This window comes from Aeromonas sp. s2 (assembly GCF_040907935.1).
GTDB classification, from domain to species: Bacteria; Pseudomonadota; Gammaproteobacteria; order Enterobacterales; family Aeromonadaceae; genus Aeromonas; species Aeromonas dhakensis.
The window spans coordinates 315424-373094 of the sequence record NZ_JBFOCR010000009.1; the positions used below are offsets into that span (position 1 = coordinate 315424).

46 protein-coding genes (1 of these 46 running past the window's edge) are annotated in these 57671 nt (G+C 61.9%); 27 read left to right on the top strand and 19 right to left on the bottom strand.

Annotated elements, in window-relative coordinates; translation table 11 throughout:
* Nucleotides 1-368: 368 nt before the first annotated feature.
* Nucleotides 369-3032, bottom strand: coding sequence for a beta-N-acetylhexosaminidase (locus AB5Y81_RS06410; RefSeq protein WP_025201934.1), 2664 nt, complete (start codon nucleotides 3030-3032; stop codon nucleotides 369-371).
* 122 nt (nucleotides 3033-3154) lie between these two features.
* Nucleotides 3155-4609, bottom strand: a complete 1455-nt coding sequence (nagE, locus tag AB5Y81_RS06415) for an N-acetylglucosamine-specific PTS transporter subunit IIBC (RefSeq protein ID WP_279484593.1) — start codon at nucleotides 4607-4609, stop codon at nucleotides 3155-3157.
* Nucleotides 4610-4882: 273 nt separating this feature from the next.
* Here nagE and nagB point away from each other — a divergent pair, with 273 nt between their 5' ends.
* From nagB to AB5Y81_RS06430, 3 genes are read left to right on the top strand one after another with little or no spacing between them, the layout of a single operon-like run.
* Nucleotides 4883-5683: a glucosamine-6-phosphate deaminase gene (gene nagB, locus AB5Y81_RS06420; RefSeq protein ID WP_123245863.1), complete on the top strand. Its 801-nt coding sequence runs from the start codon at nucleotides 4883-4885 to the stop codon at nucleotides 5681-5683.
* Nucleotides 5684-5692: 9 nt separating this feature from the next.
* Nucleotides 5693-6838 (top strand): N-acetylglucosamine-6-phosphate deacetylase, encoded by a 1146-nt coding sequence (gene nagA, locus AB5Y81_RS06425; RefSeq protein ID WP_017783866.1) that lies wholly within the window; start codon nucleotides 5693-5695, stop codon nucleotides 6836-6838.
* A gap of 4 nt (nucleotides 6839-6842) precedes the next feature.
* Complete coding sequence (locus AB5Y81_RS06430) at nucleotides 6843-8057, top strand: ROK family protein (protein ID WP_010634486.1); 1215 nt, start codon at nucleotides 6843-6845, stop codon at nucleotides 8055-8057.
* A gap of 316 nt (nucleotides 8058-8373) precedes the next feature.
* On the opposite strand, the gene AB5Y81_RS06435 is transcribed toward AB5Y81_RS06430, so the two are convergent.
* From AB5Y81_RS06435 to aspS, 3 genes are all read right to left on the bottom strand, one after another.
* Entirely contained in the window at nucleotides 8374-9990 is a 1617-nt protein-coding gene (locus AB5Y81_RS06435) for a phosphoethanolamine transferase (RefSeq protein ID WP_252604306.1), read from the bottom strand.
* A 258-nt stretch (nucleotides 9991-10248) separates the two neighbouring features.
* The gene (locus AB5Y81_RS06440) at nucleotides 10249-10989 is read right to left on the bottom strand and encodes a YebC/PmpR family DNA-binding transcriptional regulator (protein ID WP_005299136.1); all 741 of its coding nucleotides are present in this window, start codon (nucleotides 10987-10989) and stop codon (nucleotides 10249-10251) included.
* A 102-nt stretch (nucleotides 10990-11091) separates the two neighbouring features.
* Nucleotides 11092-12858, bottom strand: a complete 1767-nt coding sequence (gene aspS / locus AB5Y81_RS06445) for an aspartate--tRNA ligase (RefSeq protein ID WP_019838554.1) — start codon at nucleotides 12856-12858, stop codon at nucleotides 11092-11094.
* Between the two features lie 432 nt (nucleotides 12859-13290).
* Here aspS and AB5Y81_RS06450 point away from each other — a divergent pair, with 432 nt between their 5' ends.
* The 6 genes from AB5Y81_RS06450 (at nucleotide 13291) to AB5Y81_RS06475 (ending at nucleotide 19602) form a co-directional block, all read left to right on the top strand.
* The gene (locus tag AB5Y81_RS06450; RefSeq protein ID WP_021463628.1) at nucleotides 13291-14139 is read left to right on the top strand and encodes a DUF72 domain-containing protein; all 849 of its coding nucleotides are present in this window, start codon (nucleotides 13291-13293) and stop codon (nucleotides 14137-14139) included.
* A 393-nt stretch (nucleotides 14140-14532) separates the two neighbouring features.
* On the top strand, nucleotides 14533-15276 hold the full coding sequence (cmoA, locus tag AB5Y81_RS06455; protein WP_010634490.1) for a carboxy-S-adenosyl-L-methionine synthase CmoA: 744 nt from the start codon (nucleotides 14533-14535) through the stop codon (nucleotides 15274-15276).
* Entirely contained in the window at nucleotides 15273-16250 is a 978-nt protein-coding gene (cmoB, locus tag AB5Y81_RS06460; RefSeq protein WP_010634491.1) for a tRNA 5-methoxyuridine(34)/uridine 5-oxyacetic acid(34) synthase CmoB, read from the top strand. The genes cmoA and cmoB overlap by 4 nt, the downstream gene beginning before the upstream one ends.
* A gap of 82 nt (nucleotides 16251-16332) precedes the next feature.
* Nucleotides 16333-17091 carry an ATP-dependent zinc protease gene (locus AB5Y81_RS06465; protein ID WP_010634492.1) on the top strand — a complete coding sequence of 253 codons (759 nt, stop codon included), beginning with the start codon at nucleotides 16333-16335 and terminating at the stop codon, nucleotides 17089-17091.
* A gap of 3 nt (nucleotides 17092-17094) precedes the next feature.
* Nucleotides 17095-18633 carry an inactive transglutaminase family protein gene (locus tag AB5Y81_RS06470; RefSeq protein ID WP_005299120.1) on the top strand — a complete coding sequence of 513 codons (1539 nt, stop codon included), beginning with the start codon at nucleotides 17095-17097 and terminating at the stop codon, nucleotides 18631-18633.
* Between the two features lie 3 nt (nucleotides 18634-18636).
* Nucleotides 18637-19602: an alpha-L-glutamate ligase-like protein gene (locus AB5Y81_RS06475; RefSeq protein WP_005299117.1), complete on the top strand. Its 966-nt coding sequence runs from the start codon at nucleotides 18637-18639 to the stop codon at nucleotides 19600-19602.
* Between the two features lie 223 nt (nucleotides 19603-19825).
* Here the strand turns inward: AB5Y81_RS06475 and AB5Y81_RS06480 are convergent, their stop codons facing one another.
* Complete coding sequence (locus tag AB5Y81_RS06480) at nucleotides 19826-20428, bottom strand: peroxiredoxin C (RefSeq protein ID WP_005299113.1); 603 nt, start codon at nucleotides 20426-20428, stop codon at nucleotides 19826-19828.
* 146 nt (nucleotides 20429-20574) lie between these two features.
* Here AB5Y81_RS06480 and AB5Y81_RS06485 point away from each other — a divergent pair, with 146 nt between their 5' ends.
* Nucleotides 20575-21483: a hydrogen peroxide-inducible genes activator gene (locus AB5Y81_RS06485; protein ID WP_005299110.1), complete on the top strand. Its 909-nt coding sequence runs from the start codon at nucleotides 20575-20577 to the stop codon at nucleotides 21481-21483.
* A gap of 67 nt (nucleotides 21484-21550) precedes the next feature.
* Here AB5Y81_RS06485 and ahh1 read toward each other — a convergent pair whose 3' ends face one another.
* The gene (ahh1, locus tag AB5Y81_RS06490; protein ID WP_279484594.1) at nucleotides 21551-23416 is read right to left on the bottom strand and encodes a hemolysin Ahh1; all 1866 of its coding nucleotides are present in this window, start codon (nucleotides 23414-23416) and stop codon (nucleotides 21551-21553) included.
* A gap of 853 nt (nucleotides 23417-24269) precedes the next feature.
* Here ahh1 and AB5Y81_RS06495 point away from each other — a divergent pair.
* Nucleotides 24270-24719: a C40 family peptidase gene (locus AB5Y81_RS06495; RefSeq protein WP_005299102.1), complete on the top strand. Its 450-nt coding sequence runs from the start codon at nucleotides 24270-24272 to the stop codon at nucleotides 24717-24719.
* Nucleotides 24720-24779: 60 nt separating this feature from the next.
* Here the strand turns inward: AB5Y81_RS06495 and AB5Y81_RS06500 are convergent, their stop codons facing one another.
* A complete protein-coding gene (locus tag AB5Y81_RS06500; protein ID WP_044799645.1) occupies nucleotides 24780-25073 on the bottom strand; it encodes a hypothetical protein in 294 nt (97 codons plus the stop codon).
* 211 nt (nucleotides 25074-25284) lie between these two features.
* Here AB5Y81_RS06500 and AB5Y81_RS06505 point away from each other — a divergent pair, with 211 nt between their 5' ends.
* From AB5Y81_RS06505 to AB5Y81_RS06520, 4 genes are read left to right on the top strand one after another with little or no spacing between them, the layout of a single operon-like run.
* Nucleotides 25285-26715, top strand: a complete 1431-nt coding sequence (locus AB5Y81_RS06505; RefSeq protein WP_279484595.1) for a coniferyl aldehyde dehydrogenase — start codon at nucleotides 25285-25287, stop codon at nucleotides 26713-26715.
* A gap of 10 nt (nucleotides 26716-26725) precedes the next feature.
* Nucleotides 26726-27328, top strand: a complete 603-nt coding sequence (locus AB5Y81_RS06510; protein WP_117403864.1) for a TetR/AcrR family transcriptional regulator — start codon at nucleotides 26726-26728, stop codon at nucleotides 27326-27328.
* Entirely contained in the window at nucleotides 27309-27824 is a 516-nt protein-coding gene (locus tag AB5Y81_RS06515; RefSeq protein WP_017766102.1) for an SCP2 sterol-binding domain-containing protein, read from the top strand. The genes AB5Y81_RS06510 and AB5Y81_RS06515 overlap by 20 nt, the downstream gene beginning before the upstream one ends.
* A 16-nt stretch (nucleotides 27825-27840) precedes the next feature.
* Entirely contained in the window at nucleotides 27841-29025 is a 1185-nt protein-coding gene (locus tag AB5Y81_RS06520; RefSeq protein ID WP_279484596.1) for an iron-containing alcohol dehydrogenase, read from the top strand.
* A gap of 34 nt (nucleotides 29026-29059) precedes the next feature.
* On the opposite strand, the gene AB5Y81_RS06525 is transcribed toward AB5Y81_RS06520, so the two are convergent.
* The gene (locus AB5Y81_RS06525; RefSeq protein WP_017779562.1) at nucleotides 29060-29341 is read right to left on the bottom strand and encodes a hypothetical protein; all 282 of its coding nucleotides are present in this window, start codon (nucleotides 29339-29341) and stop codon (nucleotides 29060-29062) included.
* Nucleotides 29342-29506: 165 nt separating this feature from the next.
* The gene (gene cysM / locus AB5Y81_RS06530; RefSeq protein WP_252604292.1) at nucleotides 29507-30412 is read right to left on the bottom strand and encodes a cysteine synthase CysM; all 906 of its coding nucleotides are present in this window, start codon (nucleotides 30410-30412) and stop codon (nucleotides 29507-29509) included.
* Between the two features lie 134 nt (nucleotides 30413-30546).
* On the opposite strand from cysM, the gene AB5Y81_RS06535 reads away from it, so the two are divergent.
* From AB5Y81_RS06535 to AB5Y81_RS06560, 6 genes are all read left to right on the top strand, one after another.
* Nucleotides 30547-30804: a GNAT family N-acetyltransferase gene (locus AB5Y81_RS06535; RefSeq protein WP_005299077.1), complete on the top strand. Its 258-nt coding sequence runs from the start codon at nucleotides 30547-30549 to the stop codon at nucleotides 30802-30804.
* On the top strand, nucleotides 30794-31414 hold the full coding sequence (locus AB5Y81_RS06540) for a nucleotidyltransferase family protein (protein ID WP_279484597.1): 621 nt from the start codon (nucleotides 30794-30796) through the stop codon (nucleotides 31412-31414). Before AB5Y81_RS06535 ends, AB5Y81_RS06540 begins: the two co-directional genes overlap by 11 nt.
* A gap of 70 nt (nucleotides 31415-31484) precedes the next feature.
* On the top strand, nucleotides 31485-33308 hold the full coding sequence (locus AB5Y81_RS06545; protein ID WP_017781843.1) for a SulP family inorganic anion transporter: 1824 nt from the start codon (nucleotides 31485-31487) through the stop codon (nucleotides 33306-33308).
* A 147-nt stretch (nucleotides 33309-33455) separates the two neighbouring features.
* Entirely contained in the window at nucleotides 33456-34802 is a 1347-nt protein-coding gene (locus tag AB5Y81_RS06550) for an MATE family efflux transporter (RefSeq protein WP_368146610.1), read from the top strand.
* 11 nt (nucleotides 34803-34813) lie between these two features.
* Nucleotides 34814-35404, top strand: coding sequence for a hypothetical protein (locus AB5Y81_RS06555; RefSeq protein WP_017766109.1), 591 nt, complete (start codon nucleotides 34814-34816; stop codon nucleotides 35402-35404).
* Nucleotides 35405-35690: 286 nt separating this feature from the next.
* Nucleotides 35691-35906, top strand: coding sequence for a YdcH family protein (locus AB5Y81_RS06560; protein WP_005299061.1), 216 nt, complete (start codon nucleotides 35691-35693; stop codon nucleotides 35904-35906).
* A 373-nt stretch (nucleotides 35907-36279) separates the two neighbouring features.
* Here AB5Y81_RS06560 and AB5Y81_RS06565 read toward each other — a convergent pair whose 3' ends face one another.
* The 3 genes from AB5Y81_RS06565 to AB5Y81_RS06575 form a co-directional block, all read right to left on the bottom strand.
* Nucleotides 36280-37614 carry a P-loop NTPase fold protein gene (locus AB5Y81_RS06565; RefSeq protein ID WP_279484599.1) on the bottom strand — a complete coding sequence of 445 codons (1335 nt, stop codon included), beginning with the start codon at nucleotides 37612-37614 and terminating at the stop codon, nucleotides 36280-36282.
* Between the two features lie 239 nt (nucleotides 37615-37853).
* The gene (gene nifJ, locus AB5Y81_RS06570) at nucleotides 37854-41429 is read right to left on the bottom strand and encodes a pyruvate:ferredoxin (flavodoxin) oxidoreductase (RefSeq protein WP_279484600.1); all 3576 of its coding nucleotides are present in this window, start codon (nucleotides 41427-41429) and stop codon (nucleotides 37854-37856) included.
* On the bottom strand, nucleotides 41426-43087 hold the full coding sequence (locus AB5Y81_RS06575) for an NAD(P)-binding protein (RefSeq protein WP_368146613.1): 1662 nt from the start codon (nucleotides 43085-43087) through the stop codon (nucleotides 41426-41428). Before AB5Y81_RS06575 ends, nifJ begins: the two co-directional genes overlap by 4 nt.
* 374 nt (nucleotides 43088-43461) lie before the next feature.
* Here AB5Y81_RS06575 and AB5Y81_RS06580 point away from each other — a divergent pair, with 374 nt between their 5' ends.
* The gene (locus tag AB5Y81_RS06580; RefSeq protein WP_279484601.1) at nucleotides 43462-45276 is read left to right on the top strand and encodes an MOSC N-terminal beta barrel domain-containing protein; all 1815 of its coding nucleotides are present in this window, start codon (nucleotides 43462-43464) and stop codon (nucleotides 45274-45276) included.
* Nucleotides 45277-45499: 223 nt separating this feature from the next.
* Nucleotides 45500-47212: a methyl-accepting chemotaxis protein gene (locus AB5Y81_RS06585; RefSeq protein ID WP_268009289.1), complete on the top strand. Its 1713-nt coding sequence runs from the start codon at nucleotides 45500-45502 to the stop codon at nucleotides 47210-47212.
* Nucleotides 47213-47270: 58 nt separating this feature from the next.
* Here the strand turns inward: AB5Y81_RS06585 and htpX are convergent, their stop codons facing one another.
* From htpX to bioB, 5 genes are all read right to left on the bottom strand, one after another.
* Nucleotides 47271-48143 (bottom strand): protease HtpX, encoded by an 873-nt coding sequence (gene htpX / locus AB5Y81_RS06590; RefSeq protein WP_010634511.1) that lies wholly within the window; start codon nucleotides 48141-48143, stop codon nucleotides 47271-47273.
* Nucleotides 48144-48255: 112 nt separating this feature from the next.
* Nucleotides 48256-48936 carry a dethiobiotin synthase gene (bioD, locus tag AB5Y81_RS06595; protein ID WP_005299037.1) on the bottom strand — a complete coding sequence of 227 codons (681 nt, stop codon included), beginning with the start codon at nucleotides 48934-48936 and terminating at the stop codon, nucleotides 48256-48258.
* 83 nt (nucleotides 48937-49019) lie between these two features.
* On the bottom strand, nucleotides 49020-49823 hold the full coding sequence (gene bioC, locus AB5Y81_RS06600; protein WP_017786070.1) for a malonyl-ACP O-methyltransferase BioC: 804 nt from the start codon (nucleotides 49821-49823) through the stop codon (nucleotides 49020-49022).
* The gene (bioF, locus tag AB5Y81_RS06605) at nucleotides 49813-51009 is read right to left on the bottom strand and encodes an 8-amino-7-oxononanoate synthase (RefSeq protein WP_279484602.1); all 1197 of its coding nucleotides are present in this window, start codon (nucleotides 51007-51009) and stop codon (nucleotides 49813-49815) included. Before bioF ends, bioC begins: the two co-directional genes overlap by 11 nt.
* Nucleotides 51006-52094, bottom strand: a complete 1089-nt coding sequence (bioB, locus tag AB5Y81_RS06610; RefSeq protein ID WP_213343089.1) for a biotin synthase BioB — start codon at nucleotides 52092-52094, stop codon at nucleotides 51006-51008. Before bioB ends, bioF begins: the two co-directional genes overlap by 4 nt.
* 219 nt (nucleotides 52095-52313) lie before the next feature.
* Between bioB and bioA the strand changes: the two genes are divergently transcribed.
* Together bioA and AB5Y81_RS06620 are read left to right on the top strand one after the other, a co-directional pair.
* Entirely contained in the window at nucleotides 52314-53588 is a 1275-nt protein-coding gene (gene bioA, locus AB5Y81_RS06615) for an adenosylmethionine--8-amino-7-oxononanoate transaminase (RefSeq protein ID WP_279484603.1), read from the top strand.
* Nucleotides 53589-53721: 133 nt separating this feature from the next.
* Entirely contained in the window at nucleotides 53722-54564 is an 843-nt protein-coding gene (locus AB5Y81_RS06620; protein ID WP_017766172.1) for a HAMP domain-containing protein, read from the top strand.
* Here AB5Y81_RS06620 and AB5Y81_RS06625 read toward each other — a convergent pair.
* Nucleotides 54561-54911: a hypothetical protein gene (locus tag AB5Y81_RS06625; protein WP_010634517.1), complete on the bottom strand. Its 351-nt coding sequence runs from the start codon at nucleotides 54909-54911 to the stop codon at nucleotides 54561-54563. The two genes, AB5Y81_RS06620 and AB5Y81_RS06625, sit on opposite strands and share 4 nt — an antisense overlap.
* A gap of 193 nt (nucleotides 54912-55104) precedes the next feature.
* Between AB5Y81_RS06625 and asnS the strand changes: the two genes are divergently transcribed.
* Both asnS and AB5Y81_RS06635 read left to right on the top strand, forming a co-directional pair.
* Nucleotides 55105-56505, top strand: a complete 1401-nt coding sequence (gene asnS, locus AB5Y81_RS06630) for an asparagine--tRNA ligase (protein WP_005299016.1) — start codon at nucleotides 55105-55107, stop codon at nucleotides 56503-56505.
* 376 nt (nucleotides 56506-56881) lie between these two features.
* Nucleotides 56882-57671 carry the 5' portion of an anaerobic C4-dicarboxylate transporter gene (locus AB5Y81_RS06635; RefSeq protein WP_005299013.1) on the top strand. 554 nt of this gene lie beyond the right edge of the window, so only the first 790 of its 1344 coding nucleotides appear in the window; the start codon lies at nucleotides 56882-56884; its stop codon lies beyond the right edge, outside the window.

Genomic DNA, 57671 nt, shown 5'->3' on the forward strand with positions numbered 1-57671 from the left:
GAAAAAACAATATAAATATTACATTAAAAAGCATCAATAGATAACAAAACACTGTCATTTAACACCTCGACTCATGATGGCGGCTATTCTCTCTAAATTGATAGAATACTGGTAATACCAGATAACATAGCAGGAGATTTTTATCCCTACTTATATTGTCAACCCATTTTTGTGAGAAAATATTATGTGAATGCAATATATACAAAAAAACCCGCACGAGGCGGGGTTCAAGGTGATGAAAAACAAAAACAGACAATACACACACAACAAAGGCTCACACGCACAGTCAACCTTTCCCAAGCCCGATGACCATCGTCCTTGGGAAAGGCGGGTCTTGCGACCCACCTTGCGTTATGGATTGAGGGCTATCAGTTCAGCTCGGTGACGCGGCTGGTGCGCTTGCCATCGAAGCTGGTGGTGCGCAGGTAGACCTTGCCGTTGACGCTCGGCTTGGCGGCAGCGTCGTAGGCGCTCCAGCTCTTGCCATCCAGGCTGTACTGGATGGGCAGACCCGGCAGATCCACGTTCGCTTCCAACACGCCGTTCACCACCTTGGCGCCCGGTACGGAGAGGCGGTATTCCACCCCGGCCTGGTCCAGTTTCGGCAGCACGCGCTGACCCAGCACGTTGGCAAACTGGTTCCACTCCTTGTTCAGGGTGGCCTTGTTGACGAACTTGGTGGTGCCGGAGAACTCGCGGTTCTTCACGTAGTCGAGCTCGAAGCCACCCTTGTGCCAGGCACGCTCGGCCATGGAGAAGATACGCGGGTAGACCATGTACTCGTATTGCGCGTCGGTACGCACGGTTTCACTCCACTGCTGACCGGAGATCCCCTTGAACTTGACCGGATCCTGGTCACCCTTGGCCACGAAGGCGTTGCCGTCGCGGTCAACCGAGGTCTCGGCGTTCTGCGGCAGGTTTTCCGGGGCGAAGGCGAACACCTTGCGGGTGTCGTTGAAGCGGGTGGCCCAGTAGTAACCGCGCTCGGCAGGGTGTACCTCGTTCGGGAAGTCGAAGTAGAGGTAATCCGGGTTGGAGAGCACCACCTCATAGCCCTTGTGCGCCCACTTCATCGCTTCGTTGAAGCCACCCCAGTAGAGGGTTTCCCAGAAGTTGACCCGGGTCTTGTCGGTGGCGAACACGCTGGCGTCAGTGGCGTACTTCAGACCATCTTCCCACGCCTGCAGGGTGGAGAAACCGTGGCCCTTGACCATTTCGCTCACTTCCTTGGCGAAGTAGACCGGCAGCTCGGCCACGTCCTTGATCTTGCCCTCATCCACCATCTTCTGGCACATGGGGGACTTGCCGAACGGCTTGTCCTGCTTGCTGGAGTCGACGTTGCCCTTCCAGGCCACCAGATCTTCTTTCTTGGTGACGGCAGGATCCTGGTAACCACCGCCCTGCATGATGTTCTTCGCCTCGTCACCACCGTAGTGCCATGCAGTCAGCGGTTGACCGGCGGCCTGGTGCATCTGGGCCACTTCGTCCATCACCTTGGCCACAAAGGTGGCGGCGCCCGGCTGGCAGGGGTTGATGAAGGACATCTTGTCGTAGAACTGCACCGAGGTGACGTTGGAGGTATCGGCCGGGTCGGTCAGACGGAACTGGTTCGCCTCGGCCTCTTTACCTTCAGCCATCAGGCGCTTGTAGCGCGCTTCCATGGAGACCACAGCGGCACGGGCGTGGGCCGGCATGTTGATCTCGGGGATCACGGTCACGCCGCGGGCCTTGGCATAGCGCACCAGGTCGATGTAGTCGGCCTTGCTGTAGAAACCGGAACCCTGATTGTCGCTGGTCGGGCCGGAGCCCAGCTGCGGCATCAGGCACTTGGTTTCGGACTCGTCGTGGCAACGCTGGCTGCCGACGTCGGTCAGCTCCGGCAGGCCCGGGATCTCCAGACGCCAGCCTTCATCGTTGGTCAGTCCCAGATGCAGCACGTTGAGCTTCATGGCGGACATCTGATCCACCAGCTTCTTCAGGGTCTCGGGGCTTCTGAAGTGACGGGCCACGTCGGTCTGCATGCCGCGGTATTCAAAGCGCGGGGCATCCTCGACGGTCATCTGGCTCACCAGCTTGTCGTTGACTCCCAAGAGGGAGATCAGGGACTGGGCACCCCAGAAGGCACCTTCGATGTCGTGCCCCTGAATGACGGTGCCCTTCTTGCCGATGGTCATGTCGTAGCCTTCGGCCTGCTTGAGCTTGCTGCCGAGCTTGATGGTCACTGGGTAGCCGGTGTCGGAGAGGGTAACACCTAGCTTGGTCAGTTGAGCCTTCAGGGCTTCGGCGCGATCGCTCGGCAAGTCAAGGGCATTGAGCTTGATGGTGGAGAAGTCGACCTGCGGGCCGGCCTTGACCACCTGCTTCATCGGGGTCGGCAGGATCTGGTTGTCGACCTTGCCAGCCGGCAGCAAGGTGCTGGTCTGGTTGGCGGCGAAACGGGTTTCGCTGTTCATCAGGATGTTGTTGTCATCCTTGGTCCGCTTCCAGCCGTCGGCCGGCATCGGCTTCTCGTAGGTGGTGGCATCGTCGATGTTGCTCATGCTGGCCAGCACTTTCGGCTCGGCCCCTTCGCTGGCGACATACCAGTTCGGCATGATGTCAGATTCGAACAGTACCCAATACTCCACCACCAGCGGCACTTCGACCGTGGCATCCTTGGCAAAGCCCTGGAACTTCTCGGTCGGCGTCAAACGATAGAGGTCGCCGGTCAGGTGGGTGATGGTGAACTGGTCGTTGTCAACCCGCTGGATGCGACGGATGGAGGAGACATAGATGCTCCAGTCCTTGGAGGTGACGTCAGCACCGGTATTGGTCAGGTGCAGCTTGGCAACGCCGCAGCTCGCCCACTCGGAGCCCAGCGCCTGGCAGTCGAGGCCGGCGCCGGCACCGTCGTTGGTGACGACTTCATACTTGACCACCAGGTTGCTGGCGAGGGCGTCGACCACGGCTTGCTTGGCGGCATCGGCTGCAAGTGCCGGACCGGCGAAAACGGTAGACATGGCAATGGCTAACAGAGAATGTTTCAAGTTCATAACTGCTGCTCTCATTTGAAGTAAAGGTTGGATTTTCTTGGCTTTTTTTATATGGGGCCCCGAGGCGGGGCCCTTAGTTATGTCAACAATGGACTTAGACTTGAGGCGAGCTTGGCGCCCGATTAACGCAGGGCCTTCATCTCACCGGCGATGATTTCGGCCAATGGGCCCAAAATCACCTGCAGGTTCTGCTCACCGAGCTTGACCACTCCGGCCGCGCCCAGGGCTTTGAGCTTGCGCTCGTCAACGATGCTGCGATCTTTCAGGGTCAGACGCAGACGGGTGATGCAGGCATCGATGGTCACCAGGTTTTCCTGGCCGCCCAGCACTTCCAGGTATTGCTTGGCCAGCTCGGTGCGGTCGGTGGTTTGAGCCTGTACCGGTACCGCTTCGTCATCTTCACGACCCGGGGTTTTCAGGTTGAACTTGGCGATCACTGCGCGGAAGACCACGTAGTAGAGGCCGAAGAACACCAGACCCTGCGGGATCAGCATATACCAGTGGGTTGCCAGCGGGTTACGTGACTGGATAAACATGTCGACAAAACCAGCACTGAAGCCGAAGCCAGAAATCCAGTGCATGCTGGCGGCGATGAACACGGAGATACCGGTCAGGAACGCGTGGATGACGTACAGTACCGGCGCCACGAACATGAAGGAGAACTCGAGCGGCTCGGTCACCCCGGTGAAGAAGGAGGCAAAGGCGGCGGCGATCATGATAGATGCAACCTTCTCTTTGTTTTCTTTCTTGGCGGAGTGGTAGATGGCCAGTGCGGCGCCCGGCAGACCGAACATCATGATGGGGAAGAAGCCGGCCTGATACATGCCGGTCACACCCACGACAGCCTTGCCGGCGTCGATGGAGGATTGACCGCCCAGGAAGTTCGGGATGTCGTTGATGCCGGCCACGTCGAACCAGAACACGGAGTTCAGGGCGTGGTGCAGACCAATCGGGATCAGCAGACGGTTGAAGAAGGCGTAGATGCCGGCGCCGGTGGAACCCAGGTTGACGATGGATTCACCAAAGCTCACCAGACCACCGTAAATGACCGGCCAGACAGCCATCAGAACGAAGGAGAGGACGATCATCACCACGGAGGTCACGATCGGCACCAGACGACGACCGGAGAAGAAGGCCAGCGCCTTGTGCAGTTCCACACCACTGAAACGGTTGTAGAGCTCGGCCGCGATCACACCGGTCAAGATACCGATGAACTGGTTCTCAATCTTGCCAAACGCAGCAGGCACCTGGTCCAGCGGGATCTGCTGGATTTGTGATACCGCGCCCGGGCTCAGCAAGGTGGTCACCACCAGATAACCGACCAGACCGGCCAGCGCGGCAGAACCGTCTTTGTCTTTGGACATGCCATAGGCAACACCCACGGCGAACAGGATGGCCATCTTGTCGATGATGGCGGAACCCGCCTTGATCAGGAAGGCGGCCAGCGCACTGTCACCACCCCAACCATTCGGGTCAATCCAGTAGCCAACCCCCATCAGGATCGCGGCGGCAGGCAATACCGCTACCGGCACCATCAAGGCCCGGCCGATCTTTTGCAAATAACCGAGAATGTTCACGGTTCCTCTCCTTAGTTAATGTTTTTCTAGAAATTAAGTGCTTATCACGTTTGACGCATAAGCCATCAAGGCTTGATTGGCAGTCTAGGGCTTTTATTTCGCTGCGCAAATTAATAAACCTGTAATCGTGATCATTATCACCCAAACGAGATAAAGGTGGCGGATAGATGTGGCTTAGTTCGCAATCTTTATTTACGCTATAAAACAACTTAAATCCGTCCCGCTCTTCTTGCCGCCGACATCCCGGCCGCAACCCGTACAGAGGTATCTACAATGCGCCTGATCCCGTTGAAATCTGCCAGCCAAGTGGGGCTGTGGTCCGCCCGTTACATCGTTGACCGTATCAATGCGTTCAAACCCACTGCCGATCGCCCCTTCGTACTGGGCCTGCCCACTGGCGGCACTCCGCTCAACACCTACAAGCGCCTGATTGAACTGCATAAAGCCGGTGAGGTGAGCTTCCAGAACGTGGTCACCTTCAACATGGACGAGTACGTCGGCCTGCCGGAAGACCACCCCGAGAGCTACCACAGCTTCATGCACAACAACTTCTTCAGTCACATCGACATTCGCCCCGAGAACATCAACATCCTCAACGGCAACGCGCCGGATCTGGTGGCCGAGTGCAAGCGCTACGAAGAGAAGATCAAGTCCTACGGCAAGATCCACCTGTTCATGGGCGGCGTCGGCAATGACGGTCACATCGCGTTCAACGAGCCGGCCTCATCCCTCTCCTCCCGCACCCGGGTCAAGACCCTGACCGAAGACACCCGCATCGCCAACTCCCGCTTCTTCGGTGGCGACATGGAGCAGGTGCCCAAGCTGGCGCTGACCGTGGGTGTCGGCACCCTGATGGACGCCGAGGAGATCATGATTCTGGTGACCGGTCACGGCAAGGCGCAGGCCCTGCAGGCCGCGGTGGAAGGCAGCGTCAACCATATGTGGACCATCTCCACCCTGCAACTGCATCCGAAGGGAATGATGGTGTGTGACGAGCCCTCCACCATGGAGCTCAAGGTCAAGACGGTACGCTACTTCCAGCAGCTCGAAGCCGCCAACATCGGCCGTCTGTAAGGAGTCACCATGTACGCATTGACCAACTGCACCCTCTACACCGGCAGCTGCGTGCTGACCGGTTACGGGGTGGTGATCGAGGGCGACCAGATTGTCGCCATCTCCCACCAGGCCGAACTGCCGGCCGGCATCGAACAGATTGACCTCAAGGGTGCCAACCTCTGCCCCGGCTTCATAGACGTGCAGCTCAACGGCTGCGGCGGCGTCATGTTCAACGGCCACATCACCACCGAGACCCTGGCGACCATGCAGGCCGCCAACCTCAAATCCGGTACCACCAGCTTCCTGCCGACCCTGATCACCAGTCCGGATGCGGACATGAAGCAGGCCGTCGCCGTCACCCGCGACTACATGGCGGCGCACCCCAACGAAGTCCTTGGCGTGCACCTGGAAGGCCCCTACACCAACCTCAAGCGCAAGGGGATCCACCCGGCCGAGCAGATCCGCCAGCCCGCCGACGAGATGATCGACTTCTTCTGCGCCAACGCGGATGCCATCGCCAAGATCACTCTGGCGCCGGAGCGCAACAAGCCCGAGCACATCCGCCGCCTGGTGGAGGCCGGCATTCTGGTCTCCGCCGGCCATACCGCCGCCAATTACGATCAGGCCATGGCGGGCTTTGACAGCGGCATTCGCTTTGCCACCCACCTCTACAACGCCATGACCCCGACCCTGAACGGCCGCGAGCCCGGCGTGGTGGGTGCCATCTATGATCGCAAGGATGTCTACGCCGGCGTCATCGTCGACGGCCATCACGTGCACTGGGCCAACGTGCGTCTCGCGCACAAGATGCTGGGGGAACGGCTGGTGTTGGTCACCGACGCGACCGCGCCGGCAGGGGCACCGGAAGGCTTTGAGAAGTTTGATTTTTGTGGCGCAACCGTCTATTTCCGCGATGGTCAGTGCGTCGACGAGAATGGTACACTCGGCGGCTCTGCCCTCACCATGATCGAGGGGGTGGAAAATCTGGTCAAACAGGTCGGATTACCGCTCGATGAAGCACTGAGAATGGCCACCCTTTACCCTGCACGCGCCATTGGATGGGACTCACGTCTCGGTAGTATCCAGGTCGGAAAAATAGCCAACCTGACTGTCTTTGATCAGGCCTTCACGGTCTGCGGGACCGTGGTTAACGGACACTACACAACACAGTGACACTATGACTGGCGGACAAATAGCAAACGTAGATCTTATCAAGCAGGTCAACAGTGCAGCCGTGTATCGGCTCATCGACCTGCAGGGGCCCATCTCGCGGGTCAAAATTGCCGAGTTGAGTCAGCTGGCCCCGGCCAGCGTGACCAAGATCACCCGGCAACTGATCGAGCATGGCCTGATCAAGGAGACCTCGCCGCAAGCCTCCACCGGTGGACGGCGCGCCATCTCCCTGACCACCATCAAGCATCGCTTCCAGTTTGTGTCCGCCAAGCTGGGTCGCGGTTACCTGCAGCTGAGTCTCTATGATCTCGACGGCAAGGAGCTCGACCAGCATGTCACCCAGGTGACCGAGATCGAGCAACAGCCGGTGGTCGACATGCTGCTGCGGGAGATCGGTGCCTTCATCGACTCCCAGCAGGATCGCAGCCGCAACCTCATCAGCATAGCGCTGACCATGCCGGGCCTGGTCAATCCGGAATCGGGCATGGTCATCTACACCCCCAAGTACCAGATCCGCAATCTGGCGCTGGCCAAGCTGTTGGAAAACCACTTCAACCTGCCCTGCTACGTGGGTAACGACACCCGCTCGCTGGCACTGGCCGAACACTTCTTCGGCGAGTCCCGCGACTGCATGGACTCCATTCTGGTGAGTGTCCATCAGGGGGCGGGTTCTGGCATCATCACCAAGGGCAAGGTGTTCCTCGGTCAGAACCGCAACGTCGGCGAGATCGGCCACATCCAGGTCGAGCCGCTCGGCAAGCGCTGCCACTGCGGCAACTTCGGCTGTCTGGAGACCATCGCCTCCAACGAGGCCATCGTCGACAAGGTGAAGGAGCTCATCAGCCGCGGCCACCTGAGCTCGCTGCAGGAGAAGCACATCACCATCCAGGAGGTGTGCAAGGCGGCCATGGCCGGTGACGAGCTGGCCCGCAGCGTGATCGAGAACGTGGGTGAGCATCTGGGACGGGCGGTGGCCATCACGGTCAACCTGTTCAACCCGCAGAAGGTGCTGATCGCCGGCGAAATCACCGCCGCCGAGGAGATCCTGTTCCCGGCCATCCGCCGCTGCGTGGAGCACCAGTCCCTGCCGAGCTTCCACCGTGGCCTGCCCATCGTGAAGGCACGCTTCCAGAACCAGCCCACCGTCGGCGGTTTCGCGCTGGTGAAGCGGGCCCTGCTGGAGGGAGACCTGCTGCAGATCATCATGGAGCAGAAGTAGGGCCGAGGCCTTGCGAAACAACAACGGCAGCCAGTGGCTGCCGTTTTTTATTGGTCACTTTCGCCGGTTCATCCCGTCCGGCACGGCTTGAACAGATCCAGCGCGCCGTTGTAGACCTGAGTCTGCACATCCATGATCCCCAGCATGGCGCGGGGCAACAGGTTGTCGTGTCGCTCAACCTTTCTAGCCCATTCACCCCGCCCGGCACGGCTTGAACAGATCCAGCGCACCGTTGTAGACCTGGGTCTGCACATCCATGATCCCCAACATGGCGCGGGGCAACAGGTTGTCGTGCCGCTCAACCTCTCTAGCCCATTCATCCCGCCCGGCACGGCTTGAACAGATCCAGCGCGCCGTTGTAGACCTGGGTCTGCACATCCATGATCCCCAGCATGGAGTGGAACAGGTTGTCGTGGGAGAAGCGCTTGCCGGCCGCCTCCTGCTGCAGACAATCCAGATCCAGCTTGCGGTCGGCCTGCAACTGGGGGGAGAACCAGGTCATCAGCGGCACCCGGGTCTGATCGTCCGGCGCGAACTTGTAGGGGGTGCCGTGCAGGTAAAGCCCCATGGCCCCCAGGGATTCGCCGTGATCCGACAGATAAACCAGCCCCACGTTGTAATCCTGCTCCAGCGTCTTGAGCTTGTCGATGAGACGGGCCACCACCTTGTCGGTGTAGCGGATGGTGTTGTCGTAGGTGTTGACCAGCTCTTCATTGGTGCAGTTTTCGATGTCGCTGCGCGGACAGTCCGGCACGAAGGTCCGTTCACTGGCGGGATAGCGGCGATAGTAGGTCGGGCCGTGGCTGCCCATCAGGTGGAAGGCCACCAGCTTGTTGCCCTTCATCTGCGCGATCTGCCGATCCAGCCCCTCCAGCATCACCTCGTCGTAGCAGGATCCCTTCTGGCAGTACTGGGGAAAATCCTTGGCCTCGATCTCGATGGTGGGCACGTTCTTGCACACCCCCTTGCAGCCGCCGTCGTTCTCCTTCCACAGCACGGAGACACCGGCGTGCTGCAGCACATCCAGCATGCCGTCGCGAGACTGGGCCAGGGTGTCGTCATAGCCGCGTCGCGTCAGGTTGGAGAACATGCAGGGCACCGAGACCGCGGTGGCGGTGCCGCAGGAGCGCACGTTGCGAAACGAGACCATGCCCGACTCCCTCGCGGTGAAGCTGTTGGTGGCCTTGCCGTAACCGTTGAGGGAGTAGTTCTGGCTGCGCGCCGTCTCCCCCACCACCAGGAACATCAGGGTCGGCTTGCTGCCCTGCCCCACCACCCTGGCGTCCGTGCCCAGCTGCTGATACGGGATCGGGGTGGCGAACAGGATGTCGGTGGCGTAGCGATAGAGGCCGTGTACGTAGTTGGCGGGCACTATCTCCTTGCCGAGGGACTTGTTGTTGCGCCCGACCGAGGCGTAATCCTGGTAATAGAGGGCGGCTACCCCCACCAGAAACAGCAAGGAGAGGGCGATGGAGCCGAGCCGCAGGCCCAGCCCCTTGTACCAAGGACGGGGATAGTCAATCTTCACCCACAGCAGGGCCAAGGCCGGCAGCAGGCCGGTCAGCGCGAACCAGAGCAACACGGAGCCATTGAGGTAGGAGGCCGCCTCCCCGCTGTTGGTCTCGACGATGTTCTGCACCATGCTCACGTCGAAGATGACGCCGTATTTCAGCATGGCGTAGCTGACCACGGATCCCATCAGGATCAGCAGCACAAAGAAGGGCTTGAGCAGATAGCGAAAGGTAAAAGGCAGGAACACCGCATTGAGCGCGGCCAGCAGCACGAAGGGGATCGAGACGACGAAGCCCGCCTTGACGTGTTCCAGCTTGGTAAGAATGGTGTAGAAGTGGAGGAAAATGGGCCAGTTGAAGAGCAGTGCAAACAGCAGCACCAACAACAGATTCACCTTCATCACACCCAAGGTGATACGCATAACGATACTCCGACAAACCAGACAAGACAGGGGGCTTGGCAACAGCCCCTCTTTGGATCTTCCGCGCCGGAGCCCTCTTCCCGAGGTGCAGACCGGCCGTGGGCGCGAGGGCCCCGGGACGCAGGCAGGGTAGAAAACCAAACTTAAGGGAGAATTAAGGCGGGGCCTGTTCTGGCCGAAGGGCGGGTCGATGCGGGTTATACGGATGAAAAAAAACGGCAGCCGAGGCTGCCGTTTCGAGGAATATTGCCGACCTGATTACAGGGTGGCGGCAACTTCGTCGGAGATGGAACCGTTGTGGTACACCTCCTGCACGTCGTCCAGATCTTCCAGCATGTCGATGAGGCGCATCAGCTTGGGCGCGGTCTCGGCATCCAGCTCCGCTTCGGTGGAGGGGATCATGGTCACTTCGGCGCTCTCGGGTTTGAAGCCAGCGGCTTCCAGACCGTCCAGCACGGTGCCGAAGTCGTTCGGGGTGGTGTACACCTCGATGGTGCCATCTTCTTCGGTCACCACGTCGTCGGCACCCGCTTCCAGAGCGGCGTCCATCAGGGCATCTTCATCGGCGCCTACGAAGGTCAGTACACCCTTCTTGGTGAACAGGTAGGCCACGGAGCCGTCGGTACCCAGGTTGCCGCCGCACTTGCTGAAGGCGTGACGCACTTCGGCCACGGTGCGGTTGCGGTTGTCGGTCAGGCACTCCACCATGACGGCAGAGCCGGCCGGGCCGTAACCTTCATAGACGATGGTTTCGAGCTGCTCGCCGTCACCACCGCCGGCCCCACGGGCGATGGCACGGTTGATGGTGTCACGGGTCATGTTGCTGGTCAGGGCCGCCGCCACCGCCGCACGCAGGCGCGGGTTGTTGGCCGGGTCGGCATCACCGAGACGCGCGGAGGTGGTGATTTCGCGGATCAGCTTGGTGAAGATCTTGCCGCGCTTGGCGTCTTGCGCCGCCTTGCGGTGTTTGATGTTGGCCCATTTACTGTGACCTGCCATAGGGACTCTCCGTTATAGTTTGAAATTTCAGTAACACAGGTTGCGACTACCCGGGGAAACGGGAAAGGCCGCATTGCTGCGGCCCTGGTTGCCGATAAAGGCTTATTCGTCACCCTTGACGGTGGTCGCAATCGCCAGCTCGCCCAGCTGGGTCGGGTTGGCAAAACTGGGGGCGTCGGTCATCAGACAGGCGGCCGCCGTGGTTTTCGGGAAGGCAATCACGTCCCGAATGTTCTCGGTACCGGTCAGCAGCATGCTGAGGCGGTCCAGGCCGAAGGCCAGGCCGGCGTGCGGCGGGGTACCGTATTTGAGGGCATCCAGCAGGAAGCCGAACTTCAGGCGCTGCTCGGCCGGGGTAATACCCAGGATGTCGAACACGGTGGCCTGCATCTCGCTGTTGTGGATACGGACAGAACCGCCACCCACTTCGTAGCCGTTGATCACCATGTCGTAGGCGTTGGCGTAAGCGCCTACCGGGTTGGCTTTCAGCTGCTCCGGGCTCAGGCCGCTCGGCGCGGTGAACGGGTGGTGCATGGCAGCCAGACCGCCTTCACCATCCTCTTCGAACATCGGGAAGTCGATGACCCACAGCGGCTTCCAGCTGTTCTCCAGCAGACCCAGATCGCGGCCCACTTTCAAGCGCAGGGCTCCCATGGCATCGCACACCACTTTCTTGGAGTCAGCGCCGAAGAAGATGATGTCGCCATCCATCGCACCGGTGCGGGTCAGGATCTCGCGCACGATGGCGTCGGAGAGGAACTTGGCCACCGGGGACTGCACGCCTTCGATGCCGTTGGCGGCTTCGTTGACCTTCATCCAGGCCAGGCCCTTGGCACCGTAGATGCCGACGAACTTGGTGTATTCGTCGATCTGCTTGCGAGAGAGCTCGGCGCCGCCCGGTACTTTCAGGGCAGCCACGCGGCCTTTCGGATCGTTGGCGGGGCCGGCGAACACGGCGAACTCGACCGCGGTCAGCAGATCTGCCACATCCACCAGCTCCATCGGCAGGCGCAGGTCCGGCTTGTCGGAGCCGTAGCGACGCATGGCTTCGTCGAAGGTCATGATCGGGAAGTCGCCCAGATCCACGTTCAGGATGTGCAGCCACAGTTTGCGGATCATCTCTTCCATGATTTCACGCACTTGCGGTGCGGTCATGAAGGAGGTCTCCACGTCGATCTGGGTGAATTCCGGCTGACGGTCGGCACGCAGGTCTTCGTCACGGAAGCACTTGACGATCTGGTAGTAACGGTCGAAGCCGGACATCATCAGCAGCTGCTTGAACAGCTGGGGGGACTGCGGCAGAGCGTAGAACTTGCCCTTGTGCACGCGGCTCGGCACCAGATAGTCACGGGCCCCTTCCGGGGTGGCCTTGGTCAGCATCGGGGTCTCGATGTCGAGGAAGCCGTGCTCGTCCATGAAGCGACGCACGAAGGCACTGGCCTTGGCGCGGGTTTTCAGGTACTTGGCCATCTCGGGGCGACGCAGATCCAGGTAGCGATACTTGAGGCTCACCTCTTCGCTGTTGACCTGGTTGAAGTCCAGCGGCAACGGCTCGGCACGGTTGATGATGGTGAGCTCGTGGGCAAACACCTCGATGGCACCGGTGGCCATGTCGCTGTTGCGCTGGGAGTCGGGACGGGTGCGCACCACACCGGAGACCTGAATGCAGAACTCGCCGCGCAGTTCGGAGGCCAGGGCGAAGGCGTCCGGTTTGTCCGGATCGAAGAACACCTGGACGATGCCCTCGCGGTCACGCATGTCGATAAAGATGAGGCCGCCCAGATCGCGACGACGATGGACCCAACCGCACAATGTAATGGTCTGCCCTGCATGGGCCTCATTGACCTGTCCGCAATAGATAGAGCGCATGGACTTCTTCCTTCGAAATTGTAGAGAGACGGTTAACCTGGGTCGCCGGGCACGACTGGCAAGCACCGTCTGTCTCACAGCTGGCCAGATCCTGCTTCTTGCCCGGTTTGAAATCTGTCTCGTACCGTCCGACCGCCGGGATCGGACACCTGCCGCCGATATCGGCTCGACCAGAGGCGGCTGGCAAGCTGCCGGGTTGTCGGGCGGAGGGCATCGGCAAGCGATTGTTGTTTGGCCGCATCATGGCCGCTGCCGTCGTCACAATATGCGTACAGCGGCGTGAGTCACAACAAATTGGCAAACAAAAGGGCTGGCATTATAGAGGAAAACCCCCATTTGGGTAAAATGGCCAGCAGCCTCCTTTGCCCTGTTTTTTACATCCCGGGGCAAAAAAAGGGGAAAATCGAGACAAACCCGCAGACAGGATCCCTCATGAGCCTCTTTTTGGGCCTGCCACAATGGTCGCACCCGGCCTGGCCCGGTCACTTGCTGGGGGTGGGCGCCAAGCCCGCCGAGCACCTCGCCCACTATGCCCGGGTCTTCAACACGGTGGAAGGCAATACCACCTTCTACGCCTCGCCGACCCCCGACACGGTCCGGCGCTGGGCCGATGCGGTGCCAGCGGGCTTTCGTTTCAGCTTCAAGTTTCCGCAAACCATCAGTCACCAGAGCGATCTGGTGAGCGCCGACAAGCAAGTAAGCGACTTTATCCGCCTGCTGGCCCCCCTGCATGACAAGCTGGGGCTGCTCAAGCTGCAGCTGCCTGCCCGCTTTGGACCCGACGGTCTTCCTCGCCTGGCGGCCTTCTTCGAACGGCTGCCACCTGCATTTCGCTATGCCCTCGAGGTGCGCCACCCCGATTTCTTCGCCAAGGGCGAGGCGGAGCGGCAGTTGAACCGGCTGCTGATGGAGAGAGGTATCAACCGCATCATGCTCGACAGCCGGCCGCTCTTCTCGGTGCCCGCCACCACGGCGGCCATGATCGATGCCCAGGGCAAGAAACCAAGGCTGCCGGTGCACCTGCTGGCCACCGCCGATGCCCCCGTGGTGCGGCTCATCGGCCTGCCACATCCCGAGGACAACCACCCCTTCCTGCCAGGTTGGCTCCCTCACTGGCGTCAGTGGTTGGCGGAGGGAAAAGACCTATACCTCTTTATACATACTGCCGACAACGCCCAGGCCCCCGAACTGGCCCGTCAGGTGGCCCGCCTGCTGGGGCAGGAGATGGCCCCTTGGCCGGGGGAAAACGATCGCGCGCGCCAGGGCGTGCTGCCCTTTTGAGCGGCGCTTTCGCCGCCCCCGCTTCGGCGCGAAAAAAAGCCGTTTTTTTCTGATCTGACGGGGCTTGGCGTCAAGACAAACGGCCGCCTTTCCTCTACACTAGCGCCCCATGCAAGGACCCGGTCTGCCCGCCCATCGCACTTCGTTGCAGGCGAGCATCCGGCTCCGGTAACAGGGCCCCGACGCCCCTTGACGACAACCGCTTGTCGCCCAGGGCGCAGCCCATCAAAAGGACCAGGATGATGGTCCATTGCGAACGGAAGCGGCCCGATGGATCTCAAGGCCCGCCACCCCGTTCGTGAACCGGTGACGACACGACCCGGACGGGTGTCACCCAACGATTCAATTGAACAAAACAGTCGGTTCGCGCACCGGCTGTCAGGTTGCGCCAGCATGCACGATCAGATTTTTGCCGCCCCCATCGCCCGATTGGGGGATTTTTGCTTTGACGAACAGGTCGTCGATGTCTTTCCCGACATGATCCAGCGCTCGGTGCCGGGTTACAGCAACATCATCTCCGCCATCGGCATGATGGCCGCCCGCTACGCCCAGCCCGAGAGCCGACTCTACGATCTCGGCTGCTCCCTGGGTGCCGCCACCCAGGCGATGCGTCGCCATGTTGCCCAGCCCGGCTGCCGCATCACGGCGGTGGATCTCTCCCACCCCATGATAGAGCGGGCGCGTGCCCACCTCTCAGGCTTCAAGTCCGAGGTGCCGGTGGAGCTCATCGAGGCGGACATCTGCGACATCGAGATTGAGAACGCCTCCGTGGTGGTGCTCAACTTCACTCTGCAGTTCGTCGCGCCCGAGAAACGGGCCGCCCTCATCCAGCGCATCTTTGACGGCCTGCGCCCGGGCGGGATCCTGATCCTGAGCGAGAAGTTCCGCTTCGAGGACGAGCAGGTCAACGAGCTGCTCATCGACCTGCACCTCGACTTCAAGCGCGCCAACGGTTACAGCGAGCTGGAGATCAGCCAGAAACGCACCGCCCTTGAGAACGTGATGCGCACCGACAGCCTGCCGGTGCATCAGGCCCGCCTGCGGGAGGCCGGCTTCGCCCATCAGGATCTCTGGTTCCAGTGCTTCAACTTCGGCTCCATGATCGCCATCAAATCGAGCGAGCCTGCCCAGCCATGATCGACTTTGCCAATTTCTATCAGCTGATCGCCAAGAACCGGCTGAGCCACTGGCTGCACACCCTGCCCGCCCAGCTGCACGCCTGGCAACATGACAACCAGCACGGCGATCTGCCGCGCTGGAACCGTGCCCTCAACAAGCTGCCGCAGGTGGCCCCCGGCCACGTCGAGCTGACCAGCCGGGTCGAAATCGGCTCGGCCGAGAGCCTCGGCGAAGGGGAGCGCAAGAAGGTGGAGAGCCTGCTGCGCCACTTCATGCCCTGGCGCAAGGGCCCGTTCACGGTGCACGGCATCCACATCGACACCGAGTGGCGCTCCGACTGGAAGTGGGATCGGGTGCTGCCCCACATCAGCCCGCTTGCCGGCCGTTACGTGCTGGACGTGGGCTGCGGCAGCGGCTATCACCTCTGGCGCATGGTGGGCGAAGGGGCCAAGCTGGCGGTCGGCATCGATCCGAGCCCGCTGTTCTTGTGCCAGTTCGAGGCTATTCGTCACTTCGCCGGCAACGACCAGCGCGCCCACCTGCTGCCGCTCGGCATTCAGGAGCTGCCGGAGCTGCGGGCGTTCGACACCGTCTTCTCCATGGGGGTGCTCTATCACCGCAAGTCTCCCATCGAGCACATCGAACAGCTGCGCAACCAGTTGAAAGACGACGGTGAGCTGGTGCTGGAGACCCTGGTGATCGACGGCGGCGTCAACGACGTGCTGATGCCCACCGATCGCTACGGCAAGATGCGCAACGTCTGGTTCATTCCTTCCAGCGCGGCACTCAAGCTGTGGGTCGAGCGCTGCGGGTTCACCGATGTGCGGATAGTCGACGAGAATATGACCAGCACGGACGAACAGCGTCGTACCGACTGGATGATTAATGAATCCCTGAGTGATTATCTGGATCCAGCCAATCCGGCACTCACGGTAGAAGGACACCCGGCACCCAAACGTGCCGTACTGATTGCCAGAAAGGCCAAAGACTAGCCGATGGCCGCGGTGGAAGTTACACTGACCCAATTCCAGGAAGCACAGTTAAATGAATGACATGAAAAGCAAATTAAAAGGAATGACCCTGCTCTCCCTGCTCAGTCTCGGCGGGTGTGTCACGATGGAAAAAGCGCCCCCGGTACCTACCCTGACGCTGGCCGAGCTTCGCAACGAGATCAATCTGAGCGAGCAGCGCCTGCAAACATCCATGGAACAGCAACAGAAGCAGTATGTGCAGCAACAGCACCTGCTGGTTCAGCTCAACACTGATGTCAACAACATGAAAGAGTCCGTGAACAAAGTCGGCAGCAAGCTGGAACACCTGCCGCCCGAGCCGCCCAAACCCATGGCGATCCCGACCGAGAAGTGCCAGGCCCCGAGCCAGGGTCACACCGTTGACGGCAAGCTGCTGGTCGGCGAGGCGGAGTGGATCTGGGTTGACGCCGCCAACGACGCCTTCCAGGCGCGGGTCGATACCGGTGCCACCACCTCCTCCATCAGCGCCCAGGACATCACCATCTTCGAGCGCAACGGCAAGAACTGGGTGCGTTTCTTCCTGAGCCATCAGGAGATGGACGACAAGATCCAGATTGAAGCGCCGCTGGTGCGCCACGTGCGGGTGCGTCAGGCCTCCGCCGACGATCTCGACCGCCGCCCTGTGGTACGCCTCGCCGTACGTATCGGCGACATGACCGAGAAGGCCGAATTTACCCTGAAAGATCGCAGCGACATGGCCTTCCCCGTGCTGCTGGGTCGTGAATTCCTGAAAGACATCGCCGTGGTTGATGTGGCCCGCGAATATATCCAACCAAAACCCAAGCTCAAGGATGTGAAATAATCCATGGTTTCCCGTAAGCCGTTCTATTTGCTGGTTGCCCTGCTGTACATTGTCGGCCTGGGGATGACGTTCTATCACCACATCGCGCTGGACGTACCGCTCACGCCGGGTGAAAAACGCCAGATCTGGTCCATCGAAGCCAAGCTGGAGTTCGAGGCCACCGGCGAGCCGGTGATCGCCTCCCTGGCCATTCCGGGCACCCAGCCCGGTTTCACCCTGATGAACGAGAACGCCGCGAGCCCGGGTTACGGCCTCTCCTTCGTCGAGAAGGATGGCGATGCCCGCGCCGAGTGGTCGATCCGCACCGCCTCCGGCCGCCAGGAGCTCTACTACCGCGTCGACATGATGGCCGATGCCCACGCCAAGCCGGCTGCCAATCCGCAGCCGCCGGCCATCGAGAAGCAGATCGAGAGCGAGCCCTACGCCACCGCCATGCAGCAGATCCTGGAGCGTGCCCAGGAGCGTTCCGCCGATGGCTACACCCTGACGCGCGAGATCATCAAGGAGATCGAGAAGCAGGAGCAGAACGCCGAGCTGCTGAAGAAGCACAAGAGCCGCGCCAACCTGATCGCCGAGCTGCTCAACAACGCCGACGTACCGGCCCGGGTCGTCCATGCCCTGAGCCTGGAAGACGGTCGCCGTCGTCAGGAGCTGGTGGATTACCTGCAGGTGTTCAACAGCCCGACCGACTACAAGCTGTTCAACCCGCAAACCGGTGAACAGGGCCGCCCGGCCAACCTGCTGCTGTGGGAGTACAACTCCGGTGCCCTGCTGGACGTGACCGGTGGCCACAACTCCAAGGTGAGCTTCTCGATGATCGCGCAGGAGCAGCCGGTGAGCGTGGCGCTGGCCCAGAAGTTTGAAAAATCGGAGATGATGAACTTCTCCATCCACAGCCTGCCGCTGGAAGAGCAGACCCTGTTCAAGGGCCTGCTGCTGATCCCCATCGGCGTGCTGATGGTGGTGTTCCTGCGGGTCATCGTCGGCATCAAGACCTCGGGTACCTTCATGCCGGTGCTGATCGCGGTCGCCTTCATCCAGACCCAGCTGATCACAGGTCTGGTGGGCTTCCTGCTCATCGTCGGCACGGGTCTGGTGATCCGCTCCTACCTGTCGCGGCTCAACCTGCTGCTGGTGGCGCGGATATCGGCCATCATCATCATGGTGATCTCGATGATCGGCATCTTCTCGGCGTTCGCCTTCAAGCTGGGGCTGACCGACGGCATGAAGATCACCTTCTTCCCGATGATCATCCTCTCCTGGACCATCGAGCGGATGTCCATCCTGTGGGAAGAAGAGGGTCCGAAAGAGGTGTTCCGCCAGGGCGGCGGCTCCCTGCTGGTGGCCATCATCGCCTACCTGGCCATGGACAACGAACTGATCCGCCACCTCACCTTCAACTTCCTCGGTCTGCAGCTGGTGCTGATGGCGACCGTGCTGTTGATGGGTAACTACACCGGCTACAAGCTGAGCGAACTCAAGCGCTTCAAGCCGCTGGTGGACGAGATGCGCTCCGGTGCCACCCCGGGTAAGGACAAGTAACAGATGTGGTTCTGGGAAAAGTACACCACCCCGTGGAGCCTGTCTCAGTCAGGCATCCTCGGCATGAACAAGCGCAACCACTCCTACATCAGCCGCTACAATCCGCGCAGCCTCTATCCGCTGGTGGATGACAAGCTGCAGACCAAGCGCATCGCGCTGGATGCGGGGGTGACGGTGCCGGAACTGATCGGCACCATCCGTGCCCAGCACGACGTGAGCCGCATCACCGAGCTGGTGAAGGATTGGCCGGGCTTCTGCATCAAGCCGGCGCGCGGCTCCGGCGGCAAGGGGATCCTGGTGATCCTGCGCCAGGAGGACGGCCTCTTCTACAAGCCGAACGGCAGTGCCAGCAACGGCCAGGATCTGGAGCGTCATGTCTCCAACATCCTGGCGGGGCTCTACTCATTGGGTGGCAAGCCTGACGTGGCGCTGGTGGAAGGGCTCATCAACTTCGATGACGTGTTCGACGGCTACTCGTTTGAAGGGGTCCCCGATGCCCGGGTGATCATCTTCAAGGGCTTCCCGGTGATGGCCATGATGCGCCTCTCCACCGCCGCCTCCGACGGCAAGGCGAACCTGCACCAGGGCGCCGTGGGGGTGGGTCTGTGCCTGCGCACCGGCCGCGCCCTGCGGGCAGTGCAGTTTGGCAATCCGCTGCGTCACCATCCGGATACCGGCCTCGATCTGTACGATCTCAAGGTGCCCCACTGGGACACCCTGCTGACCCTGGCGGCCTCCTGCTACGAGATGTCGGGCCTCGGCTACATCGGGACCGACATGGTGCTGGACAAGTTCCGCGGCCCCATGCTGCTGGAGCTCAACGCCCGTCCTGGCCTCGCCATCCAGATCGCCAACGGCCGCGGCCTGGTGCCCAACCTCAAGACCATCGAGAAGCTGGGCCAGGTGAAGATGAACGTGGAGCAGCGGGTCAACTTCGCCAAGGATCACTTCGGTATCTTTGACGAGTAGTCCGGAGCTGGATGACAAAAGCGCGCCAAAGGGCGCGCTTTTTTATGCCTGCCGTTTATCGGCACGTAGCCGGCAACGGCAATCCTGCTGAGCAAGCGTTGCTGGACAAGGGTTGCTGGACAAGGGTTGCTGGCCAACATTGTGAAACGAGAGTGCCGAATTACGGCCATAAAAAAACCGATGCCTGGGCATCGGTTTTTCATTATCCGGTGTACCGACCCGATTACAGGGAAGCGGCATTCTCGGACAGGTACTTGGCAACGCCGTCCGGAGAGGCGGTCATGCCCTTTTTGCCTTTTTCCCACTGAGCCGGGCACACTTCGCCGTGCTCTTCGTGGAACTGCAGGGCATCGACCATGCGCAGCATCTCGTCGATGTTGCGGCCCAGCGGCAGATCGTTGACAACCTGGTGACGAACGACACCGTTCTTGTCGATCAGGAAGGAGCCACGGAATGCCACACCGGCTTCCGGATGTTCAACGTCATAGGCTTTGCAGATCTCGTGCTTGATGTCGGCAACCAGCGGGTACTTGACCGGGCCGATGCCGCCGTCTTCGATCTTGGTGTTACGCCAGGCGTTGTGGGAGAACTCGGAATCGATGGAAACACCGATCACTTCCACGCCACGCTTGTTGAACTCTTCCAGACGGTGATCGAAGGCAATCAGCTCGGACGGGCAGACGAAGGTGAAATCGAGCGGATAGAAGAACAGGACGGCTGCCTTGCCCTTGATGTGGGATGCCAGGTTGAAGGAGTCAACGATCTGGCCATTGCCCAGAACGGCAGCAGCGGTGAAATCGGGTGCGGGACGGCCTACCAATACCATATTCAATTCCTCTTTATGTGAAGTGAACAATCCTGTCAGGATTGGGCTACCTAGAGCCAAGTCCGTCTAATTAAAGCGACAAACTATAACCCCGATGGTAGATTAGTTAAATCAAATTAAATAGATAGCATTAATCGGGTTTTCCTATGCAACGTTGGCCCAGCCTGAAACAGCTGCAATATCTGGTCGCTCTCGACGAGCACAAGAACTTCAACCGCGCCGCCAAGGCCTGTCATGTCAGCCAGTCGACCCTGAGTACCGGGATCCAGACCCTGGAGGACATGATGAACCTGCAACTGGTGGAGCGGGACCACAAGAGCTTCATTATGACCCCGGTCGGCATGGAAATCGTCGAGCGGGCTCGCAATTTGCTCTCCGATGCGCGGGATCTGATGGAACTCGGCCAGCATCAGGGGGGCGTCATGCACGGCACGGTGCGCCTCGGCTGCATTCCCACCATAGCCCCCTTCCTGCTCAGCAAGCTGCTGCAAGAGTGCGGCAAAACCTATCCTGAGCTGGAATTGTTGCTGCGTGAAGACACCACCACCAACCTGCTCAAGCAGCTGGAGCAGGGCCAGCTCGACCTGCTGATCCTGGCGCTGCCGGTGGAGATCGGCGGTTTTCACTGCAAGACGGTCGGCCAGGACCCCTTCCACATGGTGATGCCCGCCAGCATGGCGGCCAGCCTGCACACCCCGTTCGACTACAAGGAGCTGCCCAACCAGAGCATCTTCCTGCTGGAGCGGGAACACTGCCTCACCGAACACGCGGTGAGCGCCTGCCGGCTGCGGGACAAGAGCAAGATCAACCCGTTTGCCGCCACCAGCCTGCACACCCTGGTGCAGATGGTCGGCGCCGGGCTCGGCACCACCTTCCTGCCGCAGATGGCCATCGATGCGGGCATCCTCGACAACACGGATCTGGTGGCCATTCCGCTGCCGGGAGAACATCCCTATCGCGAGATCGGGCTGGTGTGGCGCCCCAGCACCACCCGGGTGCAGACCTTCTACAAGCTGGCGGAGCTGCTCGCCCCGCTCATCGACAACAAGGGCTGAAGCTCACTCCCATAAAAAACGCCGGCACATGCCGGCGTTGTTGTCATGGGCGCAAGGCCCTGCTCTGTCAGTGGCTGGCCGGTGGCCCGAAGATGCGGGTGTAGGAGGTCAGGGTCCGTACGCTCACATTCTGCGGATTGCCGTTCTCGTCGTAGAGCCCCAGCACCCCGCTCTGCTTGTCGTGACCCAGCAACTGATGGGCACTCAGGTTGCTGAGCGCATCGCTGTCCGCTTTCCACTCCCAGCGCTGGCCCAGGCTGAGGCTGCAGCTCTGCAGCTGGCCGAGGTTGTTGCCGTCCAGGCAGCGGCGGGTATCCTGCGCGCTGACATAGCGGCCGTACTGGTCATAGATGAAGGACTGGGCGGCGGAGGTCTCGTCACAGGTCACCGCGCTCAGACCGTGGTTGGCATCCTCGCTCAGGCAGCGGTTGTCAAAGCCCCCCAGCTGCAGGTTGACCGGGCGACCGCCGGTAAACACCGGGTGGTTCCAGTCCACCTTGAAGCTGGTGGAGGCCGTCACCCGTCTGCGCTTGTCGGTATCCTCGAAGCCCTGGAAGGAGACATGGGCCCCCACCACGTAGTAGTGCTTGTAGATGCCGGTGTAGATGGGGCGGATGTTGACCGAGGAGTCGATCTTGAACTCGGTGCTCCCCGTCTCGTCCGGCGCTGCCTTGTAGATGACGTCCAGATTCGGCACGAACCCCTTGTAGCTGAGCGGCTGGATGCGGTTGTGGTCCACGTCGTAGCCCATGCCCCAGACGGTGGCCGTCTTGGAGGAGAGCAGGGACTCCGCGGTCGCGTATTGATCGCGCACCCAGCTGAAACTCACCTTCTGGGCGCTCGGCGCCGAGCGTTCGACCCGGTAATCCTGGGTGTTGTAGGCGAGCTGGCGCTGCTGGCTGAACTTGGCCGAGGCCTCCAGCTTGGCCTTGGGCCCATCCTTGTTCACCTCGACCCCGCCGGTGACCCCCACCTCGAAGCCCGAGATCTCGCGATGCTCATACTTGCTGTTGAGGTTGGTCGGCAGGCTCTTGAGCACCGCCGCCTTGGTGTTGGACGCCTCGATGCTGAAGCGATAATCCTGAGCGATGGCATCGGTGGCATAGTCGCGGGCCCAGCCGTCCAGCAGCAGGTAGTCCGCGATGTTCTCGCTCCAGCTGAGATCCTCGTTGAGCTGGATGCCGGCACCGGCCGACTCTTCGTCCAGCGAGATCCGCACTATCTTGGCATCCGGCGTGGCGGAACCGGTGTTGCCAAATTGCAGGGAGCGCTCCAGGTTGACCCGGTAGACCAGCGAGATGTTCGGCGAATCGCAGAACAACCGATCACCCCGATTCCAGGTGCGCGAGCGCGGGAAGGTGCACTCGGCATCGCTGATCTTGCGGTTGACGTTGAGGTAGAAGGCCACGTGGGGCAGACCGGCCTCGGCGGCAGGCGGCTGGGTCAGCGAGCGCTTGTGGCGTTTGCCCTGCCCTTCCAGGCTGTCGACCCGCTCCATCACCTGATAGAAGGCCGGGTCATCGACGCCCCCCAGCGGGGTGAACAGCAACTCCCCCTTGTAGCCGGACACCAATACCCAGTCAGCATCAAAAGAGATGCCGGCCAGCTGCTCCATGGCCTTTCTGGCCTGCTGCCGCTCAGCCTTGTCGGTGACGGCGCTGAAATCGATGAACAGGCGCTCGCCCCGTTCCAGTACCCGCTCGCGCAGCTGATCCCGGGTCATCAGCGACGTCGCCCCCTGCCCCTTCAGCCAGACGTCGGCATTGAGGTAAATCAGTCCCTGTTCGGATTGCAGGCTGGCCAGCATGGCGGTGCCCTGGTCGGTACGCTCGCCAATATCTTCGGCCTGCACGCTGCCAGCCAACAAGGCCAGCGCGAGCAGACTGAGAGCGGGAGCTTGCGTGATGAATTTGCGTGGTTTTTTGTTTTTCATTGTTATCTCCTTGTCGAATCACGCCAAGCTATTTAAACAGCGAACAAATATGGCATAAGCATATTATTCACGGTTATATTTCGGGGCGTTATTCTGCTTGTCTGTCATGACATTCATTATTTTCGCCGTGAATTAACAGCGGATTGGCGAAGGTATTTATGGTTGACAGAACAAGGATCGCGAAGCGATCTAAGGTGGACGATTCGGCATGCGCCGATGCTATTACACGGGAGTCGCGATCTGATGGCGATCTTCCCTCAAGGCCGCCTGACTGCGCCTTGAACCTCGCATGGTACCCATTGGCTTTAACGTAGCGCTCATCGGCCTGAACGATGGCACAACAGCCAGATGCCGCAGGCATCCTGGTGCGAGGGAACACTCACTGCTACGGACCGGATATCATGGGGCGGCCCTCCTCTGTCTGGTGATATTGCCAGCCAACGCCAGTCATTGACTGAATATTATTATGTGAACCAGTTGCGGGAATATACCCAGAAATATCTTGTTTTTTGCCGTCATATTGGCGGTGAAAATGGCGGGGTCCCTTGCCATTTATTTCATGGCGTCATCATAACGAATTAGCCCTGAGACAGAACGTGACACAGATCACGGGGTGACGTCAACAAGGTTAATTATCATTTCATTGTCAGGCTGATTGGAATAACTACTTTAATATTGAAATACTCATTCAAGATAATCAGAAAATATTATTCAAATGAATACAAACAATATTATAAGCCTCTCCATTTGCGCCTCTTTTGAGGTAGCAACAGGTGGTTTCTTGCAAGCAAGGCTATGTTCGAGCCCCAAACCCCGTTTATGATGGAGAGGTTGTCGTCTCGAAGGAGCCCCCATGGATTGCAAGTTGCTGCTGCCCCTGCTGGCCCTGTTGCTGGCTGCCTGTTCCAGCACGCCCGAGCCTGCCCCACCGCGCCAGCAGAGCAGCGCCTTTGAAGGCTTTTATCAGCAGTGGCGCGGCGTCCCTTATCGCATGGGCGGTTCGGATCGGGCCGGCCTCGACTGCTCCGCCTTCACCCAGCTCGCCTATCAGCAGGTGATGGGTTTCAACCTGCCCAGAACCACCGAATCCCAGGCCAACCTGGGCCGGCCGGTCGATCGCTACCGGCTGCAGCACGGCGATCTGGTCTTCTTCAAGACCGGCTGGCAGCAATACCACGTCGGCGTCTACACCGGCGGCGGGGAGTTCATCCACGCCTCCACCAGCAAGGGGGTGATCCGCTCGCGCCTCGACAACGTCTACTGGAACAGCCGCTACTGGCAGGCGCGCCGCCTGACCCAGTGACAGCAACAACAGAACAGGGCCCACGACGGGCCCTGTTCTGTTGTTGATTCAACGGATGGTTCAGTGCTTGCGATGCCAGCGCGGCGAGGTGGCCCTCTCCCCCCAGGGGGTGACACAAGGCAGCAGCGCCCCTTCTATCACCTTGTCGCTGCCGGCCAGGGCTTCCGCAATCTTCTCGTGCAGCACCCGCAGCAGGCGCCCCTCCTGTTCGGCCAGGGAGTAACCCGCGGCAAAAAATTCGCGCTGATGCTGCAGCGCCAGCTTCTGGGCAAACTCATAGGTGTTGAAACAATCCGGCATCCGCTCGACCACATCCTCGAGGCGGGCCAACAAGCTGTTCAGTTCCCTGGTCATCGTGCTCTCTCCTTGTCGATTGATAGCCAAAACTACCCCTTATTGGATAATTCACCAACCCTGGATCCACGAAAATGTGGTAGCCAGCACAGTCGCCGGGTGAATCACCCGCGCACCATACCAAACCAGCGCACCGAACTTTACATTTGATTAACACACAGCTAGATTTAGACCGACCAATCAGTCGGTCCATTTATCAGCGGGGTATGCCATGGAAGCGATGCTGTTGCAGGAGGCCGCCGACAAGTTGTCGCTCCCGGCCAGACTGGCCAAACTCAGAGAGGCCTGTCAGCAAAATCCCATGCCGAGCCTGAGCGAGCGCAGAGCCCATCTCAGCCAGCTCAAGCGCGCCCTGCTCGCCCACAAGCAACCGCTGTGCGACGCCCTGGCCAAAGACTATGGCCAGCGCAGTGACTACGACAGCATGATTGCCGACATCCTCCCCTGCGTCATGCAGATCAACTACACCCAGAAACGGATCAAGCGCTGGATGCGCCCGCACCGCCGCCACACCGGCCTGCTGCTGGCGCCGGCCCGGGTGGAGGTGTTCTATCAGCCGCTCGGAGTGGTCGGCATCATAGTGCCCTGGAACTTTCCGGTGATGCTGAGCCTCGGCCCCCTCATCAGCGCCATCGCCGCCGGCAACCGCGCCATGCTGAAGCTCTCCGAGTTCACCCCCCACACCAACCGGGTGCTGCGCGAGCTGTTGGATGGCGTCTTCGACGAGCGCGAGGTAATGGTGATTGAAGGCGACGCCCAGGTCGCAGCCGCCTTCAGCGCCCTGCCCTTCGATCACCTGCTGTTTACCGGCTCCACCGCGGTGGGCCGGCTGGTGATGGCCGCGGCGGCCCCCCAGCTCACCCCCCTCACTTTGGAGCTCGGCGGCAAGAGCCCCTGCCTCATCGCCCCCGACATGCCGCTGGCGCTGGCGGTGGAGCGGATGATCTTCGGCAAGAGCCTCAACGCCGGCCAGATCTGCGTCGCCCCCGACTATGTGCTGCTGCCGCGCGGCCAGGAGCAGGCCTTTGTCGAAGCCTATCGCGATCACTTCGCCCGTCTCTATCCCCAGGGGCTGGCAAGCGCGGATTACGGCTCCATCATCAATGGCCGCCAATACGAGCGGCTCACCGGCTGGCTGGCCGAAGCGGAGCGAGCTGGCGCCCAGATCCACCCCTGTGGCAGCCCGGCCCGCGACGATGGCGCCCATCGCCTGCTGCCCCATCTGCTGACCGAGGTGCCGAACCACTGCCAGCTGATGCAGCAGGAGATCTTCGGCCCGCTGCTGCCGATCGTGCCCTATGACTCGCTGGACGAGGCGCTCGCCTACATAGCCGCGCGGCCGCGCCCGCTCGCCTTCTACCTGATGAGCCTGGATCCCGCTCTGCAGCAAAAGGTGATCCAGGAGACCCACTCCGGCGGCATGGCCATCAACGACAGCCTGTTCCAGGTGGCGGCCGATGACGTGCCCTTCGGCGGCATCGGCGCCTCCGGCATGGGCCACTACCACGGTCACGAGGGGTTTCTCACCTTCTCCAAGGCCAAGACCGTGCTGAGCCGGGGACGCTTCAGCACCGGCACCATGGTGCACCCTCCCTATCGGCGCTGGCACCAGCGACTGATGATGGCCCTGTTCTTACGTTGACGAGATGAATATGAATACGCCCGTGACCGACAAGCGTCGCCAGATCCTGGATGCCGCCCTTGCCCTCTGTGCCGAAGATGGTTTGCAGGGGGCCGCCACCGCCCGCATCGCCAAGGCGGCGGGGGTGGCCAATGGCACCCTGTTTCACCACTTTCCCAGCAAGGAGGTGCTGATCCAGAGCCTCTATCAGGACATCAAGCTGCGCCTCGGCGCCGCCATCACAGAGGCAGACGCCACCCTGCCCCTCAAGGCGCAGGCGCACCACTACTGGAGCCAAGCGATGGCCTGGATGCAGGCCCACCCCCACGAGCTCAAGTTCGTGCTGGGTTTCTTTCACTCCCCCCTGCTGGCTCGCCCGCTGCGCAGCCAGATCTTGAGCGACACCCTGCGCTTTTTACCTCGCCTGCTGGCCCAGGGCCAGGCCAGCGGTGACTTGATGCAAGCCCCACCGGCCCTGATGCTGGAGGTGTGCCAAGGCCAGTTTCTGGCCTGCGCCTCCCTGTTTGTCGACCAACCTGAACTGGGACGGGACGCTCACTGGCAAGCCAGTGCCTTCGCCCTGTTCTGGTCCGCCATCTCGGGAGCTCATGCGTATGCACAACCGACACCTTGATACCCTGGCGGCGCTGGGCCGCCGTCTCTGGATAACCAGCCTGCTCTGGATCATCGGCCGCACCCTGTGCCGCGCCGCCCGGGTCGACGAGGCGGTGCGCCGGGAGCTGGCCCCCTTGCCGGACGGGCTCACCATCCGGCTGGAGGTGGGCGGCATGGCCCAGGGGCTTACCATCCACAAGGCTGACGGCCGCTGGCAGAGCGGTCCTGCACCCGATGCCGGCGCTCTGCACCCGCTGCGGGTACGTTTCAAGCATCCCGCCATCGCCTTTCGCGCCCTCAGCTTTCGGCTCGGGGTCAATCAGGCGTTCAGCGAGAACCGCCTGCTGGTGGAGGGAGATCTCACCGTCGCCATGCACCTGGTGCGCGCGCTGGAGCAGCTGCAGGCGCTGATCCTGCCGGCCTTCATCGCCCGCCCCTTGCTGCGCCACTATCCGGACCCGAGCCACAAGCTGAGCCGGGCCTGCCATATCTACCTGGGTCTGTTGACCGGCTGAACGAGAGGATGAGCCTATGAGTCGCTATTACGATTTTTTCTGTCCGGTCAAACTGATCGCAGGGGAGCAGGCGCTGGAGCAACTGGCTGGCGAGCTGGCGGGATTGGGGGCGCACCGGCCGCTGCTGCTCACCGACAAAGGGGTCAGCGGCACCGGGCTGGCTACCTTGCTGGCCGGGGTGCTGGCCGAGGGAGAGCTGCCGGTGGCCGCCATCTGGGACGAGATCCCGGCCGACTCCTCCACCGCCGTGGTGAAGCGGATCGCGGCCCGTCACCGGGAGCTTGGCTGTGACAGCCTGGTGGCACTGGGGGGCGGCTCCGTCATCGACACCGCCAAGGCGGTCAACATCCTCGCCTCCATGGGGGGGGATCGGCTGCTCGATTACGCCGGCGCCGGCTGCCTGACCCGGCCACTGCAGCCGCTGGCGGTGGTGCCCACCACGGCGGGCACCGGCTCGGAGGTGACCCTGGTGGCGGTGATCAAGGACGAGGCAAGCGGGCGCAAGGTGCCCTTTACCTCCCCCTTCCTGCTGCCCCAGCTGGCGGTGCTGGATCCGCGCCTCACCCAGGGGCTGCCGCTCAACATCACCGCCGCCACCGCCATGGATGCCATGACCCACGCCATCGAGGCCTTCATCGGCACGGCCAAGAACCCGGTCAGCGACGCCCTGGCCCTGATGGCGGTGGAGAAGATCGCCAACGCCCTGCCCCAGGTGCTGAGCAACCCGCAGGACAAGCAGCTGCGGCTGCAGCTAGCAGAGGGATCCACCCTGGCGGGCATGGCCTTCTCCAACTCCATGGTGGGACTGGTGCACGCCCTCGGTCACAGCCTGGGAGCCCGCTGCCACCTACCCCACGGCCTGTGCATGAACCTCTTCCTGCCCACCGTGCTCGACTACAACCGGCCGGGCATAGACCCCGAGCTGGCCCGCCTGCTGCTGCCGCTGGTAGGGGCCGAACGCTTTGCCGCGACCCCGGCCGCCGTGCGGCCCCAGGCCGCCATCGAGGCGTTGCAGGCGCTGCGCAATACCTTGTGGGAGACGGTGAAGCTGCCGCGCACCCTGCGGGAGGCGGGTCTCACCGACAAGGGCCTGCTGCCCGAGATCCGCGATCTCGCCATCAACGACGGCGCCCTGCTCTACAACCGCAAGGATGCCGACCGGGCTCAGCTGCTGGCCCTGCTGGAGCAGGCCTGGGAGTGATCAGGCAGGCGGCCCCGTCTCGCGGGGCCGCCTGTTACCAGCGGATGGTGGCGCCGGCGCCGTAGTTGCCGCTATCTTCGGGCGCCTTCTCGCGCCAGATGGACTCCTTGTTGCGGCGCACTGCCTCTTCCCGCTCCTGCTTGCGCTCCCAGACGGGTTTCACCTCGTCCAGCGGCCGATCCTGTTTCTGCCCCTTGTGATCGGTCACCGAGCACTGCTTGTCGCCACACTGATAGGCATAGGGTTCGACGGTGCAGCCTGCCGTGGCCAGACAGAGGCCAAGCAGAGAAACACGAAGAGAGGAAGACAAGATCATGGGACGCTCCTGTTTGCAGCGGTCAACAAAAGAGGCCGAGTGTCAAACAGGAGGCAAATGGAATCAAGCCTGCCGGCAGGCTTGATTGTTACAAGCGGTACACAGTGCAATGTATCAGCAAGCTGTTGATACATATCATGTTAATCAGCACGCCGACCTAGGCTCTCACCCCTGATCGTCGCTGAACACCCCGGTGGAGAGGTAGCGATCCCCCCGATCGCAGATGATGGCCACCACCACCCCCTGTCTGATCTCTGCCGCCACCCGCAGGGCGCCAGCCACGGCGCCGCCCGAGCTGACTCCACAGCAGATCCCCTCCTCCCGCGCCAGCCGGCGCATCATGGCGAGGGACTCGTCGAGCGTGACGTCCAGCACCCGGTCGACCCGGGCGGGCTCGAAAATGGCGGGCAGGTAGGCCGCCGGCCAGCGCCGGATGCCGGGGATCTGGCTCCCCTCGGCCGGTTGCAGGCCGATCACCTGCACCGCCGGGTTCTGCTCCTTGAGGTAGCGGGAGACCCCCATGATGGTACCCGTGGTGCCCATGGCCGAGACGAAGTGAGTGACCGCCCCCTCGCTCTGGCGCCAGATCTCGGGGCCGGTGGAGAGGTAATGGGCATCCGGGTTGGCCGGGTTGTTGAACTGATCGAGCACCAGCCCCTCGCCCCGCGCCTGCATGGCCAGGGCGAGGTCGCGCGCGGCCTCCATGCCCCCCTCCACCAGCACCAGCTCGGCGCCGTAGGCCTGCATGGCATCGCGCCGTTCCTGGCTCATGGTATTTGGCATGATGAGCCGCATCCGGTAGCCCCGCGCCGCCGCCACCATGGCCAGCGCGATGCCGGTGTTGCCGGAGGTGGCCTCGATCAGGCGGGCCCCAGGCGCTAAGTGACCGCTCGCCTCCGCACACTTGATGAGGTTCAGCGCCGGCCTGTCCTTGACCGAGCCGGCCGGGTTGTTGCCCTCCAGCTTGACCAGCAGGGTGACACCGGGGTAGGGATTGATGCGACGCAGCGTCAGCAGGGGGGTATTGCCGATCAACTCTTCCAGCGTGGCAAAAGCCATAATGGGATCCATCCTTCGTGAACTGTTCTATACCTTGGCTAGCGGGTATGTACCCGGCCGGGCTCGCAGTGTAAGCGACCCCGAACAGTTGGCAAAGGGGCGCCGACATGGTCAGATAACCCCATCCCCCGTACCGAGGAGCAAGCATGAGCGAGATCATTCATCAGGCCAACCAGCAGCAATTCATCTGTGTGGTGGATGGCAAGGAGTCCAGGCTGCGTTACCGGCGGCTCGATGCCAAGACCATCGACGCCTACAGCACCTTCGTCCCGCCCGAGCTCAGGGTACAGGGGATCGCCGATCAGCTGGCGCGCACCTTCTACGACTGGACCCAGGCGGAAGGGCTCACCATAGTACCGAGCTGCAGCTACATCGACGTCTGGTTGCGCCGCAATGCCGGCTGACCCCCAGACGCGTCACCACACGCAAGCGCTCAACCTTCGCCCGGACGCCCGGGAAGCCGATCTGCAGGCGCAGACCGAAGCCCTGCTGCGGGCCGATGACCTGCGCATGGATTGCCTGCGGGCCGCCCGTGAACTGGCACTGTCCGACTGGGCGCTGGGGGCCGGTTTTATCCGCAACCTCATCTGGGATCACCTGCACCACAAATCGGCGCCGACCGCCCTCAACGACATCGACCTTATCTATCTGGATAGCGCCGACCCGGATGGGTTGGCGGAGACCGATCACGAAGCCTGGCTTGCCGTCAGGATGCCGGGCCAGCAGTGGGAGGTACGCAACCAGGCCCGCATGCATCTGCGCCAGCAAGTTCCCCCGTTTACCAGCTCGCTGTCGGCCCTCAGCCACTGGGTGGAGGTGCCCACCTGCATCGGGGTCCGGCTACTGGCAGACGACTCATTCGAGTGGCTGGCCCCCTACGGCTTTGCCCCCAACTGGTCCCTGCAGGTGGATCCCAACCCGCGCTGCCGCCAGGAGAGCCGGGTCTTTACCGAGCGGGTCAAGGCCAAGGGGTGGCAACGGCTGTGGCCTGACCTGGTGGTGAACTGGCCATAACCTGATTGCAATGTTTCGATAACCTTGGGCACACTAAGGAAAAGCTGTTTGTAACTCAATGGGTTAAATAATGCGCGACTTCTTCTCACTCGAACGCTGGCTACCGGGCCTCGCCGCCCTGCTGCAATACCAGCGGGCCTGGCTGATGCCGGATATGCGCGCTGGATTGTCGGTGGCCGCCGTAGCCCTGCCCGTGGCCATCGCCTATGCGGAGCTGGCCGGGGTGGGGCCGCTGGTGGGCCTCTACTCCTGCATCCTGCCCATGCTGGTGTACGCCCTGTTCGGCACCTCCCGTCAGCTCATCGTCGGCCCGGACGCCGCCACCTGCGCGGTGATCGCCGCCGTGGTGACGCCACTCGCCGCCGGGGATGCCACCCGCCACTGGCAGCTGGTGATGACCATGACCGCCATGACCGGCTTCTGGTGCCTCATCGCCAGCCGCTTCAAGCTGGGGGTGCTGGCTGACTTTCTCTCCCGCCCGATCCTGATGGGGCTGCTCAACGGGGTGGCCATCACCATCATGGTGGGCCAGCTCTCCAAGATCTTCGGCTTCACCTTCAGCGAACGCTACCTCATCGAGCGGATCGCCGGCGGTGCCAGCTACATCACCCAGACCCATCTGCCCACCCTGGCCATGAGCCTGACCGCCCTGCTCACCCTGCTGCTGGCCAAACGCTTCAAGCCGGCCTGGCCCTCCTCCATGGTGGCCATGGTGGTGACGGCGGGACTGGTGTGGGCGCTCGATCTCGGCCGGTTCGGCATCGCCACCCTGGGCGCCATCGGCTCGGGGTTGCCCGCCTTCCAGATGCCGGAGTTTCCCCCCGGCCTGATGCGGGAGCTGGTGCTGCCGGCGCTCAACCTCGCCATGGTGAGCTTCGTCTCCATGATGCTGACCGCCCGCAGCTTCGCCGCCAAGAACGGCTACGAAATCGATGCGGACAAGGAGTTCCGGGCGCTGGGCATGGCCAATCTGGCGGCGGCAGCCTCCCAGGGCTTTGCCATCAGCGGCGCGGATTCGCGCACCGCGGTCAACGACGCCAACGGCGGCAAGAGCCAGCTGGTCTCCATCATCGCCGCCGCCGTCATCGCCCTGGTCACCTTCTATCTGACGGCGCCGCTGCAATACATCCCCACCGCCGCCCTCGGCGTGGTACTGGTGATGGCGTCTTTGTCGCTCACCGACTTTCGCGGCCTGTGGGCCCTGCGCAACTCCGACCGCTCCGCCTTCTGGCTGGCGCTCATCACCTTTGTCAGCGTGCTGGCCATGGGGGTCATTCCGGGCATCACCCTCGCGGTGCTGCTGGGGCTGTTCCAGTTCCTGCGCAACGTGATGCGCCCCACCGACCAGCTGCTCGGCATGGACGACGAAGGGGTGGTGCGCACCCTGGGGGACAACGAGCAGGCCAAGGCCATTCCCGGCATCCTGGTCTATCGCTTCAACTCGCCGCTCACCTACTTCAACGCCCCCTACTTCAAGCGGCGGGTGCTGGCGCTGCTGGTGCAGGATCCCCACAGCCCCAAATGCCTGGTGGTGGACGCGGTGGCCTGCTTCACCCACCAGGACATCAGCGTGATGAGCATGCTGGGGGAGCTGCACCGCGACTTGAAGCGGCGCGGCATCCACATGGTGATGGCCGGCCGCCACGGCCAGATGAGCCTGTGGCTCAAGCAGGCCGGGATCCGGGTCGGTGACGAGGGGATCATCCTCTGCCCCGACATGTATCAGGCGCTGCGCATGACCCGCTGCTATCGCGAGCCGGTGTTCAAGGATGACGAGGTGGTGGAGAGCACCACCGAGGCCATCCTGTCGCGCTGGCCCCAGGATGAGGCCCTGCCCGATTCGGCGCGCCTCACCCTGCCAAGCGAACAGGAGGCGGGCGCCACCCCTGCCTGATCCCGAGCGGGCCCTGCCCCTGCGGCAGGGCCGCGTCTCTTGCTCCCCCTGCTTGGCCACCGCCACGATTGCGCCTCGCACCCGCTTGGTGTTAAATGCCCGTCCAGATGGCGCCGACGAGGGCCATCCCCAGTATTTGGACACCCCATGCAAACTCAATCCCACGCAGGTCCAGGCTCTCTCTTCTCCCTGACTTGGCCCCTGTTTATCGATCTCGCCCTGCACTTTCTGACCGGGGCCCTCAACACCTTCATGGTGGGTCACGTCTCCTATCAGGGGGTGGCGGCGCTCGCGGTCGGCAACCAGATGTTCGATCTCGCCATCACCCTGTTCAGCTTTGTCAGCATCGGTACCAGCGTGGTGATCACCCAGTATCTGGGGGCCGGCGACAAGGAGAAGGCGCGCGTCGTCATCCACACCGCCATCGGTTTCAACCTGCTGGTGGGGCTGGTGGCCGCCGTCGGCGTCATCGCCGGCGCCAGCACCATGCTGGCGCTGATGAACCTGCCCGCCAACCTGATGAGCGATGCCACCCTCTACCTGCAGATCATCGGCCTGTGCCTGCTGCCGGAAGCGGCGGCCCTCTGCCTGGCCGCCACCCTGCGCGCCCACGGCCACACCCGTCAGGCCATGTACGTCACCCTGACCGTCAACCTCATCACCTTCGTCGGCAACCTGCTGCTGCTCTACGGCTGGTTCGGCCTGCCCCAGCTTGGGGTGGCCGGGGTCGCCATCAGCACGGTAGCGGGTCGCATCGTCGGGGTGGTGCTGCTGGTGTGGCTGGTGGCGCGCAAGACCGGCATCCACCTGAAACTGCCGGAGATCGTCAAACCCAGCCGGCTGATGCTGGGCAAGGTGTTGCACATCGGTCTGCCGGCCGCCGGGGAGAACCTCTCCTGGATGCTGCAGTTCATGGTGGTGACCGCCTTCGTCGGCCTGCTCGGCGACAAGGCGCTGGCGACCCAGTCCTACTTCTTCCAGATCTGCCTGTTCATCCTGCTGTTCGGCCTCTCCATCGGCCTTGGCAACGAGATCATCATCGGCCATCTGGCGGGGGCCCGCCGCTTCGAGCAGGCCTACACCCAGCTGATGAAGAGCCTGAAACTGGGGCTCGTCGTCACCGCGCTCATCGCCCTCGCCGCCGCCCTCAACGGCCGCACCATCATCAGCCTGTTCACCGATGACGCCGACATCATCACCCAGGTGGCGCAGCTGTTCTTGATAAGCCTCATTCTGGAACCCGGCCGCACCTTCAACCTGGTGGTGATCAACGCCCTGCGCGCCACCGGTGACGCCCGTTTCCCGCTCTACATGGCGCTGCTCTCCATGTGGGGAATTGCCGTTCCACTGGCCTATTTCCTTGGTATCATGCAGGGTTATGGACTGGTCGGTATCTGGTTGGCGCTCGCCTGTGACGAGTGGGTGCGCGGTCTGGCCATGTTCTGGCGCTGGCGCAGTCGTCGCTGGCAAAACAAAATTCTTGTTGAAACATAAGCGGAATCACAATGAAGAAGATAGGACTCTTGTTGGCGGCCATCCTGCTCAGCCCGCTCGCCATGGCGCAAACCGCCCCCGCCGCCCCCAAGGCACAGGCGGCCCAGACCTGGTACGTGGCCCCCATCGCCATCGATGAAACCAGCGAGGCCCAGAAGGCGCTGACCAAGGACTTCATGGCCCAGATGATCAAGACCATCAAGATCAACGAGTACCAGACCGGCAAGGCGGTGGGCAAGACCAAGTCGCCCAAGTGGCTGATCCGCACCAAGCTGATGCCGGCAAGCAGCGAACCCCTGGTCGGCAAGAAGCACCCGCAGGGCCTCACCTACGGCAAGGGCATCCCCACCCAGGAGATCGTCGGCGAGCTCATCATGAACGGCACCCTGGTAGCCCATGTGGGTCAGGGCTGGCGCGAGCCCATCGTCCCGGGCACCCCGGTGGCCGAGAAGATCTCCATCGCCAACTATCAGTACGCCATCGGCAACGAAGCCAAGTCACCGGATCTGGAAGAGCTGGCGGCGCAGATCGGCTTCGAGGTGGGCAAGGTGATCGCCCGCGATGGCAAGCCGCTGCCCGAGAAGAAAAAGAAAAAAGAGTAGATGCGACACCTGTTACCAAGAAGGGGCCCTGTGCCCCTTTTTGCTACCCGCCCGGCGGCTCCAAGCTGTCATCCGTCCGTCACAATTGTGATCCATCCGGCACTTTTCAGACTCTCCGCTTACCGATAAAAGCCTTATCAGCTTGTGATTCAAACAGTTAAAAATCGCCCGTCGCATGCAGCAAATCATTGGTCCCGAATTGGAGCCGGATCACATTTATCTCGCAGGGGACGCGGTAGTTTGGTCTTGCAGGCACAATCAAACGAAACCAAGGAGGCCGCATTACATGTTCCCAGAGTACAGAGAGCTCATCTCGAAACTGAAGAGCAGTGATGTCCATTTCCAAAAGAAGTTTGACTTGCATAACGACCTGGATGTGGAGATTAGAAAGTTGGAGAAACATCACGCCAGCGACTACAGCGCCGAGGTGAAGGATCTGAAAAAACAGAAACTCAAACTGAAAGAGGAGATCTACGACATCCTCAAACAACATCCACAATAGACGCCTCGACGAATACCTGGATAAGCAACTTATCCTGCCAGCCCGGCCCGACGCCGGGCTTTTTGTTGGCTGCTCACGAGGCGCGGAGCAGATCAAGCCGCCCGGCAACCCGAGCCACCCCGCCCCCAGAATGCCGATCGTCCCGGCGATATGTTGTTCTGTCATCGTCCCTTCTCCTGCTTGACGCTATTTGCCCCGCAGCTTACCTGCCTTGGAAGGAAAAGAAAGCCTCAGCCTACAGTTAGATAAATGCCGCCAAAATGGCGGCATTTATTTTTTGTTCGTAGATAATATAAATAACTGTACTTTTTAAAACTATTAACATATAAAGTATAACATTCAGCATTCTCTATTAAGTAATTAATTATGTGCCTTATCGAACTGGTTGAATGTTGTTCAGTAATTGATGGAAATAGTCAAATACTTGACTCGGTAGGCGCCCATACCTGAAATCTATCAAATTACTTTCCATCATCACCTTCCTACGTTTTTCCGAAGCAAGGTCAAATTCCACCACCGTAGCCAAATACTCTAGAGCATACTCACCAGAGTAATCAGAACCTTCCGACAATTGAAGGAAATCTAGTAAGTCTTGAACACTAGCACGTTTGTTAATAACTGCATCCAGCATTCTTGGATTAGCAACCTTCATGAAGCAAATTGTCGCCATTATACCTTGGTAAAAGTCGTTCATAGGCTCATTGCGAGAATTTTCTATGATAGCAAAATAAGTTAAAATCCTTTCTATATCGCGCAGTGATGGTTTTAAATGCTTAGCCAGTGACTTTAGGATTTGTACCGCATTCTCATTGTTAACTTTCCGCCCTTCCCTCATTAAGTCAAAAGCAGTTATTAGATACTTAGCACCATCGTCTTGTTGATATTTACCAGATGTACGAGGCAGGGAGAGCCAAACATTAATAAATTTTTGTAGGTATGTAACTGAGTCAATTCCATCACCATATCGACACTTGACCGACTCCTCCAATTGCTTTCTATTCATAACAAGCAAGAATGTGATACCAGATACTGAGAATAAGTGTTTAATATTTTCCAGTAGATCTAATGCAAAATCAGGTCTGCAACGGTCGAGCTCATCAATAACAAAAACTATACGTTTTCCAGGTGTATGATTGATCGCTATGTCTGATAAAAATTTTCTGAAATTGCTCAATGCTAATTTATCTGCTTTAGAACTCTCAAACTTTGAAGCAATAACTGAATCTACTTGCTCAGAAACCAATGTAGAAATATCATTTTCAGCTTGATCGAGTATCGATCCATCAATTAGACCAGCAGTACCTAGCCGAATGCCAGTTTTAATCATCCCTCGACTAAAAGTTTTAAAAACCTGAGCTGCTTTTTGCTTGAACTCTACTTTCTTACTTTCAGCCTTGTCCTCTAGTAACTCATATATTTCTGAGGCGAGAGCTAAGAATGGTTCTTTTTGGTAATCATTTTCAAATGCATCGAAATATATTGTTTCAAGAGGTGGCTCTTGCTTATATTTATTCTCACCAGACCACATTTTTATAAATGTGCTTTTGCCTTCACCCCATTGAGCATCCAAGGCCAGCACCAAATTCTCATCAGAATTCATTATCAAATTATAAAGTCGGTCACCAAACTGCTTTCGATTAAACAAATCTTTTTCTGTTGAAAACCCTTCATCATCATTAATTTTTAACTCTGGTACTGTTAGCTTCATAACTCACCCCCAAATAAAATCTTATTTACAGAATAGATAGATTAAAAATTTTCATGCGTGCATCATGCCCACTTGGGGCTCGCATATCAATAATTTTATTATTTGCATCAATGTCGTGACAATTCTGTAACGGTACTTTCCATCAGACAAAATGCGTTTTTCCTGTGAGCAATTCGTGTATTTCCAATACATAAAAGCGGGCCAGTGGCCCGCTTTGTCATACCTGTTTCACCCAATCATCACACCGGCGGATGGAACTGGCTGGCCTCGCGGGTAGCCATCTCCTCGTAGGTGGCCCACTTCTGCCACGCCACTTGTTGTGCCACCTGCATCAGCCGCTCGGCCTCCTCCGGGTGGCTCTGGGCCAGCACCCGATAACGGGTTTCCTCTTGGCGATATGTAGCGAGCGGGATGGAGGGGCGCAGGCTGTCGAGGCTGAAGGGGTTCTGCCCCGCACTGCGCAGTACCGGGTTGTAGCGCATCAGCGGCCAGTGACCGGAGGCCACGGCGCGTTTTTGCTGGGTCAGGCCGAACTCCATGTCGATGCCGTGAGCAATGCAGTGGCTGTAGGCGATGATGAGCGACGGGCCCGGATAGGCCTCCGCTTCACGCAAGGCCTGCAGCGCCTGCTGCGGGTTGGCGCCGAAGGCGATGCGAGCAACATAGACATTGCCGTAGGCGATGGCCTGCAGCGCCACGTCCTTCTTGGCCAGCGTCTTGCCCCCCGCCGCGAACTTGGCGACGGCACCGAGCGGGGTCGATTTCGACATCTGGCCGCCGGTGTTGGAGTAGACCTCGGTATCCATCACCAGCACGTTCACATCCCGCCCGGAGGCGAGCACGTGATCGAGCCCCGCCGAACCGATGTCATAGGCCCAGCCATCGCCGCCGATGATCCAGACCGAGCGACGCACTAGCTGATCGATAAGCGAGAGCAACTCGCGGGCTTTGCCGGATTTCACCTCTTCCAGCCGCTCGCGCACTTGCGCGACACGGGTGCGCTGGGCGCGGATCTCCGACTCCAGCCGCTGCGGTGCGCTAATCAGTGACTCGACCAGCTCTGCGCCCAGCTCTTCCTTCATCGCCTGCAAGGCCGCCACCGCCTGACCATGATGCTGATCGGCGGTGAGGCGAAAACCAAAGCCAAACTCGGCGTTGTCCTCAAACAGCGAGTTGGACCAGGCCGGCCCCTTCCCTTCGCCGTTCTTGGCCCAGGGGGTGGTCGGCAGGTTGCCGCCGTAGATGGAGGAGCAACCAGTGGCGTTGGCCACCAGCATGCGGTCACCAAACAGCTGGGTCAGCAGCTTGAGGTAGGGAGTCTCGCCACAACCGGCGCAGGCACCGGAGAACTCGAACAGGGGCTCGAGGAACTGGGCACCGCGCACCGTGGAGAAATCCACCCGCTCGCGGGCCGGCCACGGCAGGCTCTCGAACCAGCGCAGCGCCTGTTTCTGGCCAGCCAGATGCGGCGCCTTGTCCATCATGGCGATGGCACGCTCGCCCTCATGACTCTCATCTTCTCCGGCCCGCACCGGACAAGCCTGCACACACTGGCCACAACCGGTGCAATCCTCCGGATAGAGCTGCAAGGTGTAGCGGCTGTCGGGGAAGCCCCTGGCGGTGACGGGCACCGACTGGGCGGCCTCGGGAGCGCTCGCCAGCCAGTCCTGATGGTAGAACTTGGCCCGCAGCGCCGCGTGGGGGCAGACGAAGACGCAGTTGCCGCACTGGATGCAGATATCGGAGTGCCAGATGGGGATCTCGCGGGCGATATCCCGCTTCTCGAAGCGGCTGGTAGCGGTGGGGTAAGTGCCGTCCACCGGCAGCATGGAGACAGGGATCAAATCGCCCCGCCCCGCCAGCATCTCGCCTGTGACGCGCTGGACAAACTCGCTGCCGCCGGGAGCCAGTGGCAGCGGATAGTCGCTGATCTGCTCCTCACCAGCCGGGATGACCACCTGATGGAGGTGGGCCAGGGTGTCATCCACCGCCGCGAAGTTGCGCTCGACTACCTCGGGCCCCTTGCGGGCATAGCTCTTCTCGATGCTCTTCTTGATAAGCGCAATCGCCTCGTCCCGCGACAAGATGCCGGCCAGGGCGAAGAAGCAGGTCTGCATGATGGTGTTGATGCGATTGCCCATGCCGTTGCGCTCGGCCACCCTATCCCCGTTGATGCAGTAGAGGCGGATATCGAGAGCCCGGATGCGGGCGCGCAGCCGCTCGGGCAGTTCGGCCCAGACCCGCTCGGGCTCATGGGGGGCATTGAGCAGCAGGGTCGCCCCTTCGGCGGCGAACTCCAGCAGATCCACCGACTCCACAAAGCCCCACTGGTGGCAGCCGATAAAGCTCGCCTGCTCGATAAGCCAGGGGGCGTCGATGGGTTCGGGACCAAAGCGCAGGTGGGAGACGGTGCGCGAGCCCGACTTCTTGGAGTCGTAGACGAAGTAGCCCTGGGCGTGAAAGCCCTCCAGCTCACCGATGATCTTGATGCTGTTCTTGTTGGCGCCCACGGTGCCGTCGGCGCCGAGGCCGAAGAAGAGCGCCCGCACCCGGCTAGGGGGCTCCAGATCGCCGATGGGGTGCCAGGCCAGACTGAGGCCCGAGACGTCGTCCACTATGCCCACGGTAAAGCGCGGGCGCGGCGCGTCGGATGCCAGCTCCTCAAACACGGCCGCGCACATGGCGGGGGTGAACTCCTTGGAAGAGAGGCCATAGCGACCGCCGCTCAGCCAGGGCAGGCGCTTGATAAGGCCGCGCTGCAAACCGTCGATCAGCGCGCTCTGCACATCCAGCAGCAGGGGCTCGCCGCCAGCGCCCGGCTCCTTGGTGCGATCCAGCACCGCCATGCGCCGCACGCTCCTGGGCAGGGCATCGAGCAGTGCCTGCACCGGGAAGGGGCGATAGAGGCGCACCACCAGCGCTCCGGTCTTGCGATCCTGCCGGTTGAGCCAATCCACCGTAGTGCGGGCGGTGGCCGCCCCCGAGCCCATCAACACGATGACGTCGGTGGCATCCGGGGCGCCGTGATACTCCACCAGCCGGTAGTGGCGGCCGGTCAGCTCGCCGAGGCTCTCCATGCACTGTTGCACCCGTGCTGGCACCGCCTCGTAGAAGGGGTTGACGCTCTCGCGGGACTGGAAATAGGTGTCCGGGTTCTGGGCGGTGCCGCGCATCATCGGGTGATCCGGGTTGAGCGCCCGGGCGCGGTGGGCGCGCACCCAGTCGTTGTCGATCAGCGCCCGAATTTCATCCTTGTGCAGGGCGACTATCTTGTTCACCTCGTGGGAGGTACGGAACCCGTCGAAGAAGTGGATAAAGGGCACCCGGCACTGCAGGGTGACGCTGTGGGCGACCAAGGCCAGGTCCTGCGCCTCCTGCACCGAGCCGGAGGCGAGCATGGCAAAACCGGTGCTGCGCGCCGCCATCACGTCCTGATGGTCGCCAAAAATCGACAGCCCCTGCGCCGCCAAGGATCGGGCCGCCACATGGAACACCGCCGAGGTCAATTCGCCTGCGATCTTGTACATGTTGGGCAGCATCAGCATCAGCCCCTGGCTCGCGGTGAAGGTGGTGGCAAGCGCCCCCGCCTGCAGGGCGCCGTGTACCGTGCCGGCCGCCCCCCCTTCGCTCTGCATCTCCACCACGGTGGGGATGTTGCCCCACAGGTTGGTCTGCCCCTCTGCCGCCCAGGCATCGGCCAGTTCGGCCATGGTCGAGCTCGGGGTGATGGGATAGATGGCGCACACTTCGCTCAGCTGATACGCCACCCGGGCCGCGGCTTCGTTGCCGTCAACCATGATCAGTTCGTGTTTCATAGGGACTCCTCCGGTTGGCGCAACTCGATGGCATGGCAGGGACACTGGTCGTGGCAGGCACCGCAGCCGGTACAGCGCTCGGCATCCACCTGATACCCCAGACCCGGTCCCAGCTTGGCGATGGCCTGCTCGGGGCAACTGCCGTAGCAGCCGTCGCACTCGAAGCAGTTGCCGCAGGAGTAGCAGCGCGCAGCCTCGTAGCGGGCCGCCGTCTCGTCCAGTCCGCCGATGATCTCGCCAAAGTCGTCCCGCGCCGAGGGCGGTTTGACCGGCTGGCTGCTGGCCGGGGCATGGGTCTGGAACCAGAGCTGCAGCTGCTCGGGCCCAACCAGCGGCTTCCCTGCCTGCAAATAGGAGAGCGGCTTGTGGTAGAGGCGACCGCGCAGCCAGGCATCCATGTGGCGCGCCGCCTTCTTGCCGTGGCCGGTGGCGATGGTGACGGTGCGCTCGGAAGGCACCATGTCACCGCCGGCAAACAGACCCGGTACATCCGTCATCAGGTTTTCGCCAACCTGCACCACCCCCTCCTGGTTGACCCGCACGCCGGGGATGCTCTCCAGCACGCTCAAGTCCACCTCCTGACCCAGCGCCAGAATGAGGGAGTCCGCTTCGAGGGTTTCAAACTGGCCGGTGGGCACCGGCTTGCCATGCTCGTCGAGGGTCATTACCTCCACCTCGATATTGGTATTGTCGAGCTGGCGGATGGTGCGCAACCAGTTGATCTTGATCCCCTCCTCCTCGGCCTCATCGGCTTCGAAGGCGTGGGCCGGCATATGATCCCGGTCGCGGCGGTAGATGATCATCGCCTCCTCCACCCCGAGGCGGCGGGCGGTGCGGGCTGCGTCCATGGCGGTGTTGCCGCCGCCGTAGATGGCCACCCGTCGTCCCAGTTTGGGTGGCGGCAAGCCCTGCTCCTCGGCCAGGCTGGCCTGTTCGAGGAAGCTCACCGCATCAAGGATCTTACCCGCCTCCCGGGCCGGAATGTCGACCCGCTTGGCCAGGTGGGCGCCGATGGCCATGAAGACGGCGTCAAAGCCCCCCTGGTCGCGCTCCTTGAGCACGTCCTCCACCTTGTGGTTGAGGGTCAGCGTCACCCCGGCGGCGACGATGCGGGCCACCTCCCGATCCAGCACCTCGCGGGGCAGACGGTAAGCGGGAATGCCAAAGCGCAGCATGCCGCCGGCGAGCGGGCCCGCCTCGCGGATCTCCACCTGATGGCCGAGCCGGTTGAGGTGCCAGGCGCAGGAGAGGCCGGAGGGGCCGGCGCCTATGATCAATACCTTCTTGCCGCTGGCGGGCGCAGGGGTTGCAGGCTGCCAGCCTCGGGCCAGCGCTTCGTCGCCGAGAAAGCGTTCGATGGCATGAATGGAGACGGCATCATCCACCTGGGCCCGGTTGCAGGCGCTTTCGCAGGGGTGATAACAGACCCGCCCGTGGACTGCAGGCAGAGGATTCTCTTCAATGAGGGTCTGCCAGGCCGCCTCGAAGCGGCCCGCTTCAGCCAGGGCAAGCCAGGCCTGGATGTTCTCGCCAGCCGGGCAGGCATGATTGCAGGGTGGCAGGGCCGGCCGCCAAACGGGTAGCCGAGTACGGACCGGACCTGTTCCCGTCTTCTGGGAGAGATCCGGCTGTGGGGTCATATCCAGTTGTTTGCTCATACATTGCTTTCTTCTTTTTGGGTGACAGGCCCCATCCGAATGCACTTGATACCGTTTAACCGAAGCGGACGGTGGCCGGAGAGGGAAGAAGCGAAAGCGTCAGAAACTGGAAGCTGACTCGATAATGGACTGATTTGTGTACTGAATGACGGATCAGGATCAAAAAATGTTGCACTTTATGAGGTATGGAGTGCACAACGTGACCCGTGTAACATCTTGCCCGTCTGCAGGAACTCCGCTCGGGCTCGCGCTCCAAGCGACGCCGCACCGTCGGCGACCCCGAGTGAACGCCATCCCTGCAACCATTGCTGCACGGAACGGGGATCGCCCGCTTCTCTCCTGCACTGGAACCGCCATCGCACAAGGACCCGGCCATGCCCACACTCGCCAGCATTCATCTCTACCCCATCAAGTCGACGGCAGGCATGCCACTGACCCGCGCCCTGGTCACCGAAGAGGGACTGCAGGGGGATCGCCGCTACATGGTGGTCAAACCGGACGGCAGCTTCATCACGGCCCGCACCCATCCCCAGCTGCAGCAGGTGGTGGCCACCCCCATTGAGGGCGGCCTGCAGCTGCGCTATCCGGGCTTTGAGCCGCTAACCCTGCGAGAGACCGAGTTCAGCCGCGCGCCCCGGGCCACCGGCGTCTGGAAAGACAGCTTCAACGCCCTGCACACCCACGCCCTGGCCGATGCATGGCTGAGCAAGGTGGCGGGGGAGGCGGTGCAGCTGCTCTGGCTTGGCGAAGAGTCCAACCGCTTTCGGGAGAAGACCGGCACCCGGGTCAGCTTTGCCGACGGTTATCCCCTGCTGCTGATAAGCCAGGCGTCTTTGGAAGATCTCAACCTGAGATCCGACGCGCTGCACCAGATGAGCCAGTTTCGCACCAACCTGGTGGCAAGCGGCACCCACCCCTTCGAGGAAGACGGCTGGAAGCGGATCCGCATCGGCGAGGTGGAGTTCCTGGTGGCCAAGCCTTGCAGCCGCTGCATCATGACCACGGTGGAGCCGGGCACGGATCGCTTCAATGCCCTGAAAGAGCCGCTGGCCACCCTCACCCGTTACCGGCGCGGCGAGGATGGCGAGGTCTACTTCGGTCAGAACCTGGTGGCCCTCAACGAGGGGTGGATTGAGGCGGGCAGCGAGATCGAGGTGCTGGAGCGCGCCCGCGCCCCTGTCTACCCCAACGCAGCCCCCAAAAAACGGGAGCTGGTGTGCGTGGCCCGCGAGCCGCTGGCGCGGGATCTGGAGACCTTCTGGTTCGAGGCGGCCGATGGCGAGCCCCTGCCCGACTATCTGCCGGGCCAGCACCTGCCCATCAGCCTGGATATTGGCCTGGGTCTGCGGCGCGAGCGCCTGCAGCGCCGCTATACCCTGAGCTCCACCCCGGAGCAGCCGGAGCGTTACAGCATCAGCGTCAAGAAGGTGGGGGGCGGCCGCATCTCCCACTGGCTGCACCAGCAGTTGCAACCGGGTGACCGTCTGCTGGCCGCCAACCCCGCCGGCGAATTTCATCTGGGCCGGGATCGCAATCTCTTGCTGCTTTCGGCGGGCTCGGGGGTCACTCCCATGCTCTCCATTGCCCGCACTCTGGCCTTGCGCGGTGAGCTCGGCAGCGTGCACTTCATGCACCTGTGCCGCAGCGAGGCTGACATTCCCGCCGCCGGCGAGCTGCACGCCCTGGCGCAGCAGGGGATGACCCTCACCCTGATCCTGAGCCAGCCTGATACACACTGGCAGGGGCTCAAGGGGCGGCTGGATGATGTTCACCTCAAACAGATCAAAGGGTTGCAACAGCGGGAAGTGTTTATCTGCGGCCCCCACGGCTTTATGGCCGATGCGGCCACCAGACTGGCCGCCCTTGGCGTGCCGGCCGGGCGGATCCGCCAGGAGAGCTTTGGCGGCGCCATCCTCTCCCTCTCCCGCCCCCATCAGGCGGTGCAACTGCGCATCGGCGAGCAGGCGTTTGCCGGCAACAATCAGGGCACCGTGCTGGATCAGGCCCACAAACAGGGGGTGGAGCTGCCCTGGAGCTGCCGCGCCGGCATCTGCGGCAGTTGCAAGCAAACCCTGGTCTCGGGTGAAGTGGATCACCCCGATGCCCCGGCCATCACCGCCGCCGAGCGAGCCGCAGGCAAGATCCTCACCTGCTGCGCCGTCCCCCTCACCGACATCGTCATCAAATAAGGTGATCGAGACACAATAATACCGCCGGCCGGGAGCATGCTCCCGGCCACGCTTTTCCCCTCCTTTGCCTTCCGCCTCCTTTCTCGCCCCTTTTCACCGACCCGCCACAGCCTTGGCGAAGAGCGCTCCTATACTCACTGCAACAACAATAAAACCCCACAGAAGTACCGGCCTTCGCCGCGTGACAAAGGGGGTTATCGGTGAGAATAAGGACGCTCAAACCATGGAACAGAACAGACCCGCCTTTCAGCTCAATCTGCTGCTCTCAGTCATCACCCTGATCCTGCTGTCGCTGGTGTTTTTCGCCTACAGCTGGTCGGGAAAACAGATGGAACAGAGCTATCAGCAACGTTACCAATCCTATCTGCTGGCCGATGAACTGCGGCAATCCTCCGACGATCTGACCCGCCTCGGCCGCACCTACGTGATCACCAAGGATCCCGCCTACGAACAGCAGTACATGCGGATCCTGGCCATTCGCAACGGGGAGCAGAACCGACCACAGGGCTACAACCGCATCTATTGGGACTTCGTCGCCGCCAACGGCCAGAACCCGCGGCCCGACAGCCAGGTGCGCCGCGGCCTCATCGATCTGATGAAGGATGCCGGCTTTACCGAGGGCGAGCTGGCCAAGCTCAACGAGGCCAAGAACAACTCGGATGCCCTGGTCAACACCGAGGTGGCCGCCTTCAAGCTGGTGCAGCAGACCGATGGCGATCTGGCCGCCAACCAGCAGAAGGCCATCGCCATGATGCATGACAAGGCCTATCACCAGAACAAGGGGCGCATCATGTCCCCCATCGACGACTTCTACGTCATGATGGAGACCCGCACCCAGCAGGCGGTGGATGACGCCACCAGCCAGTCCGCCATGCTGCGCTACCTGTTCATCGCGCTCGGCCTGGTGTTGATGTTCTTCCTCTGGCGCACCTACAAGGCGCTGATCGATCTGGTCGGCACCTCGGTCGATCAACTCAGAAGCGATCTCAACCACCTGGCCGAGGGGGACTTCTCCCAGCCGATCAAGGTGCCTGCCGGTGCCAAGGAGAGCCTGATCGGCCTGCTCGCCACCATGCAAAGCACCCTCAAGGGGATCATCGCCCAGGTCTCCCACTCGAGCGAAGAGCTCTCAAGCTCGGCCGACAGCATCGCCCAGATAGCGGAGCAGACCGCCCAGTTCGCCACCTCCCAGCAGACCAGTACCCAGACCATGGCGGCCGCCATCGAGGAGCTGGTGGTGAGCATCAGCCACCTCTCGGACAACGCCACCCACGCCGACGAGCTCAGCAAGATCTCCGCCAACACCCTGGAAGAGGGCTCCGGGGTCATCAAGCAGACCCTCGACAGCATCCAGAGCATCTCGGACACCGTCTCCAACGCCGCCAGCAGCATCGCGGATCTCAACAGCCACACCCAGCAGATCTCGGAGATCATCGAGGTGATCCGCGGCATCGCCGATCAGACCAACCTGCTGGCCCTCAACGCCGCCATCGAGGCGGCCCGGGCCGGCGAGCAGGGACGCGGCTTTGCAGTGGTGGCCGACGAGGTGCGCAACCTCGCCAGCCGCTCGGCCGCCTCCACCCAGCAGATCACCGGCATGATCGGCAAAATTCAAAGTGGAGCGGACGCCTCCATCCGCAGCATGGAGAACACGGTCAACAACGTCTCCCGCGGGGTGAGCCTGGCCAGCCAGACCGGCGCGGCCATCGCCAGCATCCAGGATCACGCCTCCAACCTGACCGGCCTGATGGGGGAGATCAGCCACACCCTGCGCGAGCAGTCCACCGCCGCCAACGAGGTGGTCTCCACCGTCGGCAACATCACCTCCCTCTCCGAGCAGTCGGGGGATGCCGCCCGCCACGTCTCGCAGGAGGCGGCCAAGCTCAAGCAGCTGTCACGGCTGCTGCGCCAGGAGATGGCCCACTTCAAGCTGTAGCGCAAAGCGCCAATGAAAACGGCTGCCCGAGGGCAGCCGTTTTCATTGGCGCTTTCGCTTAACCGCGCAGGGCGGCGATGCGCTGCTCGATGGGCGGGTGGCTCATGAACAGCTCGCTCATGGAGCGCTTGCCGTTGATGCCGAACGCCATCATGGAGCCTTCCAGCTGCGGCTCGGCACCGCGGGAGAGGCGCTCGAGGGCGGCGATCATCTTGTCGCGACCGGCCAGCTTGGCGGCGCCGGCGTCGGCGCGGAATTCACGCTGACGGCTGAACCACATGACGATGATGGAGGCCAGCACGCCGAACACCATCTCCAGCACGAACACGGTGATCATGTAGGCAAAACCGCCGGTGCTGCTGCTCTCTTCCTCGTTGTTGGAGCTGAAGAAGTTGCTGATGACGCCGGCCACGATGCGGGCGAAGAACATCACGAAGGTGTTCACCACCCCCTGGATCAGGGTCAGGGTCACCATGTCGCCATTGGCCACGTGGCTCACCTCGTGGGCCAGCACGGCTTCCGCCTCGTCACGGCTCATGCTGTAGAGCAGACCGGAGGAGACGGCAACCAGCGAGTCGTCACGGCGAGCGCCAGTGGCGAAGGCGTTCATCTCGGGAGAGTCGTAGATCCCCACTTCCGGCATCTTGATGCCCGCTTCACGGGCCTGACGGGCCACGGTACTGACCAGCCAGTGCTCGGTCTCGTTGCGGGGTTGCTCGATGACCTGGACGCCATAGCTGCGCTTGGCCATCCACTTGGACATCAGCAAGGAGATAAAGGAACCCCCAAAACCGAACACGGCACAGAACACCAACAGACCGGAAATGCTGGACTTGTTGATCCCCAGAACCGAGAACAGGATATTGAGTACCACCCCCAGCACCAGCATGACGGCCAGGTTGGTCACCAGGAATAGCATAATTCGCTTCATATTGACTCCTTGTGAGATATGGATGCGTGGCCCGTCACCAGTTCGCTGCCGGCCGGGCCACACCTGTCACGCATAATAGACAGTTTCTATGAATGTTCGCTGAATGTCGGATTCAGAGCAGGGGCGAAATGTCGAGTCGCCCGCGCAGATCAGCCTCGAGCGGATTGTTTACAAAGGGTATTTCACCCAAAAACGGGGCCGGCAGCAAGCCCCGCAGGGTGTCCAGATTCTCCTGATAGTGGCTCATGGAGCCGTGCAGCCGGTTGATGACCCAGCCAGCCACCGGCAGGTTGTTGTTGCGAATGGCGGCGAAGGTGAGCAGGGCATGGTTGAGACAGCCCAGTTTGGCCCCCACCACCATGATGACCGGCATGTTCTCCTGCTTGACCCAGTCCGACAGCAGGTGCTTGCGATCGAGTGGCAGGAACCAGCCCCCCGCCCCTTCCACCACCACCAGTTCGGCCCCCGCCTGCTCAATCTGGCGCAGCCCGTCCGACAGCCCCTTCAGGGTGATGGCATCGCGCGCTTCGCTGGCGGCGATATGGGGCGCGATGGGCGGCTCGTAGGCGTAGGGGTTGACCAGATCGTAGGGCAGCGGCAGGCTCGCCGCCTCCTGCAACAGCACCGCGTCCAGATTGCGCAGTCCCTCCGGGGTGCGGGCACAGCCAGCGGAGACAGGCTTGTAACCGGCGCACCGGATGCCGTGCGCGGCGAACTCCAGCAGCAGGGTGCGGGCGACCAGCGTCTTGCCCACATCGGTGTCGGTGCCGGTGACGAAGAAGGATTTGACCATGATGACTCCTCAATACTGTGCGGGTGCCCAAGCTCGATACGGCGGGGCACCCGCAGCTCAATTCTCTCGGCCAAGACCGCCGGTTAACGGCGGATCAGCTGGCCGAGGCAAACCTGATAACTGGCGGCCAGCAGACCGTCCGGCTGACGATGGGCCTCATAGGCCTGGCTCAGACGCAACAAGCGCTGGCGGCTGCCAAGGCCGGTATGACGCTCGTCATTGACCTGGCTGGCACCGATCCCCTTGAGATCGCGCAGCAAGCCGTTGAGCTCGGGGTAGCCGAGCGACCAGGTCAGGCTCTCCAGCGCAGGGGCGACAAACCCGCCGGCGGCGATGGCATGCTGCAATTGTGGCAGGCTGAGGAAGCGATTGACATGATCACACTCGTCAACCGTGCGCCAGGCCTCACGCAGTTGCCAAAGCGACTCGGCCAACAGGGTCGAGAACAGCAGCCGGCCGCCGGGTTTGAGCACCCGGTGCAGCTCGGCAAAGGCCTGGGCCGGTCGCTCGCACCACTGTAAGGCCAGGCTGGAGAAGACCCAGTCAAACGTCTCGTCGGCAAAAGGGAGCTGCTCGGCATCGCCGCACAGCAGGCGGGCGCCGCTGCCGCGAAGGGCCGCCTGCGCCAGCATGCCGGGGGCGAGATCCAGCCCGGTCAGCTCGCTGCAGCGCCCGGCCAAAGCCGGCAGAAAGAAGCCGGTGCCACAGCCCAGATCGAGCCCACGACCTTCCAGCCCCTCATGCATACCCGCCGCACTCATCCGCACCAGCAGCGCCTGTCCCACCTCCTGCTGGAAGCGGGCGTGGGCGTCGTAGTGACGGGCGGCGGCGCCGAAACGGCGGGCAAGCTGGGCCTTGTCCACCGCCTGAAAACGCTCATGCAGCATGGGTGCCCCCTCTCTCGTCGTCCGCCGGGCAGAGGCCGAGGGCATCGAGCAGCCGATCCACGTCCTCAGCGCGGTGAGCCGCGCTCAGGGTGATGCGAAGGCGCGCCGTGCCGACCGGTACAGTGGGCGGGCGGATGGCACTCACCCAGACGCCGCGCTCCCGCAGCCGCTCGGCCAGTTGCAGGGCGGCCCCGCTCTCCCCCACCAGCAGCGGCTGGATGGGGGTATTGCTGTCACCCAGCTGCCAGCCCAGCGCCTGCGCCCCTTGTCGGAAACGGATGATGAGTTCACCAAGCTGGGCGCGGGCCTCGTCAGCGGCGCGTACCAGTTCGATGCTCTGGCGCACGGCGCAGGCCTGGGCCGCCGGCATATGGGTGCTGTAGACATAGTGGCGGGCGAAGTTCACCAGATACGCCACCAGCTCGCGACTGCCGCCCACAAAGGCGCCGGCCACCCCGAGCGCCTTGCCAAAGGTGCCCATCTGGATGTGCACACCGGCCGGGTTCACCCCCTGCGCCGCCAGGGTGCCGCGCCCTTGTGGCCCCAGCACACCGAGGCCGTGGGCATCGTCGATCATCAGCCAGTTGCCGCTCTGGGCGGCCAGGGCTGCGAGCTCGCGCCAGGGGCCCTGATCCCCGTCCATGCTGAACACCCCCTCCGAGACGATCAAGCCTCGACTTGGCTCAAGCTGCCGCTCAAGGGCCGCCATGTCGTTGTGGCCGAAGCGCTTCATCTTGCAGGGGAGCTGGCTGCCCATCTCCTGCAGGGAGGCGTGGTTGAGTTTGTCCTGCCACAGCAGATGATCCTTGCCGAGCAGGGCCTTGAGCACCGCCTGATTGGCGGAAAAGCCGCAGTTGAACAACAACACCGCCTCCAGTCCGAGCCACTCGGCCAGCGTCTCTTCCAGCTGCTGGTGGGCACGGCTGTAACCGGTCACCAACGGCGAGGCACCGGCCCCCGCGCCATAGCGCTCGATGCCCTCCTGGAAGGCGACCTTGATGGCGGGGTGATCGGCCAGCCCCAGATAGTCGTTGGCGGAAAAGTTGAGGTAATCGCCCCCCCCAACCTTGAGGCGCCCGCCACTCGCGCCGTCGGTCGCGATGCGGCTGCGCAGCAGGCCTGCCTGTTCGCGCCCGGAGAGCGCTGCGCTCAACCCGAAGGGGCCCGTTACTGCAGGGCCCGTCATGACCGCGCGGCCCCAGCACGGGGGCGGGTGGCATCATAAAACATCTCGGCGGGCTCGCTCTGGCGACTCACCTCGGCCAGCAGCTCCTCTTCTTGAACCTGATCCGGCTTCTGGGCCCGCTGGGCGGGGCGAATGCCGAGGCGCTTGAACAGCTGCATGTCGCTGTTCTCGTCCGGGTTGGGGGTGGTCAGCAGCTTGCAGCCGTAGAAGATGGAGTTGGCCCCCGCCATAAAGCACATGGCCTGCATCTGCTCGTTCATCTTCTCCCGCCCGGCGGAGAGGCGCACGTGGGAAGCCGGCATCATGATGCGTGCCACGGCGATAGTGCGGATGAACTCGAACGGATCCAGATTCTCCTGGTTCTCCAGCGGCGTTCCCTTCACCTTGACCAGCATGTTGATGGGCACGCTCTCCGGGTGGCGCGGCAGATTGGCCAGCGCCATCAAGAGGCCCGCCCGATCCTTCGCCTGCTCCCCCATGCCGACGATGCCGCCGGAGCAGACCTTCATGCCGGCGCCGCGCACGTGCTCCAGAGTATCGAGCCGGTCCTGATAGGTGCGGGTGGTGATGATGTCGCCATAAAACTCCGGCGAGGTGTCGAGGTTGTGGTTGTAGTAGTCAAGGCCGGCGGCGCCGAGGCGCGCCGCCTGATCGGCGGTGAGCATCCCGAGCGTCATACAGGTCTCCATGCCGAGCCCGCGCACCTCCTCGATCATCCGCAGGATATAGGGCATGTCCTTCTCTTTCGGGTTGCGCCAGGCGGCCCCCATGCAGAAGCGAGACGAGCCGTTGGCCTTGGCTTCGCGAGCCCGCTCCAGCACTTTCTCCACCTCCATCAGCCGCTCGGCCTCAAGGCCGGTGTGATAACGGGCGCTCTGGGGGCAGTACTTGCAATCCTCCGGGCAGGCACCGGTCTTGATGGAGAGCAAGGTGCTCACCTGTACCTCGTTCGGATCGAAATGGGCGCGGTGCACCGTCTGGGCCCGAAACAGCAGGTCGTTGAACGGCAGGGCAAACAGGGCTTGAACCTCGGCGAGGGTCCAGTCGTGACGAAGGGCGTGGCCGCCCGCGGTGAGAGCATTCATACATGGCTTCCAATTGTTATAAGTGGGATCCTGCGCGGCCTTGCTTGCAAGACCTCTTTGCAAAAGGTCCTTGCAAGAGAGAAGCGCAAAACCCGCCACCTGGCCCGGGCGAACAGGGATGCGCGCAGGGCCAAGTGGCTGAAATTGTTGGCTAGTGTAGAGAGCGCGCGTAGACTGTCAACACCGACCAGATCAAACCAATTGACAACAGAACAACAAATGACCAACCAAGAATTCGATTTGCACCATGTGTGGCACCCCTATACCTCCCTCACCCATCCCCTGCCCTGCTATGAAGTGGCCAGCGCCAGGGGAGTGACCCTCACCCTCAGCGACGGCCGCGAACTGGTGGATGGCATGAGCTCCTGGTGGGCCTGCGTGCACGGCTATCAGGTGCCCGAGCTCGATGCGGCCGCCACCACCCAGCTCGGCAAGATGTCCCACGTGATGTTTGGCGGTCTGACCCACGCACCGGCGGTGGAGCTCTGCCGCAAGCTGGTAGAGATCACTCCAAAGGGGCTGGATCGGGTGTTTCTGGCGGATTCAGGCTCGGTGGCGGTGGAAGTGGCGCTCAAGATGGCCCAGCAGTACTGGCACGCCAAAGGGACGCCTCGCGCCAAGTTCGTTGCCCTGCGCGGCGGCTATCACGGCGACACCTTCGGCGCCATGAGCGTGTGCGACCCGGATGGCGGCATGCACGAGCTCTACCAGGGCTTCCTGCCCGAGCACCATTTCGTCGAAGCCCCCAGCTGCCGTTTCCACGCCGAGTGGGACGAGCGTTGCGTGGTGGAGCTGGCCACCCTGATGGCGGACCATCACGAGGAGATCGCCGCCATCGTGCTCGAACCCATAGTGCAGGGCGCCGGCGGTATGCGCTTCTACCACCCCCGCTACCTGCAGTGGGTGCGCGCCCTGTGCGACGAGTTCGGCGTGCTCTTGATTGCCGACGAGATAGCCACCGGCTTTGGCCGCACCGGCCAGCTGTTTGCCTGCGACTGGGCCGGCATCAGCCCCGACATCATGTGTCTGGGCAAGGCCCTTACCGGCGGCTACCTGACGCTCTCGGCCACGCTCACTACCGAGCATGTGGCTCGCACCGTGTGTGATGGGAAGGCCGGCGTCTTTATGCATGGGCCGACCTTTATGGGCAACCCGCTGGCCTGCGCGGTGGCCAACGCCTCCATCGCTCTGCTGCTGGCCTCGCCCTGGCAGGAGCGGGTGCGCGCCATCGAGCATCAACTGCGCACCGAGCTGGTAGCGCTGACCCTGCATCCGGCGGTGGCCGACGTGCGGGTGCTCGGCGCAATCGGGGTGGTGGAGATGAAGGAGCGGGTGGACGTGGCGCGTATCCAGCGCAAGTTCGTGGAGCTGGGCGCCTGGATCCGCCCCTTTGGCAAGCTCATCTACCTGATGCCCCCCTTCGTCATCAGCCCGGCACAGTTGACCGTGCTGACCGGCGCCATCGCCGCCGCCATCCACAGCGGCGAGTTCTGAGCCTGACAGGCAGACCCTGCCGCTCAGGCAGGGTCTTTTGAATCTTTTTCATCAGAATGTGAGCAAGACACCAGACCCGAGCCGCCAAGACGCGTAGACTGCGCGGGTTTTACCCAACAGATGTACCGTTCCCATGCGCCTCTCCATTGCTGCCAAAATCAACTTCTTCCTGCTGTTCATCTTCTCCATGGTGCTGGTGTTTTCCGCGGCCTATCAGGCGGTACGCGAGCGCGACCTCATCCTGACCCTCATCAAGGAGCAGAGCCGCGAGCAGACCGAAGCCTATTTCGATGGCCTCAACATGCTGATGCTGACCGGCAAGATGGAAGCCCGCGATACCCTGCGCGACAAGTTCCTCGAGCACGCTCACGTGGAGGATGCCCGCATCGTGCGCAGCGAGGCGGTGAGCAAGCAGTACGGGGCCGGCCGCGAGCACGAGCAGTCCAAGGACAGGTTCGACGAGCTGGCACTGGCGGGTAAAGGGAGCCTGGAGGTGGTACACGACGGCATGCACAGCAAGCTGGTGGTGACCCGCCCACTGCTGGCCAAGAAGGATTTTCGCGGCACCGACTGCACCAGCTGCCACCAGGTGCCGGAGAACACCGTGCTGGGAGCGGTGCGCTTTGATTACTCCCTCGACACCCTGTTTACCCGGGTCGAGCAGAACATTCTCACCTCGGCCCTGAGCCTCACCGTCATCTTCGGGCTGGGGCTGCTGCTCACCCTCTGGGTCATCCGTACCTGGATCGTCCGCCCCCTCAACCAGCTGACCCGCTCCATGGAGGAGGCCACCGATCTGCACGACTTCGGCCACCGGCTGGAAGGGGATGAGGGGGACGAGATTGGCCGGGTGGCGCTCGCCTACAACCAGATGCTCGACAGCGTGGAGCGCCAGCTCGGCAAGCGCCCCGCAGGCGAGCAGCCACGGGCGGGGCAAGCGCCTTCCAGCCGCGACCGCTCCGGGCCGGCAGACTAGCCCAGGTAGTAGAACAGCAGGCTGGCGACGAGGATCAGCAGCAAGATAGCCAGGTGAACCCGCCCCGTGTCCTCCCGCCGCCGGCAGCGCCAACGCTCTGCCAGCAGCACCGCCAGGGTCAACAGGCAGCATCCCCAGAGCCCGTGCAGCAGCCAGGGGGTGAGCTGGGGATCCCAGCTCTGGCGCACCTTGATCCCGCCATAGACCAGAAAACCGTAGGCCACCTCTGGCCGGGCGAAGTGGTAGAGGGAGAGCAGCACGATAAAGCCGCCCCAGCAGAGGATCACCAGCCCCCGCAACACCCGTGTCAGCCCGTCCGGCCCCCGTCGCCGCTCTTTCACGTCCATCCCCCGTTCCGCAGGCCCGCCAATGAAGTGATTGGCGCTGAAATCCCCCCCAGAGTCCGACATTTTTGCTTGTTTATCAAACCTGCGCGGGTAAGATGAACGGCTTAGTCTGCCATGGTGGGCCATCTGTGCCCGGGCCAGACCCCTAGTGTTGCAAATAGCGCTGCAAGAACAAGCTGGAGACAATATTTCGATGACGCACGCATCCGTAGTAGATGTGCTGGCCGGTAAGTATTCGGTCGGCACCACCCTGACAGTGAAAGGGTGGATCCGGACCCGCCGTGATTCCAAGGCGGGGATCTCATTTTTGGCCGTTTCCGATGGCTCCTGTTTCCATCCGGTACAGGCCGTCGTCCCCAATACCCTGGCCAATTACGAGAATGAAGTGCAGCGTCTGACCACAGCTTGCTCCGTCGAAGTGACCGGCACCGTGGTCGAGTCCCAGGGCAGCGGCCAGGCGTTCGAACTGCAGGCCACCGAGGTCAAGGTGGTGGGCTGGGTCGAAGATCCGGACACCTACCCCATGTCCGCCAAGCGCCACAGCATCGAGTACCTCCGCGAGCAGGGCCACCTGCGTGCCCGCACCAACATCGTCGGCGCCGTGACCCGGGTACGCAACTGCCTCTCCCAGGCCATTCACCGCTTCTTCCACGAACAGGGCTACCTCTGGATCGCGGCCCCGCTCATCACCGCCTCCGACACCGAAGGGGCCGGCGAGATGTTCCGCGTCTCCACCCTGGATCTGGAAAACCTGCCGCGCACCCCGCAAGGCAAGGTGGACTACGACAAGGACTTCTTCGGCAAGGAGACCTTCCTGACCGTATCCGGCCAGCTGAACGTCGAGACCTATGCCTGCGCCCTGTCCAAGGTCTACACCTTCGGCCCGACCTTCCGCGCCGAAAACTCCAACACCAGCCGCCACCTGGCCGAGTTCTGGATGGTGGAGCCGGAAGTGGCCTTCGCCGATCTGGAAGACAACGCCGCCCTGGCCGAAGCCATGCTGAAGTACGTCTTCAACGCCGTGCTGAGCGAGCGCCGCGACGATCTGGAGTTCTTCGCCCAGCACGTGGACAAGGACGCCATCGGCCGTCTGGAGCGTTTCGTCGCCTCCGACTTCGCCCAGATTGACTACACAGACGCCATCGAAGTGCTGAAGAACTGTGGCAAGAGCTTCGAGTTCCCGGTCTCCTGGGGTATCGACCTCTCTTCCGAGCACGAGCGCTACCTGGCCGAAGAGCACTTCAAGTCACCGGTAGTAGTGAAGAACTACCCGAAAGACATCAAGGCCTTCTACATGCGCCTCAACGACGACGGCAAGACCGTTGCCGCCATGGACGTACTGGCCCCGGGCATCGGCGAGATCATCGGCGGCTCCCAGCGTGAAGAGCGTCTCGAGGTGCTGGATGCCCGTCTGGCCGAGATGGGCCTGAACAAGGAAGACTACTGGTGGTACCGCGACCTGCGCCGCTACGGCACTGTGCCGCACTCCGGTTTCGGTCTGGGCTTCGAGCGTCTGGTGGTCTACGTGACCGGCATGGGCAACGTGCGCGACGTGATCCCCTTCCCGCGTACCCCACGCACCGCCGAGTTCTGATTACGGGACTTTGCCGACAAAGCCGACCTCAGGGTCGGCTTTTTGTTGCCCGCTCCCCTGCCACCGGCTTGTCTTGGCCACAATTAATCACTTTTTTTGCAACAAACCGCTCCCCTCGCCTTTTTATCCTGCTACCCTGCCCGCCTTCAAGCTCCATACGATGCCACCTGTTACCCATAAAATAACAAAAGGGTTAATACGTGGTTTTTATGGCGTTAAATCAAAAAGCGATGAGTTATTGAAGTACCTCAAATTTTTGCCCCCTTGTGGCAGGCAAAATAACCACTAACCCTTTAGGGCTAAATAAAAAACAGACAATCCCGGTCCATGCGCCCAACACAGCACTTACATGGATTAAATAACGCGAGGTAATGGAATGATCTTGATGGAATTTTTGGTGGTACTCGGCTGCTTGCTGCTGGGTACCCGGTTTGGCGGCATGGGGCTGGGTCTCATCAGCGGCATCGGTCTGTTCCTGCTGACCTTCGTGTTCGGTCTGGTACCGGGCGAACCGCCGGTGCAGGTGATGCTGACCATACTGGCGGTGATCGGTTGTGCCGCCACCCTGCAGACCGCCGGCGGTCTCAACCTGATGATGCAGGTGGCCGAGCGTCTGCTGCGCCGTCACCCGCAGTACATCACCATACTGGCGCCGCTCACCACCTGGACCCTCACCTTCCTGTGCGGTACCGGCCACGTGGTCTACACCATGTTCCCCATCATCGCCGACATCGCGCTGCAGAAGAACATCCGTCCCGAGCGCCCGATGGCAGTGGCCTCCGTCGCCTCCCAGATGGCCATCTGCGCCTCGCCGGTCTCGGTGGCCGTGGTCTCCATGGTCTCCATCCTGGCGGCCGGTCACGGCATCGGTCAGGCCTACGGTCTGCTCGACATCCTGATGATCGCCATCCCCTCCTCCCTGACCGGCGTCATCGTCGCGGCCCTCTGGAGCCTGCGCCGTGGCAAGGATCTGGACAAAGACGAGGAGTTCCAGGCCAAGATCCAGGATCCGGAGCAGCGCGCCTTTATCTATGGCGGCGGTGAAACCCTGCTCAACACCAAGTTCCCGAAAGAGGCCTACTGGTCTACCTGGATCTTCTTCGCCGCCATCGCTGCCGTGGTGCTGCTGGGTGCCAACGAAGGTCTGCGTCCGGTCTTCACCATCA

Excerpts from the sequence above, each read along its gene's own strand:
- AB5Y81_RS06470 (WP_005299120.1), top strand. The coding sequence starts at position 17,095 with ATGGTTTCCCGTAAGCCGTTCTATTTGCTGGTTGCCCTGCTGTACATT.
- AB5Y81_RS06465 (WP_010634492.1), top strand. The coding sequence starts at position 16,333 with ATGACCCTGCTCTCCCTGCTCAGTCTCGGCGGGTGTGTCACGATGGAA.
- AB5Y81_RS06485 (WP_005299110.1), top strand. The coding sequence starts at position 20,575 with ATGCAACGTTGGCCCAGCCTGAAACAGCTGCAATATCTGGTCGCTCTC.
- AB5Y81_RS06525 (WP_017779562.1), bottom strand. The coding sequence starts at position 29,341 with ATGATCTTGTCTTCCTCTCTTCGTGTTTCTCTGCTTGGCCTCTGTCTG.
- AB5Y81_RS06430 (WP_010634486.1), top strand. The coding sequence starts at position 6,843 with ATGACTGGCGGACAAATAGCAAACGTAGATCTTATCAAGCAGGTCAAC.
- aspS (WP_019838554.1), bottom strand. The coding sequence starts at position 12,858 with ATGCGCTCTATCTATTGCGGACAGGTCAATGAGGCCCATGCAGGGCAG.
- AB5Y81_RS06580 (WP_279484601.1), top strand. The coding sequence starts at position 43,462 with ATGCCCACACTCGCCAGCATTCATCTCTACCCCATCAAGTCGACGGCA.
- AB5Y81_RS06500 (WP_044799645.1), bottom strand. The coding sequence starts at position 25,073 with ATGACCAGGGAACTGAACAGCTTGTTGGCCCGCCTCGAGGATGTGGTC.
- cmoA (WP_010634490.1), top strand. The coding sequence starts at position 14,533 with ATGCACGATCAGATTTTTGCCGCCCCCATCGCCCGATTGGGGGATTTT.
- AB5Y81_RS06410 (WP_025201934.1), bottom strand. The coding sequence starts at position 3,032 with ATGAACTTGAAACATTCTCTGTTAGCCATTGCCATGTCTACCGTTTTC.
- bioB (WP_213343089.1), bottom strand. The coding sequence starts at position 52,094 with ATGAATGCTCTCACCGCGGGCGGCCACGCCCTTCGTCACGACTGGACC.
- AB5Y81_RS06555 (WP_017766109.1), top strand. The coding sequence starts at position 34,814 with ATGAAGAAGATAGGACTCTTGTTGGCGGCCATCCTGCTCAGCCCGCTC.
- AB5Y81_RS06435 (WP_252604306.1), bottom strand. The coding sequence starts at position 9,990 with ATGCGTATCACCTTGGGTGTGATGAAGGTGAATCTGTTGTTGGTGCTG.
- AB5Y81_RS06575 (WP_368146613.1), bottom strand. The coding sequence starts at position 43,087 with ATGAGCAAACAACTGGATATGACCCCACAGCCGGATCTCTCCCAGAAG.
- AB5Y81_RS06505 (WP_279484595.1), top strand. The coding sequence starts at position 25,285 with ATGGAAGCGATGCTGTTGCAGGAGGCCGCCGACAAGTTGTCGCTCCCG.
- asnS (WP_005299016.1), top strand. The coding sequence starts at position 55,105 with ATGACGCACGCATCCGTAGTAGATGTGCTGGCCGGTAAGTATTCGGTC.
- ahh1 (WP_279484594.1), bottom strand. The coding sequence starts at position 23,416 with ATGAAAAACAAAAAACCACGCAAATTCATCACGCAAGCTCCCGCTCTC.
- AB5Y81_RS06475 (WP_005299117.1), top strand. The coding sequence starts at position 18,637 with ATGTGGTTCTGGGAAAAGTACACCACCCCGTGGAGCCTGTCTCAGTCA.
- AB5Y81_RS06540 (WP_279484597.1), top strand. The coding sequence starts at position 30,794 with ATGCCGGCTGACCCCCAGACGCGTCACCACACGCAAGCGCTCAACCTT.
- AB5Y81_RS06565 (WP_279484599.1), bottom strand. The coding sequence starts at position 37,614 with ATGAAGCTAACAGTACCAGAGTTAAAAATTAATGATGATGAAGGGTTT.
- nifJ (WP_279484600.1), bottom strand. The coding sequence starts at position 41,429 with ATGAAACACGAACTGATCATGGTTGACGGCAACGAAGCCGCGGCCCGG.
- AB5Y81_RS06535 (WP_005299077.1), top strand. The coding sequence starts at position 30,547 with ATGAGCGAGATCATTCATCAGGCCAACCAGCAGCAATTCATCTGTGTG.
- AB5Y81_RS06440 (WP_005299136.1), bottom strand. The coding sequence starts at position 10,989 with ATGGCAGGTCACAGTAAATGGGCCAACATCAAACACCGCAAGGCGGCG.
- AB5Y81_RS06625 (WP_010634517.1), bottom strand. The coding sequence starts at position 54,911 with ATGGACGTGAAAGAGCGGCGACGGGGGCCGGACGGGCTGACACGGGTG.
- cysM (WP_252604292.1), bottom strand. The coding sequence starts at position 30,412 with ATGGATCCCATTATGGCTTTTGCCACGCTGGAAGAGTTGATCGGCAAT.
- AB5Y81_RS06585 (WP_268009289.1), top strand. The coding sequence starts at position 45,500 with ATGGAACAGAACAGACCCGCCTTTCAGCTCAATCTGCTGCTCTCAGTC.
- AB5Y81_RS06495 (WP_005299102.1), top strand. The coding sequence starts at position 24,270 with ATGGATTGCAAGTTGCTGCTGCCCCTGCTGGCCCTGTTGCTGGCTGCC.
- nagA (WP_017783866.1), top strand. The coding sequence starts at position 5,693 with ATGTACGCATTGACCAACTGCACCCTCTACACCGGCAGCTGCGTGCTG.
- AB5Y81_RS06510 (WP_117403864.1), top strand. The coding sequence starts at position 26,726 with ATGAATACGCCCGTGACCGACAAGCGTCGCCAGATCCTGGATGCCGCC.
- bioC (WP_017786070.1), bottom strand. The coding sequence starts at position 49,823 with ATGCTGCATGAGCGTTTTCAGGCGGTGGACAAGGCCCAGCTTGCCCGC.
- htpX (WP_010634511.1), bottom strand. The coding sequence starts at position 48,143 with ATGAAGCGAATTATGCTATTCCTGGTGACCAACCTGGCCGTCATGCTG.
- AB5Y81_RS06450 (WP_021463628.1), top strand. The coding sequence starts at position 13,291 with ATGAGCCTCTTTTTGGGCCTGCCACAATGGTCGCACCCGGCCTGGCCC.
- cmoB (WP_010634491.1), top strand. The coding sequence starts at position 15,273 with ATGATCGACTTTGCCAATTTCTATCAGCTGATCGCCAAGAACCGGCTG.
- AB5Y81_RS06560 (WP_005299061.1), top strand. The coding sequence starts at position 35,691 with ATGTTCCCAGAGTACAGAGAGCTCATCTCGAAACTGAAGAGCAGTGAT.
- bioF (WP_279484602.1), bottom strand. The coding sequence starts at position 51,009 with ATGACGGGCCCTGCAGTAACGGGCCCCTTCGGGTTGAGCGCAGCGCTC.
- AB5Y81_RS06545 (WP_017781843.1), top strand. The coding sequence starts at position 31,485 with ATGCGCGACTTCTTCTCACTCGAACGCTGGCTACCGGGCCTCGCCGCC.
- AB5Y81_RS06480 (WP_005299113.1), bottom strand. The coding sequence starts at position 20,428 with ATGGTATTGGTAGGCCGTCCCGCACCCGATTTCACCGCTGCTGCCGTT.
- nagB (WP_123245863.1), top strand. The coding sequence starts at position 4,883 with ATGCGCCTGATCCCGTTGAAATCTGCCAGCCAAGTGGGGCTGTGGTCC.
- AB5Y81_RS06550 (WP_368146610.1), top strand. The coding sequence starts at position 33,456 with ATGCAAACTCAATCCCACGCAGGTCCAGGCTCTCTCTTCTCCCTGACT.
- bioA (WP_279484603.1), top strand. The coding sequence starts at position 52,314 with ATGACCAACCAAGAATTCGATTTGCACCATGTGTGGCACCCCTATACC.
- AB5Y81_RS06520 (WP_279484596.1), top strand. The coding sequence starts at position 27,841 with ATGAGTCGCTATTACGATTTTTTCTGTCCGGTCAAACTGATCGCAGGG.
- bioD (WP_005299037.1), bottom strand. The coding sequence starts at position 48,936 with ATGGTCAAATCCTTCTTCGTCACCGGCACCGACACCGATGTGGGCAAG.
- AB5Y81_RS06620 (WP_017766172.1), top strand. The coding sequence starts at position 53,722 with ATGCGCCTCTCCATTGCTGCCAAAATCAACTTCTTCCTGCTGTTCATC.
- AB5Y81_RS06515 (WP_017766102.1), top strand. The coding sequence starts at position 27,309 with ATGCACAACCGACACCTTGATACCCTGGCGGCGCTGGGCCGCCGTCTC.